Annotated in this window: 57 protein-coding genes and 5 pseudogenes (1 of these 62 running past the window's edge); 22 read left to right on the top strand and 40 right to left on the bottom strand. The window is 31.6% G+C overall.

Annotated elements, in window-relative coordinates:
- The 3 genes in view from ACFVRR_RS19845 to ACFVRR_RS19835 are tightly spaced (at most 40 nt apart) and all read right to left on the bottom strand, a layout consistent with a single transcriptional unit that may run on beyond the window.
- Positions 1–949, bottom strand: partial view of a VTT domain-containing protein gene (locus tag ACFVRR_RS19845; protein WP_387332010.1) — the 5' portion only. It extends 365 nt beyond the left edge of the window; only the first 949 of its 1,314 coding nucleotides appear in the window; the start codon lies at positions 947–949; its stop codon lies beyond the left edge, outside the window.
- A 40-nt stretch (positions 950–989) separates the two neighbouring features.
- Positions 990–2,348 (bottom strand): sensor histidine kinase, encoded by a 1,359-nt coding sequence (locus ACFVRR_RS19840; protein ID WP_387332008.1) that lies wholly within the window; start codon positions 2,346–2,348, stop codon positions 990–992.
- A 1-nt stretch (position 2,349) separates the two neighbouring features.
- Positions 2,350–3,048 (bottom strand): response regulator transcription factor, encoded by a 699-nt coding sequence (locus tag ACFVRR_RS19835; RefSeq protein WP_387332006.1) that lies wholly within the window; start codon positions 3,046–3,048, stop codon positions 2,350–2,352.
- A gap of 237 nt (positions 3,049–3,285) precedes the next feature.
- Here ACFVRR_RS19835 and ACFVRR_RS19830 point away from each other — a divergent pair, with 237 nt between their 5' ends.
- The gene (locus tag ACFVRR_RS19830) at positions 3,286–6,402 is read left to right on the top strand and encodes an efflux RND transporter permease subunit (RefSeq protein ID WP_387332004.1); all 3,117 of its coding nucleotides are present in this window, start codon (positions 3,286–3,288) and stop codon (positions 6,400–6,402) included.
- A gap of 407 nt (positions 6,403–6,809) precedes the next feature.
- Here the strand turns inward: ACFVRR_RS19830 and ACFVRR_RS19825 are convergent, their stop codons facing one another.
- Complete coding sequence (locus tag ACFVRR_RS19825; protein WP_387332002.1) at positions 6,810–7,148, bottom strand: hypothetical protein; 339 nt, start codon at positions 7,146–7,148, stop codon at positions 6,810–6,812.
- A 14-nt stretch (positions 7,149–7,162) separates the two neighbouring features.
- On the opposite strand from ACFVRR_RS19825, the gene ACFVRR_RS19820 reads away from it, so the two are divergent.
- Genes ACFVRR_RS19820 through ACFVRR_RS19810 form a run of 3 tightly spaced genes read left to right on the top strand, consistent with a single transcriptional unit; the run spans position 7,163 to position 7,831 of the window.
- The gene (locus tag ACFVRR_RS19820) at positions 7,163–7,312 is read left to right on the top strand and encodes a hypothetical protein (protein ID WP_387332000.1); all 150 of its coding nucleotides are present in this window, start codon (positions 7,163–7,165) and stop codon (positions 7,310–7,312) included.
- 36 nt (positions 7,313–7,348) lie between these two features.
- Complete coding sequence (locus ACFVRR_RS19815; protein WP_387331998.1) at positions 7,349–7,528, top strand: hypothetical protein; 180 nt, start codon at positions 7,349–7,351, stop codon at positions 7,526–7,528.
- A gap of 9 nt (positions 7,529–7,537) precedes the next feature.
- Positions 7,538–7,831: a hypothetical protein gene (locus ACFVRR_RS19810; protein WP_387331996.1), complete on the top strand. Its 294-nt coding sequence runs from the start codon at positions 7,538–7,540 to the stop codon at positions 7,829–7,831.
- A 169-nt stretch (positions 7,832–8,000) separates the two neighbouring features.
- Here ACFVRR_RS19810 and ACFVRR_RS19805 read toward each other — a convergent pair whose 3' ends face one another.
- Positions 8,001–8,330, bottom strand: coding sequence for a hypothetical protein (locus ACFVRR_RS19805; RefSeq protein WP_387331994.1), 330 nt, complete (start codon positions 8,328–8,330; stop codon positions 8,001–8,003).
- 228 nt (positions 8,331–8,558) lie between these two features.
- Between ACFVRR_RS19805 and ACFVRR_RS19800 the strand changes: the two genes are divergently transcribed.
- Together ACFVRR_RS19800 and ACFVRR_RS19795 are read left to right on the top strand one after the other, a co-directional pair.
- Positions 8,559–9,326 (top strand): TSUP family transporter, encoded by a 768-nt coding sequence (locus ACFVRR_RS19800; RefSeq protein WP_387331992.1) that lies wholly within the window; start codon positions 8,559–8,561, stop codon positions 9,324–9,326.
- A 303-nt stretch (positions 9,327–9,629) separates the two neighbouring features.
- Positions 9,630–10,670: a YeiH family protein gene (locus ACFVRR_RS19795; protein ID WP_387331990.1), complete on the top strand. Its 1,041-nt coding sequence runs from the start codon at positions 9,630–9,632 to the stop codon at positions 10,668–10,670.
- 103 nt (positions 10,671–10,773) lie between these two features.
- Here ACFVRR_RS19795 and ACFVRR_RS19790 read toward each other — a convergent pair whose 3' ends face one another.
- Positions 10,774–11,313 (bottom strand): DUF2179 domain-containing protein, encoded by a 540-nt coding sequence (locus ACFVRR_RS19790; protein WP_387331989.1) that lies wholly within the window; start codon positions 11,311–11,313, stop codon positions 10,774–10,776.
- Between the two features lie 410 nt (positions 11,314–11,723).
- On the bottom strand, positions 11,724–12,347 hold the full coding sequence (locus ACFVRR_RS19785) for a TetR/AcrR family transcriptional regulator (protein WP_387331987.1): 624 nt from the start codon (positions 12,345–12,347) through the stop codon (positions 11,724–11,726).
- 118 nt (positions 12,348–12,465) lie between these two features.
- Here ACFVRR_RS19785 and ACFVRR_RS19780 point away from each other — a divergent pair, with 118 nt between their 5' ends.
- Positions 12,466–14,706, top strand: a complete 2,241-nt coding sequence (locus ACFVRR_RS19780; protein ID WP_387331985.1) for an MMPL family transporter — start codon at positions 12,466–12,468, stop codon at positions 14,704–14,706.
- 65 nt (positions 14,707–14,771) lie between these two features.
- On the opposite strand, the gene ACFVRR_RS19775 is transcribed toward ACFVRR_RS19780, so the two are convergent.
- From ACFVRR_RS19775 to ACFVRR_RS19760, 4 genes are all read right to left on the bottom strand, one after another.
- Positions 14,772–15,074: a transposase gene (locus ACFVRR_RS19775; protein ID WP_387331983.1), complete on the bottom strand. Its 303-nt coding sequence runs from the start codon at positions 15,072–15,074 to the stop codon at positions 14,772–14,774.
- Between the two features lie 291 nt (positions 15,075–15,365).
- Positions 15,366–15,776 (bottom strand): GNAT family N-acetyltransferase, encoded by a 411-nt coding sequence (locus ACFVRR_RS19770; protein ID WP_387331981.1) that lies wholly within the window; start codon positions 15,774–15,776, stop codon positions 15,366–15,368.
- Between the two features lie 65 nt (positions 15,777–15,841).
- The gene (gene paiA, locus ACFVRR_RS19765; protein WP_387331979.1) at positions 15,842–16,360 is read right to left on the bottom strand and encodes a spermidine/spermine N(1)-acetyltransferase; all 519 of its coding nucleotides are present in this window, start codon (positions 16,358–16,360) and stop codon (positions 15,842–15,844) included.
- A gap of 26 nt (positions 16,361–16,386) precedes the next feature.
- Positions 16,387–16,839: a MarR family winged helix-turn-helix transcriptional regulator gene (locus ACFVRR_RS19760; protein WP_387331977.1), complete on the bottom strand. Its 453-nt coding sequence runs from the start codon at positions 16,837–16,839 to the stop codon at positions 16,387–16,389.
- Between the two features lie 123 nt (positions 16,840–16,962).
- Between ACFVRR_RS19760 and ACFVRR_RS19755 the strand changes: the two genes are divergently transcribed.
- The 3 genes from ACFVRR_RS19755 to ACFVRR_RS19745 all read left to right on the top strand — a co-directional run bounded on the left by ACFVRR_RS19755 (position 16,963) and on the right by ACFVRR_RS19745 (position 18,265).
- On the top strand, positions 16,963–17,400 hold the full coding sequence (locus ACFVRR_RS19755) for a GNAT family N-acetyltransferase (protein WP_097976879.1): 438 nt from the start codon (positions 16,963–16,965) through the stop codon (positions 17,398–17,400).
- Positions 17,397–18,062: a YczE/YyaS/YitT family protein gene (locus tag ACFVRR_RS19750; RefSeq protein WP_387331975.1), complete on the top strand. Its 666-nt coding sequence runs from the start codon at positions 17,397–17,399 to the stop codon at positions 18,060–18,062. Before ACFVRR_RS19755 ends, ACFVRR_RS19750 begins: the two co-directional genes overlap by 4 nt.
- A 68-nt stretch (positions 18,063–18,130) precedes the next feature.
- Complete coding sequence (locus tag ACFVRR_RS19745) at positions 18,131–18,265, top strand: hypothetical protein (protein WP_056467807.1); 135 nt, start codon at positions 18,131–18,133, stop codon at positions 18,263–18,265.
- A 65-nt stretch (positions 18,266–18,330) separates the two neighbouring features.
- On the opposite strand, the gene ACFVRR_RS19740 is transcribed toward ACFVRR_RS19745, so the two are convergent.
- Both ACFVRR_RS19740 and ACFVRR_RS19735 read right to left on the bottom strand, forming a co-directional pair.
- On the bottom strand, positions 18,331–19,146 hold the full coding sequence (locus ACFVRR_RS19740; protein ID WP_387331973.1) for a putative protein N(5)-glutamine methyltransferase: 816 nt from the start codon (positions 19,144–19,146) through the stop codon (positions 18,331–18,333).
- Positions 19,147–19,521: 375 nt separating this feature from the next.
- Complete coding sequence (locus tag ACFVRR_RS19735) at positions 19,522–20,763, bottom strand: cation:proton antiporter (protein ID WP_387331972.1); 1,242 nt, start codon at positions 20,761–20,763, stop codon at positions 19,522–19,524.
- A 287-nt stretch (positions 20,764–21,050) separates the two neighbouring features.
- Here ACFVRR_RS19735 and ACFVRR_RS19730 point away from each other — a divergent pair, with 287 nt between their 5' ends.
- The 4 genes from ACFVRR_RS19730 to ACFVRR_RS19715 all read left to right on the top strand — a co-directional run bounded on the left by ACFVRR_RS19730 (position 21,051) and on the right by ACFVRR_RS19715 (position 25,786).
- On the top strand, positions 21,051–21,764 hold the full coding sequence (locus ACFVRR_RS19730; RefSeq protein WP_387331970.1) for a DUF421 domain-containing protein: 714 nt from the start codon (positions 21,051–21,053) through the stop codon (positions 21,762–21,764).
- Between the two features lie 361 nt (positions 21,765–22,125).
- On the top strand, positions 22,126–23,586 hold the full coding sequence (locus ACFVRR_RS19725) for a spore germination protein (RefSeq protein ID WP_387331968.1): 1,461 nt from the start codon (positions 22,126–22,128) through the stop codon (positions 23,584–23,586).
- Entirely contained in the window at positions 23,583–24,695 is a 1,113-nt protein-coding gene (locus tag ACFVRR_RS19720) for a GerAB/ArcD/ProY family transporter (protein WP_387331966.1), read from the top strand. The genes ACFVRR_RS19725 and ACFVRR_RS19720 overlap by 4 nt, the downstream gene beginning before the upstream one ends.
- Positions 24,692–25,786: a Ger(x)C family spore germination protein gene (locus tag ACFVRR_RS19715; protein WP_387331964.1), complete on the top strand. Its 1,095-nt coding sequence runs from the start codon at positions 24,692–24,694 to the stop codon at positions 25,784–25,786. Before ACFVRR_RS19720 ends, ACFVRR_RS19715 begins: the two co-directional genes overlap by 4 nt.
- A 157-nt stretch (positions 25,787–25,943) precedes the next feature.
- On the opposite strand, the pseudogene ACFVRR_RS19710 reads toward ACFVRR_RS19715, so the two are convergent.
- The 3 genes and pseudogenes from ACFVRR_RS19710 to pdxR form a co-directional block, all read right to left on the bottom strand.
- A pseudogene (locus ACFVRR_RS19710) lies at positions 25,944–26,210 on the bottom strand (Lrp/AsnC family transcriptional regulator); the annotation flags it as partial.
- Between the two features lie 227 nt (positions 26,211–26,437).
- Positions 26,438–26,611, bottom strand: a complete 174-nt coding sequence (locus ACFVRR_RS19705) for a hypothetical protein (RefSeq protein WP_176522555.1) — start codon at positions 26,609–26,611, stop codon at positions 26,438–26,440.
- A 354-nt stretch (positions 26,612–26,965) separates the two neighbouring features.
- Positions 26,966–28,363 (bottom strand): MocR-like pyridoxine biosynthesis transcription factor PdxR, encoded by a 1,398-nt coding sequence (gene pdxR / locus ACFVRR_RS19700; RefSeq protein ID WP_387331962.1) that lies wholly within the window; start codon positions 28,361–28,363, stop codon positions 26,966–26,968.
- Between the two features lie 119 nt (positions 28,364–28,482).
- Here pdxR and ACFVRR_RS19695 point away from each other — a divergent pair, with 119 nt between their 5' ends.
- From ACFVRR_RS19695 to ACFVRR_RS19685, 3 genes and pseudogenes are all read left to right on the top strand, one after another.
- Positions 28,483–29,409 (top strand): DMT family transporter, encoded by a 927-nt coding sequence (locus ACFVRR_RS19695; RefSeq protein ID WP_387331960.1) that lies wholly within the window; start codon positions 28,483–28,485, stop codon positions 29,407–29,409.
- A 111-nt stretch (positions 29,410–29,520) separates the two neighbouring features.
- Positions 29,521–29,796, top strand: a pseudogene (locus ACFVRR_RS19690) (transposase); the annotation flags it as partial.
- Between the two features lie 24 nt (positions 29,797–29,820).
- Positions 29,821–29,934: pseudogene (locus tag ACFVRR_RS19685) on the top strand (transposase); the annotation flags it as partial.
- A 102-nt stretch (positions 29,935–30,036) separates the two neighbouring features.
- Here the strand turns inward: ACFVRR_RS19685 and ACFVRR_RS19680 are convergent.
- The 9 genes from ACFVRR_RS19680 to ACFVRR_RS19640 all read right to left on the bottom strand — a co-directional run bounded on the left by ACFVRR_RS19680 (position 30,037) and on the right by ACFVRR_RS19640 (position 39,469).
- Entirely contained in the window at positions 30,037–31,968 is a 1,932-nt protein-coding gene (locus ACFVRR_RS19680) for an Ig-like domain-containing protein (protein ID WP_387331958.1), read from the bottom strand.
- A 709-nt stretch (positions 31,969–32,677) separates the two neighbouring features.
- Positions 32,678–33,862, bottom strand: a complete 1,185-nt coding sequence (locus ACFVRR_RS19675; protein ID WP_387331956.1) for a COG4705 family protein — start codon at positions 33,860–33,862, stop codon at positions 32,678–32,680.
- A 303-nt stretch (positions 33,863–34,165) separates the two neighbouring features.
- Positions 34,166–34,243, bottom strand: coding sequence for a hypothetical protein (locus ACFVRR_RS19670; protein WP_387332095.1), 78 nt, complete (start codon positions 34,241–34,243; stop codon positions 34,166–34,168).
- 5 nt (positions 34,244–34,248) lie between these two features.
- The gene (locus ACFVRR_RS19665; protein WP_387331954.1) at positions 34,249–34,482 is read right to left on the bottom strand and encodes a DUF5412 family protein; all 234 of its coding nucleotides are present in this window, start codon (positions 34,480–34,482) and stop codon (positions 34,249–34,251) included.
- 185 nt (positions 34,483–34,667) lie between these two features.
- A complete protein-coding gene (locus ACFVRR_RS19660; RefSeq protein WP_387331952.1) occupies positions 34,668–35,039 on the bottom strand; it encodes a hypothetical protein in 372 nt (123 codons plus the stop codon).
- 15 nt (positions 35,040–35,054) lie between these two features.
- A complete protein-coding gene (locus ACFVRR_RS19655; RefSeq protein WP_387331950.1) occupies positions 35,055–35,573 on the bottom strand; it encodes an acyl-CoA thioesterase in 519 nt (172 codons plus the stop codon).
- Between the two features lie 245 nt (positions 35,574–35,818).
- A complete protein-coding gene (gene cidR / locus ACFVRR_RS19650; RefSeq protein ID WP_387331948.1) occupies positions 35,819–36,715 on the bottom strand; it encodes a cidABC operon transcriptional activator CidR in 897 nt (298 codons plus the stop codon).
- A gap of 1,073 nt (positions 36,716–37,788) precedes the next feature.
- A complete protein-coding gene (locus ACFVRR_RS19645) occupies positions 37,789–38,577 on the bottom strand; it encodes an ABC transporter permease subunit (protein ID WP_387331946.1) in 789 nt (262 codons plus the stop codon).
- On the bottom strand, positions 38,564–39,469 hold the full coding sequence (locus ACFVRR_RS19640; RefSeq protein WP_387331944.1) for an ABC transporter ATP-binding protein: 906 nt from the start codon (positions 39,467–39,469) through the stop codon (positions 38,564–38,566). The genes ACFVRR_RS19645 and ACFVRR_RS19640 overlap by 14 nt, the downstream gene beginning before the upstream one ends.
- A gap of 137 nt (positions 39,470–39,606) precedes the next feature.
- On the opposite strand from ACFVRR_RS19640, the gene ACFVRR_RS19635 reads away from it, so the two are divergent.
- Positions 39,607–40,170 (top strand): TetR/AcrR family transcriptional regulator, encoded by a 564-nt coding sequence (locus tag ACFVRR_RS19635; protein WP_387331942.1) that lies wholly within the window; start codon positions 39,607–39,609, stop codon positions 40,168–40,170.
- Between the two features lie 616 nt (positions 40,171–40,786).
- Here ACFVRR_RS19635 and ACFVRR_RS19630 read toward each other — a convergent pair.
- From ACFVRR_RS19630 to ACFVRR_RS19560, 15 genes and pseudogenes are all read right to left on the bottom strand, one after another.
- Entirely contained in the window at positions 40,787–41,356 is a 570-nt protein-coding gene (locus tag ACFVRR_RS19630; protein ID WP_387331941.1) for a hypothetical protein, read from the bottom strand.
- Between the two features lie 179 nt (positions 41,357–41,535).
- Complete coding sequence (locus tag ACFVRR_RS19625; protein WP_387331939.1) at positions 41,536–42,369, bottom strand: hypothetical protein; 834 nt, start codon at positions 42,367–42,369, stop codon at positions 41,536–41,538.
- A 195-nt stretch (positions 42,370–42,564) separates the two neighbouring features.
- Positions 42,565–43,029 carry a hypothetical protein gene (locus ACFVRR_RS19620; protein ID WP_387331937.1) on the bottom strand — a complete coding sequence of 155 codons (465 nt, stop codon included), beginning with the start codon at positions 43,027–43,029 and terminating at the stop codon, positions 42,565–42,567.
- 167 nt (positions 43,030–43,196) lie between these two features.
- Positions 43,197–43,676 (bottom strand): hypothetical protein, encoded by a 480-nt coding sequence (locus ACFVRR_RS19615; protein WP_387331935.1) that lies wholly within the window; start codon positions 43,674–43,676, stop codon positions 43,197–43,199.
- Between the two features lie 290 nt (positions 43,677–43,966).
- Positions 43,967–46,066 carry a transglycosylase domain-containing protein gene (locus tag ACFVRR_RS19610; protein ID WP_387331933.1) on the bottom strand — a complete coding sequence of 700 codons (2,100 nt, stop codon included), beginning with the start codon at positions 46,064–46,066 and terminating at the stop codon, positions 43,967–43,969.
- Positions 46,067–46,263: 197 nt separating this feature from the next.
- Complete coding sequence (locus ACFVRR_RS19605; RefSeq protein ID WP_387331931.1) at positions 46,264–46,494, bottom strand: hypothetical protein; 231 nt, start codon at positions 46,492–46,494, stop codon at positions 46,264–46,266.
- A 595-nt stretch (positions 46,495–47,089) separates the two neighbouring features.
- Positions 47,090–47,245: pseudogene (locus ACFVRR_RS19600) on the bottom strand (sporulation protein YhbH); the annotation flags it as partial.
- Between the two features lie 121 nt (positions 47,246–47,366).
- Positions 47,367–48,227: a metal ABC transporter permease gene (locus tag ACFVRR_RS19595; RefSeq protein ID WP_387331929.1), complete on the bottom strand. Its 861-nt coding sequence runs from the start codon at positions 48,225–48,227 to the stop codon at positions 47,367–47,369.
- Positions 48,173–48,877 (bottom strand): metal ABC transporter ATP-binding protein, encoded by a 705-nt coding sequence (locus ACFVRR_RS19590; RefSeq protein WP_387331927.1) that lies wholly within the window; start codon positions 48,875–48,877, stop codon positions 48,173–48,175. The genes ACFVRR_RS19595 and ACFVRR_RS19590 overlap by 55 nt, the downstream gene beginning before the upstream one ends.
- 68 nt (positions 48,878–48,945) lie before the next feature.
- Positions 48,946–49,905 (bottom strand): metal ABC transporter substrate-binding protein, encoded by a 960-nt coding sequence (locus ACFVRR_RS19585; RefSeq protein ID WP_387331925.1) that lies wholly within the window; start codon positions 49,903–49,905, stop codon positions 48,946–48,948.
- Between the two features lie 210 nt (positions 49,906–50,115).
- Positions 50,116–50,865 (bottom strand): TIGR03943 family putative permease subunit, encoded by a 750-nt coding sequence (locus tag ACFVRR_RS19580; RefSeq protein ID WP_387331923.1) that lies wholly within the window; start codon positions 50,863–50,865, stop codon positions 50,116–50,118.
- 9 nt (positions 50,866–50,874) lie between these two features.
- The gene (locus ACFVRR_RS19575; RefSeq protein ID WP_387331921.1) at positions 50,875–51,879 is read right to left on the bottom strand and encodes a permease; all 1,005 of its coding nucleotides are present in this window, start codon (positions 51,877–51,879) and stop codon (positions 50,875–50,877) included.
- A gap of 135 nt (positions 51,880–52,014) precedes the next feature.
- Positions 52,015–53,196 carry a GTP-binding protein gene (locus tag ACFVRR_RS19570; RefSeq protein WP_483867348.1) on the bottom strand — a complete coding sequence of 394 codons (1,182 nt, stop codon included), beginning with the start codon at positions 53,194–53,196 and terminating at the stop codon, positions 52,015–52,017.
- Positions 53,197–53,391: 195 nt separating this feature from the next.
- Positions 53,392–53,547 (bottom strand): annotated as a pseudogene (locus ACFVRR_RS19565) (sporulation protein YhbH); the annotation flags it as partial.
- Positions 53,548–53,858: 311 nt separating this feature from the next.
- A complete protein-coding gene (locus ACFVRR_RS19560) occupies positions 53,859–54,209 on the bottom strand; it encodes a tyrosine-type recombinase/integrase (RefSeq protein WP_387332093.1) in 351 nt (116 codons plus the stop codon).
- A 531-nt stretch (positions 54,210–54,740) separates the two neighbouring features.
- Between ACFVRR_RS19560 and ACFVRR_RS19555 the strand changes: the two genes are divergently transcribed.
- The 4 genes from ACFVRR_RS19555 to ACFVRR_RS19540 all read left to right on the top strand — a co-directional run bounded on the left by ACFVRR_RS19555 (position 54,741) and on the right by ACFVRR_RS19540 (position 57,557).
- Positions 54,741–55,049, top strand: a complete 309-nt coding sequence (locus ACFVRR_RS19555) for a hypothetical protein (RefSeq protein ID WP_387331917.1) — start codon at positions 54,741–54,743, stop codon at positions 55,047–55,049.
- Between the two features lie 71 nt (positions 55,050–55,120).
- The gene (locus ACFVRR_RS19550) at positions 55,121–55,879 is read left to right on the top strand and encodes a hypothetical protein (protein WP_387331915.1); all 759 of its coding nucleotides are present in this window, start codon (positions 55,121–55,123) and stop codon (positions 55,877–55,879) included.
- Between the two features lie 159 nt (positions 55,880–56,038).
- Positions 56,039–56,536 carry a hypothetical protein gene (locus ACFVRR_RS19545; RefSeq protein WP_387331913.1) on the top strand — a complete coding sequence of 166 codons (498 nt, stop codon included), beginning with the start codon at positions 56,039–56,041 and terminating at the stop codon, positions 56,534–56,536.
- A 415-nt stretch (positions 56,537–56,951) separates the two neighbouring features.
- Positions 56,952–57,557 (top strand): DUF4304 domain-containing protein, encoded by a 606-nt coding sequence (locus tag ACFVRR_RS19540; RefSeq protein ID WP_387331911.1) that lies wholly within the window; start codon positions 56,952–56,954, stop codon positions 57,555–57,557.
- The last annotated feature ends 114 nt before the right edge of the window (positions 57,558–57,671 follow it).

Below are 57,671 nucleotides of genomic sequence, written 5' to 3'. Positions count from 1 at the left end.
GAATAAGAATTCCAGCTAAACTAGCGATAAAAAAGAGCAATTCTAGCCATTTATTTTTGTTGTTTATTAATATGACAAGAATGGTAGCAAGTGAGACTGCCAATAAAACCTTCCATGTCGATAATGAATAAATAAAGTTCATACTCCCATGCCAATTTTGATTAAATAAATTAAAAACAATGGTCTTGAATACGGAATTGAATTTATCAAATTCATTACTAATTTTGTCCTGAATTAACCCGATCATTAAGATAATGAACGTAACGAAAAAAATTAAACACGTTAGGATGATCAACTTTAATTTCATGAAACTTTTAAATCTCTTGAAACTTGATTCAAAAATTAATAGTAATGACTCTTTAATTATTTCCTTATTTGCTTTAACAACAAAGAAGGTGAGTACTATAATACCTAATAATATACTACCTAATACTAACCACTTTTTAATTTCTACTTGATAGATATCCCATTTTGGTCCCATGATTTGACCTAACCATATAAAGGTTCCAACCCAAAGAAATACACCAATATAGGAAAAGATAGCAAAGGATCGATACGGTAATTTTATGATTCCGGATATGATGCTTGCGAAATGTCTAATCCCTGGAATAAAGAAAGATACAAGCAATAATACCTTCCCATATTTTTCATACCATTTTGACATCTTTTCGATCTTTTCAGGACCCATATGGATATAGCGTCCAAATTTACGAAAAAAAGGTGTACCAAGTTTATATCCTAACCAATAGGAGATTGTTACTCCAACAATTCCTCCAAGGCCAGCAAAAATAATGGACAAAACAATATTCATTTTCCCATGAAAACATAAAACACCTACATAACTCATTAATGCTTCATTCGGAATAGGAACTATAATCAATTCCAACATTAATGATAAAAATAGGATTATATAACCATATTCATTTAATAAATGGATGATTTCGTTCATATTAAAACCTCAATCTTCAATACTCATGTACTGATTATTTTCACTTAAATTCATCTAGTGGAAATACTACCTCTACTTCCGTTCCTATATTTTCAACACTTTTAATATTAATTTTCCCATTATGCAAGCTAATTATATTTTTTGCAATTGAAAGACCAAGTCCAGTGCCTCCACTAGTTTCACGGCTACGCGCTTTATCAACTCGATAAAATCGTTCAAAAATATTTTCTAATTCTTCCTCTCGAATCCCAATTCCGTAATCTTTTATTGAAAGAATAGCTGATTCACTACTACAACTAATGCTTACCTCAATTTTGTCTGAACTGTACTTTATAGCATTATCTAAGAAGATAATAATTACTTGTTTAATTTTAAGTTCATTACCTTTGATTAATATTTTCTGTTTTTGTGCGTGTAAAGAAATTTCTCGTTTATATACATTTTGAAGTTGTACTAAAGTCGAATTACATAAAGCAACTAGATCTACTGGATTCATTTCGATATTCTTTAAACGTTCCGACTCGGCCAAAGTTAATAGCGTTTTTGTTAAATCTTGCATACGGTTGGCTTCCGAATAAATCGTTTCTATTGCTTCCGTCGCCATTTCCTCATTTTTCAAACCACGTCTTCTTAATAAGTTAGCAAAGCTACTAATGACAGTAATCGGAGTTTTTAACTCATGAGAAGCATCTGAAACAAACTGTTTCTGCTTTTCGATGTTTTCTTGTAACCTACTGATCATTCGATTAAACGTGCTTGCCATTTTATGCAATTCATCTTTCGTTTCATTTTTTATTAAAATCTTTTTTGGAACCCCACTTTTTTCAATATCTTCCATCGTAGTAATCATAGAAGTAATTGGGTTCATTATGATGCGTGTTAACCATCTTCCAGCCATCATTGATAAAATTGCAGAGACACCAGTAACGATTGCCATTATTGTTAATAACAAATCTTTTCGACCTTCAAGTCCTACTAACAACTCACCAATTTCGAGCGTTCCAATCACTTTTTGGTTCTGTAAAATTGGTACGCGTACGACTATATTTTGATGCTCACTAAAAGGGATTAGCTTCGTTTCTTCTTTCTTAGTGAATTTAGGTTTAATACGATTCAAAAGTTTATCATTACTTACTTCTGTCACTATTTTCGAGTTTAAATTAATAATTCGAATATAGGAATGATTAGACATAAATGGATATAATGCTTCTTCATTTATCACCAATGAGTTATGGATTTCATGTTTTTTTAAAATTTCATGCGCCTTTTGACTTACAACATGCTCTTCCATATTTACAGTTGTTTTCATAAACAAATAAAAAACTAACCCGTTAATTAAAATTAGAATGATTAAAATCCATGAAGTAATTAATAAATTTATTTTAGTTGTTATTTTCATCTTAACCCTTCCTCATTGTGTACCCCACACCTCGTATAGTTCGAATTAAAGGGACGTCAAAGTCCTCTTCAATTTTCTTTCTTAAATGTCTAATGTACACATCAACAACATTTGTTTCCCCTTCGTACTCATAACCCCAGACGGTAGTTATGATGCCTTCTCTAGTCACAATTTTATTTTGATTTGTTAATAGATAAACTAATAAATCATACTCTTTTGGTGTTAATGAAATGACTTTATCATCCCTCTTTACTTCTCTAGCTTCTAAATTAACAACTAAATCCTCAATCGTTAAAATGGGATTTTCGTCTTCGCTTTTCTTAAATTCATGAACTAGATTACTTGATCGTAGACACGAACGTATTCTTGCTAAGACTTCTTCGATTTCAAAAGGTTTTGTAATATAATCATTAGCACCATAATCAAGTCCGATAATCTTATCATGTGTAGCATCTCTAGCAGTTAATAAAATTACTGGAACAAATTGATTTGTTTTTCTAATCCTTCTTAAAACTTCGATTCCACTCAATTCAGGTAACATAACATCTAATAAAATTAGATCGACATTATTGCTTAAAGTCGACTCTAAACCAGCTTTTCCATTATGTTCGACTAACACTTCATAACCCTCATATTCTATTTCTAATTTTAAAACTCGAGCTATATTTATTTCATCCTCAATAATTAAGATTTTCTTCATTTAACTCACCTATTTCTATTAATAGTTTTAGTATCTCTATTCTATTTTTAAGACTGATTGTATTCTAAGAAGCTCCTTATATAAATGCCATTATAGAACTTTTGATTCGTATTTTTTTCATTTTAATCTAATTTTAATTGATTATTCATTAAAGTTTCAGTTAGGAATTTTACAATGACAAGGATTTGATTTATGAAATAATTTTCAATTTAAAATATAAATCTTAGGAGGTTTAAGATGAAAAAATTTATAGAAGGGACCATGCAAAGAGCAATTTTAATGATTGTTTGTGTCGTTATGATTGTAACTTGGGGTGCTATCTCAGCTTACCAAATGCAACGCGATTATTTACCAGGCATAAACAATTCAACTCTTACTGTAAGCATGCGTCTACCTATGTACCAGGCCGATCAAGTAAAACAAAATATTACTAATAGTCTTGAAAGTGCTGTAAGAACAACAGAAGGTTTACAAGATATTGAAACTAGCTCTTATGATGGCGGAGTTTTTATGAGTCTGTATTTTCCAATGAATACAGATATGAAACAAGCCGAAATTGATGTAAATAAAGCTTTAGAAAATGCGGACATTCCTCCGACAATTACATCTAAACCTTTAGTTACTAGACTTACAACTAGTTCATTCCCAATCCTAACTTACAGTTTGACTAGTGATAAATTAGATGATAATACTTTAAAATCAATAACTCAAATGGATATTGTGCAACACCTTAAAACAGTACCAGGCGTATCCGATGTTTCAGTGTTCGGTGGTGCAAAAGACGGATACGTACTAACTGTTAGAACGAAGGACCTAGCAAAAAATAAACTTACTTTAGATGACTTAAATAAAGCCTTAGCTGTAACAGTTCCATCTTTACCTGAAGGAACAATCTTACAAAATCAATTGTCTATTCCAGTTAAATTTGATGGATGGAATTTAAATGAGAAACAATTAAATGATGTAAAAATCAAAAATTCAGATGGTGATCAAATTCCACTTTCAGCATTTGCAACAGTTACTCACGCCTTAAATGATGTAAAAACGATTGCAAGAACAGATGGAAAAACAAGTGTTCAATTAAATGTTATTAAAACTCAAAGTGCAAACATTACCGACGTAGCAAAAAATGTGAAGGAAAGAATTCAAAGCTTACAACAAGTAAAAGACGGTTCTGTTAAATTTACACCTCAATTAGATCGTGAAAAAGAATTAAATGATTCATTAAACGGTTTAATTCGTGAAGGTTTACTTGGATGTCTTTTCTCAATGATTTGCGTATTTTTCTTCTTCCGCAATGTAAAATCAACATTAGTCATTGCAATTTCATTACCAATTTCATTATTAGCAACAACAGCTATCCTAAAATCAATGGGTATCACACTTAATATTTTAACCGTCTCAGGTTTAATTGTTGCAATGGGTCGTATTGTTGATGATTCAATCGTTATCCTTGATAATATGTACCGTAAAAGAGAACAAAATCCTGATAAATCATTACTATACTCATTAAGTTCAGCAGTTTATGAAATGACTCCTGCGATTTTAGCATCAACACTTACAACAATTGCTGTTTATATTCCAATTGCCTTTGTAGGTGGAGCTATTAGTGCTTCATATAGCGGATTTGCATGGTCTGTTGTTATCTCTTTAATTATATCGTTCTTTGTAGCAATTCTTGTTATTCCAGCACTTGCACTAATGGGTTGGAAAAATAATACAAAGAAAACAAATGCTGTTTCTTTAGAACCAATGATGAAACCGATCTTATTATCATCATTAAAGAAGAAAAAACTTACAATTTTCATTTCAGCTTTACTATTTATTTTCGCAGTAGCATTTGGTTCGTTTTTACCTGTTTCATTCTTACCAAGTGCTAAAACTGGTCAAGTGGCAATTAAACTTGAATTACCTCAAGGAAGTACATTAATGCAGGTAGATTCCGAGGTTCAAAAAGTAGAAAATCAATTAAAAAATAATCCAAAAATAAAATCTTATCTATCTAATTTTGGATCAACCAATACGCCTCAAAGTGATGATGTATTTGACCAAGGCGGTGGTTTCCTACAAAAACCTAACGTAGCTAACATTTCTGTTGCTTTAAAGAACGAAAAAGACTCAGACCAAGTCATAAAAGAACTTGGAAAACAACTGCCACAATTATCTAAAAATGTAGCTTATACTGTTTCAAGTCAAAGTATTGCCGGTGATGACTCTTTATTGAAAGTCATATTTACTGGCTCTGATCAAGCTACATTAGATAAAATTGCAGATCAAATGAGATCAAAACTTGTTAAAATTGATGGACTAAGCGTTGATGGAAAAGTAGATTTAACATCAGGTCTTCCAAAATATAAAATTACATTTAACCAACAAGCAATTGAACAAAATGGAATTCAATTAGCGGATATAACGAAAGTAATTAACCGTTATATGTCACTATCTAAAGATGCTACATTTGTAGTTAACCATATAAGTCTGCCAGTTGATATGTATCTTGATCAAATTAGTAGTGGAAAAACTCAAGTTCAATTAAATGCATCGCCAGAAGATGTGATCAATTCGCTTAAAAATGAAACATTCTTAACAAGTAGTAATAAAACCGTCAAACTTGAACAAATTGCATCTATTACGAAAGATAATGCACCTTCAACGATTAATGAACGCAATGGAGAGCCTTACTCAATCGTTACAGGTCAAATAACTTCGAATGACATTAGTAAAGTTTCAAAACAAGTTGATGACGCCATTAGTAAACAAGCTCTTCCTAAGGGAGTAAGTTACTCGATGGGAGGTATTACTCAACAAGTTAAAGAAATGATTTTTGATATGTCAATTGCCGTAGCCTTCTCTATACTTTTAGTTATGGTCATTACTTCATCATTATTTAAGGGATGGAGAGCTCCAGTTTCGGTATTATTAAGTATCCCACTAGCATTAAGTGGTGTTGTTATCTCTTTAGTAATAGTAGGTGGAGAGTGGAATTTAGCAGCACTAATCGGTGTCTTAATGTTAACTGGAATTGTAGTAACAAATGGTATCGTACTAGTTGATAAGATTGAGCGTAATCGTAAAAACGGTATGAGTACTGAAGAAGCCGTTATTTCTGGTAGTCTTTCAAGGATTAGACCTATCTTAATTACAGCAGCAACAACGATTTTAACACTATTACCACTAGCATTTTCACACCAAGGTGATACAGTTATTTCACAGACATTAGGAATTGTTGTAATCGGTGGGATGATTACATCTACTTTAAATAGCTTTTTAGTAATACCAATTATTTATCAATGGTTGCATAAAAAACAATCAAATAAGAAAGTAATTTCAACTGAGGAAGTTAATTCACTATAATTTTTTAAAGGTAACTCTTGTATTTGAGAGTTACCTTTTCTATTTTAGATTTTATATTTTTTAGGCCAAAATCTCGTACATATTTTCATCTAAATAAAAAAGGTAAATATAGTCAAATACTCTGACGAGCTGCCCAAATAAAACATATTGATAGTTAGAAGACCTAAAATAATATAATTTTAGTGGGTGATATTTAAATGAAACATAAGCAGCAACAATTCAATAGTATTAACACCAAAGTGATACTGTCATTTCACAGTAGTTTGGTATTGTAGTAAAAGGTATGATGATCAAAACAGTAAAATAAGATAAAATTAAACTGAAGTATTGAATGCACTTTAACTAAAACTATAAGGGTAACTCCTATTTTTCGGGAGTTACCTTTCCTATTTTAGAAAACATATTTCTTAGGCTAAAATCTGTAACAAGTTTTCATCTAAATAAAATAAAAAATGTATAGTCAAAAACACTGACAAGCTATCCACATCGAACATATTGATAGTTAGAAGACCTGAATAATTCAAATTTAATGGGTGATATATAATGAAGAAATGTAACTGTGACAGTGAGCCATGTAGATGCGAACCTAAACCTCCTTGCCCACCAATAAAACCACTTCTACCACCGAAGCCACCAAATCCACCGCCTAAGCCGCCAAGTCCACCGCCTAAGCCGCCTTGTCCTCCGTGTCCTCCATGTCCGCCTTGTCCTCCGTGTCGACCTTGCCCTCCATGTCCGCCATGCAAATGTTGTTGCGAACATGAGAAATGCGATTGTCATGAACACAAAAATTGTGATTGCTGTGACCACAAGAGATACGAATGTCGTGATTACAAGAAATGTGATTGCCACGAGCACAAGAAATGCGATTGTCATGAACACAAGAATTGTAATTGCTGCGAACACATGAAATCCGATTGTCGTGATCACAAGAATTGTGATTGTCATGACCACAAGAAATGCAATTGTCATGACCACAAGAAATGCGATTGTCATGACCACAAGAAATGCAATTGTCATGAACACAAGAAATGCAATTGTCATGACCACAAGAAATGTGATTGTCATGACCACAAGAAATGTGATTGTTGCGAACACAAGAAATGTGATGGCAGTATTACGGTGAATATTAATATTGATTGTTCTTGCAAAAAAGATAAGAAAATTCGAAAACATTCCGACAAGCACAAATGTGACTGCTGTGAAGATCATGAATGTGACTGCTGTGAAGATCATAAATGTGACTGCTGTGAAGATCATAAATGTGACTGCTGCGAAGACCATGAATGTGACTGCTGTGAAGATCATGAATGTGACTGCTGTGAAGATCATGAATGTGACTGCTGTAAAGATCACGAATGTGATTGCTGCGAAGACCATGAGTGTGACCGCTGCAAACACAAGAATTGTGATTGCTGTACAGATGTAATTGCTAAAATATTAAGTGCTGTACAAAATGGTCAATCATTATCTCATTGCGATAAAAAAATTACGATTAATATCAACATTAACAATAAATAAGCAATTTCCCGAGATGAATCAAACACAAACAAAGGCAAAAAAATAGAGTGAAGAAACCTAGTGTTTCTCACTCTTTTTTATTTATTAAAATCGCTTTCCTTTTTTATTGAATTGCCTTTTATTTCTTCTAATGATTTAAGATAAATCTCAATTTCACTCATTTTTAGTTGTATTTCTTTAATTGAATCCTCTAATATTTTCGTTAAATCATTTTGTACTTGTCTAATAACTTCATCATTTTCTAGACCATCAAATCGGATAATACGTTTAACTTTTAGTTCTTCAAGTGCCATCTTCATTTCGATCTTAGTAACAATCTCTTTCATTAAACGATTGATGTTTTTTTCAAAGTATTTTTCTTTAGCTTGTCCTATTTCTGTAGTTGTAATTTTTTGTTCGTAATTCAATCCATATACACCTCTCCATTAAATTATCACATACCAATATATGCGAAATTTTAGAAAGTGGCACAAGTTGAAATTAAAATCTCACCTATAATAACTTATACGGAAAAAATGTTACTGCTATTTTATTGTGTAAAAATAAATATAATTCTTATATTACTAAATTAATGATTTACTTCGTTTCCTATTTTAACTACTATCAAATTAGTAAATAAAAGAAAGGTAGATTTGATGATATTCCATATTGATCCGTCGTTATTATTAACTTTAATTGTATTTGGATTTTTAGCTGCATTTATTGATTCTGTAGTTGGAGGCGGTGGTCTAATTACTTTGCCAGTATTATTATTTACTGGTCTATCCCCAGCTGCTGCCGTCGCAACGAACAAATTAGCTGGGTCAATTGGCTCTTTAACGAGCACAATCATGTTCTATCGTTCTGGAAAGCTTGATTTGAAATCTGTCTATAAGTTATTCCCACTCACATTTATTGGTTCCATCTTGGGAGCTTGGACAGTTCATTTAATTGACCCTACAGTTCTTAAGCCTCTTATGCTCGTTATGCTTGCAGCAGTTGCAATATATACTATTTTTAAGAAAGATTGGGGAGATACGACTACCAATAAAAAGCTGTCAGTTACTCACATTATTCTGTTTATGCTTTTAATTTTTGGGATTGGTTTCTATGATGGATTCATAGGCCCTGGAACTGGTTCATTCCTAATATTTGCTTTTTTAATGATGGGGTTTGATTTCTTAAAAGCTGCAGGCAACGCAAAGTTTTTAAATTTTGGTAGTAATATAGCTGCATTATTAATGTTTATGTACTTGGGACAAATTCATTACGCCTATGGACTAGCTATGGGACTTGCACAAATAGCAGGAGCAATTTGTGGTTCAAAATTCGCTATTAAAAAAGGAAGTGGCTACGTTCGAATCCTTTTTATTACAGTAACCTTTATCTTGTTAGCAAAAAATACTTTTGATTATCTTCATTAAGATCATTATAAGTGTATCTTGTTTATAAACTAAAATGGTAAGCAATTCTTCGTTGAATTTGCTTACCATTTTTCTTTCAAACCAAATTTAACAGCTTTCTACGAATTGAAAAACTCTGTTCGCTATTTATCACATTTCAATCAAAATAAAAAAACAAAGCTCATACTAAAAAACTTTGTTCAATTTCTACCCTATTTTCTATCTATCGTATTTCCTTATCATAACTATAATAATAATTTATTTTCCTTATAGTAAATGATTCGATACGATAATAATATAGAACGCCCTTAGGAGATGAACACGATGGAACAAAAAGCAATAATCAATACAAAACCAGAGCAACAAAAAAAGCCTATTAAACAGTTAAATGTAGCAATGATCTATGGAGTGGCTTTTACATTCATCATTGCTGTTTTAGGTTTTCTATTGGCAAAGTTACCAGGGTTCGATCATATTGGACCACTTGCTTGTGCCATTTTACTTGCTTTAGTATATAGACAATTTTTGGGTTTTCCTGAAAAATTGCGCGCAGGAATTCAATTTTCTTCAAAAAGATTTTTAAGATTTGCCATCATACTGTACGGATTAAAACTAAACATAGTTGTCATTTTTAGTGATGGTTTGCCTTTATTACTAAAAGGGGCTGGAACAATTATATTTTCGATTGTTGTTCTTTTGCTTATAGCAAAATGGCTTAAAGCAGACTTTAATCTGTCCTTATTATTAAGTATTGGAACAGGCATTTGTGGCGCCGCTGCAATCGCTGCAGTATCTCCAATTATTAAATCTAAAGATGAAGACACAGCTATGGCCGTCGGGATCATCGCATTAGTCGGCACAATATTTTCCATCATTTATACTCTAATCTATCCTTTATTACCGATTAGTCCCACTGAATATGGAGCTTGGGCTGGAATAAGTCTTCACGAGATTGCTCATGTTGCTTTAGCAGCTGCTCCTGCAGGTCAAGATGCTCTCGCTCATGCATTGCTTGCCAAACTTTCTCGTGTCTTTCTATTAATTCCGGTTTGTTTTATCCTTTTATTCTGGATGAAGAAGAAAGGAAAATTAGATGGAGAAGCAAAATTGGAGTTTCCATGGTTTTTAGTTGGATTTGTAATTATGAGTTTTGTAGGGAGTTACGTCCTTGGAAAAGAAGTTCCAGTATCTAAAAATTTCATGTCAGACATTGCTGTTTTTACATCATTTATCTTAACAATGTCAATGACTGGCTTAGGATTAAATATTAACCTAAAAGAATTACGTACAAAATCATTACGCCCTCTAATCTCCATAATCATTACATCAATTCTTCTATCTTTCTTTACATTTATTTTGGTTTAATAAGCTCCTTAATTGACAGCCAACACACTCTTTAAATCATTAAATAAAAAAATCAGAGAAACTATACGCCAGTTTCTCTGATTTTTTATTTACTATATAGTGTCTATAATACGTTTGATTTGTTATGTTTTGATTTCTTCATTGCGTTTAATAAAAACCCACCCTTAAACCTTCTCGCTTCATACGAAATAATAAAGGCACTTGGTTCATATTGTTCAATAAGATCCATTAGTTCGGGTTCTCTATTACGTTTTGTCAATATATCCAAATGATAACGCTCGCTGTCCCTTCCTTCGCCTTGGAACACTGTCACTCCGAATCCTTCCTCGCGAAGTCGATTAATTAGCAATTTATTTTTGTTTGTCAAATTAACTACTAGTGTTGTGTAGCCAATTGCTAAGCGGTTTTCTACGTAACTGCCAATTAGTAATCCAATTCCAAATCCGACTGCATAAACAACCATAGAAACAGTACTTTGATCTCCGGAAAAAACAAGAGATAATCCAAAAACGTAGATAATTGCTTCTAAAAAACCAAAAAGCGCAGCAGATACACTCAACCCTTTTACAAGAAAAATTGTTCGTAATGTTAAGACAGGTACATAAATCAATTGCAATAATAAGATTAGTAAAATATCTTTCATTGTAGACACCTCAAAGTTTAAATTTTGGACAGCAGATTTAGGTATTTATTTGGTTCATCCTAAGCCTTGCTTTTAAACTTTTTTAAGGAATCAAAGTGAAAGCCTAGTTGAAAATTATTTTAATAATAAGGCTGAGCTGATGCGTAAACAATGTGATTTTTTGTATTATTTACCAGTTGTAGTAACTAATTCAACTTGTTCAGTTAAATTCCTGCTTATCTTTAAGGACATTAAAAGATTACTGTACAAATAAACCGAACCTACTATTCTAAAACATACTCATGAGCCTTTTATGAGTATGTTATTTTCACTTTCTAGCTCTATACTTACTCAAGAGCCTTTTCTCAATTTTGAATATGTTTTATTTAACACGCAAAAAAAGAAGATTTACTCAAAAAGTAAATCTTCTTTTATTTATTGCCCATTATTCCATTCCAAAAGAAGTCTATGATCTGTTCAGCCATTTCATCTATTGTAGCGAAAATTGAATTTTGATCTGTATCCTTATAATTTCCAACCGATAAAATTGCTAAGAACAATTGGGTATAGAATGTTGGATTCCCTTTAGGTATTTCTCCATTCTCTATTGCCATTGTCATTGCTTTTTCGATCACATTATACATCATTTCTTCCGCTTTATTCATCTGTTGTAATTGTTCATCTGATAAAGAGACTTTCGCTTCTTTCGTAAAAGCTTTTAAATCAATTTCAAAAGTTGCTCTTAAATGGACTTTTACCAATTCGTTGAGATTTTCTTTTAACGATTTATCTGTAGATAAAATCTCAGCAATTCGATCACTTATTCGAAGCATCATTTGAACCATTGCATCCGTAAAGAGATCTGCTTTTGTTGGATAATAATAATAAACCGTTGCTTTGGTCACACCACAATTCTTAGCCACGTCATCCATCGAAACTAATTGATATCCGTTTTGAAGAAACAATTGAATTGCATTTTCAACGATTGTTGTTTTTGTAGGCTTTTTTTTTGAATCCTGCGGTGGTCTTCCAAGAGGACGTTTAATTTGTTCCAAAATGCTCCTCTCCTAACCTTTTAATTCCCCTTCATTATATCATAAAAAAAGTTCTTGAATAATTAACTTACCAGTATATATAATTAGGTTAATAAATTTTACGTGAGGTGAATTCCATATGAAACAGCACCCCTTTCATTCTTGGGGCAAATTTGTAAGTAGTAAACGTACAAGATGGATAACATTGTTGATCTGGGTTTTATTAACGGTTGTGCTATCATTTACTTTCCCATCTGTAAACGAAGTAGAAAACAATACAGCAGATAATTTACCTAAGCAATCCATGTCTCAAAAAGCGGATCAGCTAATAAAAAAAGAATTTCCAACTGATTCTGGAAATCCTTTATTAATTGTTTGGAACCGTAAAGACGGTCTAAGTGAAGACGATTACAAAGTCATTCAAACTGTTTATAAAGAACTTAGAAATAATCCATTAAAAAATCAATTAACATCTCCGTCATATGATTTAATGCCTGTCCAGGCAATTAAACGAAGTTCTTCAGTGGATGGTACTACAATCATTACAGCCGTTCTTTTTGATAAAAAAGCAGATGATAAAGTACTACAAAAAAACATCAACAAAATAGAAAAGCTAATTAAAAATAATTCTGGTGATAACCCCGTAAAACGAAAATTAACAGAATCAGGTCTAAAAGTCCGCTTTTCTGGCCCGGTTGGTATTCAAACAGACGCTGTAAGTTTATTTTCACAAGCCGATGTTAAACTTTTATTATCAACAGTATCACTTGTATTAGTTTTCTTAATCCTTCTATATCGTTCACCAATTATGGCAATTGTCCCGTTAATAGTCGTTGGTTTCGCATATGGAATCGTAAATCCATTATTAGGCTTTTTAGGTGATAAAGGTATTATAACGGTGGATTCCCAAGCCGTTTCGATTATGACAGTTTTATTATTTGGTGCAGGAACTGATTATTGTTTATTTTTAATATCAAGATATCGTGAATATTTACTTTTGGAAGAAAACAAATATAAAGCACTTCAGCTCGCAATCCGAGAATCTAGTGGAGCCATCTCAATGAGTGCTTTAACAGTCGTTATTGGATTAGGTACTCTCTTATTAGCTCAATATGGTGCTTTCCATCGTTTCGCAGTACCATTTAGTTTGGCAGTCCTTATTATGGGTATTGCTGCAATCACAATCCTACCTGCCCTACTTTCTATTTTTGGCAGAGTTTCATTTTTTCCTTTTATCCCAAGAACAGAGGAAATGGAAGAATTAAGAGCTAAGAAAAAAGGCAAATCAATTAAGAAATCAAAAATCAAAGTAACATTTAATCAAAAAATAGGAAAAGTAGTTACTCAAAAACCTTGGACAATTATTCTAGTCTCGATCATGCTTTTAGGAGGGCTAGCTCTATTTGTACCTCGAGTACAATACACATACGATTTACTTCAATCATTTCCTAAAGATATGCCTTCAAGAGAAGGTTTTGATTTAATATCTGACCATTATTCATCAGGTTTATTAGCACCTGTTAAAGTAATAATCGATACAGAAAATAAAAATATCCCTGTAAAAAAAGAATTAGAATCACTTTCATTCGTAAAAGATGTATCTGATCCTATTACAGGTAAAGAGAATAAAAAATTACAATTATATGAAATTTCTTTAGTCGATAATCCATATTCTATTAAAGGATTAGAGAGAATACCTCAACTAGAAAAGAAAATTAAGAAACTATTGAACGAATATGATATACAACAAGTAAATAAGCATTACTGGATTGGTGGAGAAACAGTAACAAATTTAGATACAAAAAATATAACTGAGCATGATGAATCCGTGATCATTCCGGTAATGATTGGATTAATTGCATTATTACTTTTAACTTATTTACGTTCCTTTACAGCGATGATTTACTTAATTCTAACCGTCATATTATCTTATCTTTCAGCATTAGGTGCTGGCTGGCTAATTCTTCACTACGGATTTGGGGCTAGCGCGATACAAGGTTCGATTCCATTATATTCCTTTGTATTTTTAGTAGCATTAGGTGAAGATTACAATATATTCATGGTTTCGGAAATATGGAAAAATAAAAAGAAACAAACTCATCGCGAAGCAGTTTCTAATGGCGTCGCAAAAACCGGGGCTGTTATTTCATCTGCTGGATTAATCTTGGCCGGTACATTCCTAGTGTTAGCAACACTACCTATTCAAGTATTAGTTCAATTTGGAATTGTTACTTGTATTGGAGTATTAATTGATACATTCATAGTTCGTCCACTTTTAGTCCCAGCAATTACTACCGTATTAGGTAGATTTGCATACTGGCCAGGTGAACTTTCGAAAAAAGAGTATGATTCAAAACTAGAAATGCAAATAGAAAAATAACGATAAAAAAGCACCACAATGCATGATTTTATAGAAATGATGCGTTGTGGTGTTTTTCATTGTCATTACTTATTAGTTTGATTAAGCTGTTTCATCATCAAATTAATCAATAGATATAAACCATATATACCTAAGTAAGAGCCAGCAATTAAAAAATAAATATTAAGAAATACAGCATGGATATTAGTCATAAAAACAACATCATGTTTTATAATTTCATAAATTGATATTGCTGAAATTCCCCCAAATACTACATAAGAAATGATTGCGATTAAATTAAAGATTGTGTTAAACATTCGATTAAATCTGACTAATCCATTCATAATAATAGGAAAAAAAATAATTGAACAAAATATTAAAGTTTTCAAGTGCTTACTCCATTTTATTATTGAATTATGTTAATTTTATTCTTTACCAATTTAGATTAACTATCCAAATTGACCGCTCATTTCATTCTCCCCCTAAAATTAACCAAATAAATACCAAAAAAGCTTGGTGACTAGTCAAGCTTTTTTGGATAACCGTATGAAAAAAGGGTGGGGAAATATACATAAGGTTTTATGACACCATAAATCAATACCGGGGTTATTTGTATTGAGTGTTATCATATTTAAATGATAATGATTATCAGTATCATTGTCAACCTTTATACTTATCTACTATAAATATTTCTCCATAATGACGTAATCTTTCCCACCTTTTATAAAACTGGTATTGGTCTCTATCAAACCAAATTTTTTATAAAAACTCACTTTATTCTTTCTAGCATTACACCAAATTTTCTTCACGCAATTATTCTGAACTTCCTTTATTACATAATTTAACAACATACTCCCATACCCTCTACCTTGTTCTTGTTGAAGAGTTGCAAATTTACGGAACTGACATTCTCCGTTCGTTATAAAAATAGAAATAACTGAAATTAAAGTAAATCCTTCAAAAAGGCCATAATGAACCCCTAAATCATCATCTTTCAATTTGATGTAATCAAAAGGCTGATCTACCCACATAACTTTATGCCTTATTTCCCATACATCTTCCTTTTTTACTTGTCTTATCGTCGTTTCCATAGTTCTCTCCTTTGTGTTCTTTACCATTAATCTGTAGTTGAGAGAATATTTTAATGTGGACAATTTTACCCAAGTGTTTTAGTCATGATCAAGTCTATTTGTTCTTCATCACCCATATAAAATGAGTGTGACCCATTGTGAACAAATCCCATTTTTTTATAAAATGCGATCGCATTTTCGTTTTTTTCCCATACGCCTAGCCAGATTTTCTTTTTATTAAGTTCCTCCGCAATTTCTATGGCTTTATTATAAAGAACTTTTCCAAGCCCGTGTTTTTGAAACTCCTTCTTTATATAAATCCGCTCGATTTCAAGTGATTCTGAACCCATTTTTTCGGATTGGGCATCGTCTCTATTGACCTTTAAATAGCCAGCGATGGTTTGATTAAAATGAATGAAAAAGAATTGCGAAGACTGATTTAACACTTCTTCTTCTATTTGATTTAACTTAAACGCTCTTTCTAAATAAGCATTCATATTTTCTAGCGTATTTTGATCCTTAAATGTCTCATTAAACGTTTCATAACCGATTTGTTGAAGTTTTTGTGAATCCTTAGAACTACACTTTGTTATATTGATCGTCATATTAATCCGTCTCTCCTCTAATCTAATCAATAATTTCTCTTGTTCCCCTTTTTTACAAATTCCCAGTCTTTTTCTACATTTTTTCTTACCTTTTGAAGTAGAGTAAAAATGGTTTCAACTTCTATTGCGGACAGTCCCTCTAGTGCAACGATATTAGAATAATCGTTTTCTCTTTTTATAAATGGATAAACATTTTCCCCTTTTTCTGTTGCAAAGAGTTTTTTTATTTTTTTGTTCTCTTTATCCTCTTTCTTTTCAATAAATCCATTCATTTCAAGTTTTTTTATAGCACGCGCTGCTGTAGTTCGATCTACTTTTATCATCTCAGCTAATTTTTCTTGAATGATTCCTGGATTTTCAACTATTCGAACTAGATATAAATACTGCCCTTTTGTAAGGTCATGCTCTTTAAATTCAATATTACTGATCGAATCTAGAGCCCTTGCGATCATTCCAATTTCACGAAGAATTTCCTTCATAAATAACTCCTTAGTATTAATTTTGTTGTAAATGCAATAAAAATGATATATATTGAATTTAACTTATTTTTGTTGCATTTGCAATAAAACAAAAAATTTAATTAATAGGGACTGATAAAAGTGATGAATACAAAAAAAATAATGAATGAAGAAGAACTAAAAATAGCATTTGCAATAAGGAAAGATATATTTGTGAAAGAACAAGGTGTACCTCTAGAAGATGAATTTGATCAATACGACAAATTGAATGGAGATTGCCAACACATATTAGTTCATTACAATGAACAACCAGTCGGAACAGGAAGAATTAGGTTTGTTGATGGAGTAGGTAAATTGGAAAGAATCTGTATCCTTGAGTCTTTCCGAAAATTTGGTCTTGGCAAAAACATTATTAAAGCTTTAGAAGAAATCGCGGAAGAACAAGGAGCTTCGAAAGTAAAATTGCATGGCCAAACACATGCAGAAGGTTTTTATAAAAAACTTGGTTATCACACTTCCTCTGATGTCTTTATAGAAGACGGGATCCCTCATATTCTAATGCTAAAAGAAATAACTAAATGATAAAGCGATTAATTAAAGCGAAACATGTCTTTTACGTATTAGGAATTTTAATATTAACCTTAGGTATTTCAATCAACATACAATCTAACCTTGGAACTTCACCTTTTGATGCACTTTTAGTAGGGTTATCCAAAAATGTGGGCTTGACTGTCGGAAGTTGGGAAATGATCATTGCTTTACTTCTAATATGTATAAATTCATTTTTAAAAAGACAAAGACCAGAATTTTTAGGATTAGTAACTGCCTTTATTACAGGTATCGGTATTGATATGTGGCTTTATTTATTACACAATTTAGTAACACCTGAAATTTGGTATAGCAAAATAGCTTGTTATAGTTTTGGATTAGTTATTTCAGGACTAGGAACTGCAACCTATTTACACACAAACTTTGCACCTATTCCAGTGGACCGATTAACATTAATCCTACAGGAATTAACAAGTACAACTATCTTTTTTTCGAAAACAGTCATTTATCTCATTTTCTTAATAGCTGCATTCATTTCAAATGGACCAATTGGCATTGGGACGATACTAACCGTTTGTTTTGGTGGGTTAATACTAAATTTCTTTATGCCACTTACAAAAAAATTTTTAGACCGCGTAATATCTCAACAAAGTACATCTTCTAACTTTGAAAAAGAGAAAAATCTTTCTATATAGAATGTACAAGATTATTTTTACTCATAAATCTACACTCTTCGGAAACACTATCTTTGGAGGTGAAGCACATGAGTAAAAAATCATCTGGAAGAGGACAAAAAGCTCCAAGTGTTAATCCACAAGGATACGGAAAAGACGTTGAATTTTCAACTGAGCCTCAAAGTGAATTACAGAATTTAGCAAAAAAGTCGAACAAAAAATAAACTTTGATACTAAAAACAACCAGAGTAACCCATAACGAGGCTACACTGGTTGTTTTTAATTAATTCTATAATGGCGGTTTTGTACCAATTACGACTGTGGCGTCCAATTCATTATCGTGTGCTAACCCAGCTATTAGTCCACACTGAGTAAAAATTTCAACTGTTTGAGGAGCCTGAATTTTACTCGTCTCTATTAATAAATGCCCACCCGAAGCTAACCAGAAAGACGCATTTTCTGCCACTTTCCGATGAATATCATTTCCATCCTTTCCACCATCGAGTGCAACTTTTGGCTCATAAAGACGTGCCTCTTGAGGGAGAGACGTTATTGCCTCAGTAGGAACATATGGTGCGTTTGCCACTATAATATCAACATTCCCATGTAAATGAGGTGGCAATGGATTATAAAGATCACCTTCATATACAAGACCACCTAGTTTAGAAATATTGCACTTGGTACACTGGACTGCAGTAGGATCAATATCGACCGCATACAACGAAACCAACCCTACTGCCTTGGAAATCGCTACACCTACTGCACCAGAACCACAACAAAGATCAACAACTTTGACACCAGGTACAGATAAGTCAATCGCCTTTTGAGCAAGAAACTCTGTCCGACGGCGAGGAACGAAGACCCCTGGGCCTACTGCTATCCTATTGCCATAAAACTCTGCCCAACCTAGAATGTATTCTATTGGTGAACCAGTTACTCGAAGATTTACCATTGTTAAAAGTTCTTCAAAAGTATTAGCTTCAGAAATGAGAAGTTGAGTCTCTTCTTCTGCAAAAACGCAACCTGCGTTCCGAAGTTGCTCGATTATACTAATTTTTATTTGTTCACTACTATAAATTTCATTTTGTTTTATTATTAATCCCACCCAATCTTTAAAAAGTTTATTATTGGGAGTTCGTTATATAATTTAAAATACCTTCTTCAACTTGGATACTAGTAGTTCAGAAGGTCCTTTATACTGAACATTTATAAAAACAAAAAAATAGAATAACCCTCTATGGAGATATTCCGGTTTATTTACCTACTTTTCTTTTCATACTTTTTTGGAACACTGTAAATATTTCTTGTTCACTGATAGCATTATGACATGCTTACAAGATATATCTTAAGATGATCAATAGTCTGTTCGCAACTGGGACAGCCTCTTATATCAATCAGTAGTGTCAGAACTTTGATCTGTTTCTAGCATTGAAAATTTTATCAATCACATGACATTTTCCATTTGCAAATAAAAGAAATCTTACTGTCTAACTTTTTCTTTATGTTTTATATACATTATTACTCTTGGAATACTCAAACCTTGAATCAGCAATGAAAACACCACATTTGTATATACAATTAGCAAAATGTTTTCTCTATATGGGAAATCAGCTGGTAAAGTTAGTGCCAGTGCAATTGACAATGCACCTTTTAACCCACCCCAGTTAATCAGAAACTTTTCATTATTTGTAAAGGTCTTTATATTTAGCAAACTAATATTTACTGCAATTGTTCTAGCAATTAATACAATCAATATCGTTATTAAAGAAACTTTCCAATTTGAAAATACATCTAATCGATAAACTACTAAACCGATTAGTAGGAATAAAATCGTATTTCCTACAAACGATACGATGTCCCAAAAACTTGCGATGTAATCTTCGGTTACCGCACTCATTCCAATTTTCTTTCCATAATTACCAAACACAATGCCTCCAATTACAACTGCAATTACGCCACTTCCATGAAAATGCTCTGATAATAGATAACTTCCATAAAAAAGTAAAAAAGACACCATTGTTTCAAGAGGGTAATTATCTACGAAACTAATCATGTATGAAGCTAAGAATCCCAAAATTAGCCCCATAACTGCTCCGATAAGAACAACCTTGAAGAATAATAAAATGCCAGCACCTATACCTGATAATCCCATGTTAATGTAACTTAATAGGAATACGGTAGATATTTTAAAAAATACAACTGCTATTCCATCATTAAACAGGCTTTCTCCTTCTAAACTAGCCGCAATACTTTTCTTTACATTGTAAATCTTAAACATTCCCATAACCGAAATAGGATCAGTTGCACACATAAGAGAAGCAATCGTAAAAGATACTACTACTGGTAACTTACAAATATAAATCAAAGCAACAGCAACAAGAACAAATGTTATGAATGTACCTAAAAGAGCTAAACTTAGAATTTCATTTTTATATTTTTTAATTTCTTTATATTCAAACCTCATCGAAGCCTCTCCAAGAAGCGAAGGTAAAAAAAGACTAAGAACGATTAATGAAAAAGTCTCGCTTTTGGTAAATAAGTCGGCAATTTTATCTAAAAAATCAATATTCATAAGGCCAATTAATAAACCAATAATGACTAGAAATATTGTATAAGGTTTATTAAATTTATTTGCAGCCAACCAAGATATCACACCAATTAAGAGTAATATTAAGAATTCTCCTATAATCACGTTTGAAACTTCTAACAATCCGTGTTCCATTTAAAATTCTCCTATGGAATTTAGTTATTTTTTGAACTATTTATCTGTTTATAGTAAAGCTAATCTACCATTATTAGTTAATAACATTTTTACCAAATAAGGTAAATCTATGTAGAAGTAAAAAGAGCATTTAAGTTTAATTACTTAAATGCCCTCTTCTTTAATTACCTTTGACCCGTTTACTATACGATCTGTTCTATAGGTACTTTACAAAAGAATCTACTTTTACGTATTATCTATATCTTTTAATGTAAAAATATAGTAAAAAAAAATTAAAGGTGAAGGTAATGATTGGAACGATTGAAGTCATAATTCGAACTCTTTCAGCATTTGTTTTACTAATTTGTATTACCCACTTACTTGGAAAACAAACAATATCAAAAATGACGTATCATGATTATATTACTTCAATAACATTAGGATCGATTGCTGGTAATCTGACGTTTAACACATCTATTCGTATCAGTAACTATTTTACTGCATTAATAATCTTCAGTACGTTTTTATTTCTTGCTACTCTAGTTTCACTAAAAAATAAAAAAGCTAGAGAGTTATTCAATGGACAGCCTACAGTTGTCATACAAGATGGCAAAATTCTTGAAAAAAACATAGAAAAACTAAAAGTTACAATGGATTCATTCAATCAAGCACTAAGAAGGAGAGATATATTTGATATAGATGAGGTAGAATTCGCTATTTTCGAACCTGATGGCCATTTATCTATATTAAAGAAACCGTTATATCGTTTTGTAACTAGAGAAGATTTGGGAATTTCTAGTCCTTCCAAATCAGATTTCCCTATTGAAATCATTATGGATGGTCAATTTATTGATAAAAACATCACACAAAACCACCTAACAAAAGATTGGATTGTTACTGAAATTGAGCAAAGAGGATTGAAATTAGCTGATGTTTCATATTGTGTTTGTGGAACGAATGGTCAACTGTATTTTGATTTGTATAAAGATCAGATTAATTCGCCTGTTGATATAGAGGAATGAATATAACGAATCGGTAACCTCATATGAGATTACCGATTTTCATGTTAATTTTCAGATTAATTTAGACTAAGAACTTCTAACTCACCTTCTAATTGTTTAAAAACTAGTTAAAAATCCGCTAATTATATCTATGAAAAGATTTAAAATAACAACTTAAATTGAAAAGGGCTAATAATATCCCCCCCACTAGCACTAATGCATTCTGTATTATTATGACAATCAAAATTAGGGCTTCTCGTGTCAGTTAATCTGACCTATGAGATAGCCCTTTTCTCTATTTATAAACATTCAATTACTTATTCTAACCAATGAATATGTTTTTCTATTTTACAAACAATACACGATAGGAGGTGGAATATTATTGAAAACGGAACAAACAATTACAATTTCTAAAGACATTAATAGTAATTTAGAAAAATTAAAAGAAGAGTTTTCGAATGTTTTTGATTTTAAAACTAGAAAGATTACTTTCAATGATAGACCACTATGTATTGCTTTTATCGATACAATCTCAAATAAAGAGATTATTAATGAAAAAATTATTAAGGTACTTTTAAATATAAAACATGGAAATATCATGACTGATCTTCCGGTTTCAACTATTTCTACAACTGATTGTTTTAACGAAATTAAATTTTCTCTTATTAATGGAAATACAATCATATTAGAGGATGGATCCAGGGAAGTCTATATAATAGATACTGTTTTATTTGAAGTAAGATCAACTAGTGAACCTGTAAATGAAAAAGTCGTCTCAGGTGCTCACGACGGTTTTGTTGAGAGCCTAAGTAAAAACGTAAATTATATTAGAAATAGAATTAGAAGTTCTCATTTTAAAACGGAAATTTTACAAATTGGTGATCCTGCTACAAATGTTGGAATTTTATATTTAGATAATATAGTAAATAAAGATATTCTACAAAATGTTAAAAATCGTATTCATTCAATTCAACTTGAAAATAATTTAACATCAGGTAAACTGGAAGAATTTATCGAGGATAGTTCTTTTTCTCCTTTCCCACAATTATTAAAAACAGAGCGTCCTGATCGAATTATTTCAAATTTGTTTGACGGTAAAATTGCCGTAATCGTTGAAGGTAGTCCTACCGTTTCAATTATGCCAGCTACTTTTTTTATGTTTTTTCAAACTCCTGACGACTATAATGGGAGAGTTTTAGTTGGGTCTTTTTTAAGAGTCATTAGGCTATTTAGTTTTTTTCTTTCTATAACTTTACCTGCAGTATACATATCAATTGTTTCATTTGGTTATGAAATTCTCCCATATGAATTAGTTACTACTATTCAAAACAGCATCGAATTTGTACCATTTTCTCCATTTGTCGAAGCAATCATTATGCAATTGATATTGGAATTATTAAGAGAAGCATCCATTCGACTTCCAAGCCCGATTGCTCAAACGATCGGTATTGTAGGAGGCCTCGTTATCGGAACAGCTATTGTAGAGGCTAATTTAGTTTCAAATACCATGACTGTAGTACTTGCAATTACAGCAGTTGCATCATTTGTTGTTCCTGTTCATGAAATGAGTTTTACACTTCGATTATTAAGTTTTCCAATGATTATTTTGGCATCAATCTATGGATTTGTAGGTATTATATTCGGTTTAACGATTATTTTTATTCATATTGTTAAACTAGAATCTTTTGGTTCTCCATACTTTTCACCTCTTGCACCAATTCGAATAAAGGATTTAAAGGATACCTTGATAAGAGTGCCAAATTGGAAAATGAAGACTCGACCGACAAATGCGCAACCTACTGATACGATCCAGTCCCAAGGAACGAAAGGGTGGAAAAAATGATAATTAAGCAAAACGAGACCATTTCATCCTTTCAATTATTTTTTTATATGGTAATCGTCCAATTAAATGTTACAACATTAAGGTTACCAATGTATTTATATAAAGAAAGTGCTCACGATGGATGGATTTCTTTAGTATTTTCTTGTCTCTATTCAGTATGTACTATTTTCCTATATTCATTTTTAATTAAGCGGTTTCCTAATTTAACAATTTTTGAAGTTTGTACGCTTTTTTTTGGAAAATGGATTGGTGGAATATTAAAAATTAGTTATATTTTATACTTTATCTTTATTGCTTATTTAATTAATCAATCCTATCTATTTGTTTTTAGTAAATGGGTTTTTCCAAACTCACCATTTTGGAGTATTTTACTCCTTTTATTGATAATTGGTATCTATTTAGGAAAAGAAAATATTCGAACGATGACTCGATTTTTCCAATTATCTTTTTGGACATTTTTAATCATTTTTGTTTTTAGTATTGAAGCGTTTCAACAGGTGGAATGGAAATTTTTACTACCAGTTGCTCAAGTTAACTTTGCCCATATATTGAAAGGAAGTTATACGTCTTATTATTTTCTACATGGTTTTGAGTGTCTTTTAGTTGTCTACCCATTTGTAAAAGGCCCTCATAGAAAAATAATAAAAAGCTCTATATTTTCTATATTATTTATTACAATGATTAATCTATTTACTGTCGTTTTATGTTTCGTATTCTTTAGTAAAAAAGAAATGGAGTTAATTCCAGAACCAACAATTTATTTATTTAAAACCTTAACTTTTTTTAAAGTACTAGAGCGACTCGATTTACTATTTCTTTCATTGTGGTTTGTCATAATTGCCTCTTCCTATGTGGCTTATTTAAATTTAGCTAATGTTGGCATTTCAAATTTGATAAATAGAAATAGAGTTAGTACATTTTCTACTCTTGCAATTTGCTTAATTATCTTTCTAGTAAGTAATTTAGTACCTTCTTCAAATGGATATTTAGAAATCCTAATAAAAATCTTATCTATTTCGAGTTTTATTTTTATACTATTGATTCCAGCATTAATCCTATGTATATCCCTACTCTTTAAGATTAAAAGTAAGGAAGTTAAAGTATCATGAAAAGATATCATTACCTCGTTTATTTATTAATCTTCTTTTTAACAGGTTGCTGGGATCAACACTCCTTGAAGGACTCTGCATTAGTACTAAGTATTGCATTTGACCAACTTCCTAATGACAGAATTAAGGGAACAGCAAGCGTCAGTGCTAATATTGCAAAAGGTGACCAAACCGAGGCCACTAATTATATTGTTAATGATCAAGGCGCAAGTATAAGAGATGTACGCAACAATATTGATTATCAAATTCCTGGTAGTTATTCTTCCAACAAATTGCTAGTGATGCTATTAGGTGAAAACTTGGCAAAAAACAATTTGTATCCTTATTTTGATACCTTTTTCCGATTTATTCGAAACCCTCTAACTTCACGAGTAGCAATCGTAAAAGGACAGGCCTCTAATATTATTGAAATGCAAACTTATAAAGATATTATTATCAGTGAGTCACTTTCAGAAATGCTTGAGTCAGCTGAAAATATTTCAGTTATTCCAAAAGAGACACAAGAAACTATTTACAAAAAAATGGACGATCCAGGTACTGATTTAGTCGTCCCTTATTTAGAAAAAATAAATGATGAAACAATAAAAATTAAAGGTGTGGCACTTTTAGAAAACAATCGATTTACCGGTAAGATCCTGAATAATAAACAGTCAAAATTATTGCTATTACTGCAAGACAAAAAAAGTAATACAATGAGTTTGTCGGAACCAATGGGAAGCAATAATGAGATTATCTCTTTTAAAGTAAAAAGTATAAAAAGAAACCTACAAATTAAAAACGAAAAGCAACCTAAAGTAAAGATTGATTTAAAAATAAAGATTGATTTAATCGAGTATACTGGCGAAGATTTAGCTAGTAATATCAAGAAAAGGGAAATAGAAAACAAAATTGCTAAGAATATCGAAAAGGAGCTAAAAGAAGTAATTAGCATTCTTCAAGAATCAAATTGTGATGCATTAGGGATTGGTAGATATATAATGGCTTATCATCCGAATACATGGAAGAAGATAGATTGGGAAAAGGACTATTCAAAAGTGCCCTTTGAGGTCAATACAAAAGTAACTATGTATACAAGTGGTATTATTTTATGACTGCTAAAACAAGGGAAGTTTAGCAATCATTTATTACATTACAAAACCAGAAAAGCCCTATATCGGGCTTTTTTTGGTTTTGCTTGATTCAATTCATACTTCATTTCGATCTATGGTCCCGTTCATAACTTTTGATAGTTAACAAAAAAAATTAGCTTTATTTTAGCTTTCCTATTGATAGGTTCACACGATAATTCCCGTACTCTAATAATCTTTCTAGAAATGAATCCAGTTCTTCATTCGAAGAAAAATGCGTTTTTAATAAATAGCATCCGTCACCACTTGTACGATGTACCTCAGAAACTGCTTCTTCTTCTTGAAAGAAAGTCTTAAAAGCTTGATGGTTAGCCGTTTTTACGAACACAGTAACAAATGCAGTGACGATTTGTCCTAATTTGATTCGGTTTATCGCGATTGTATACTTTCATTTTCGTTAGATAATGGAGACACTTGTTTTTACTCGTAGGTACCATGATTGTTATTTTACTAGAACAATTTTGGAAGGAATGATTCTTGATAAAAAGACAGAAAAACCCTATAAGGGCTTTTCTATTTATATGATTAGTTCTATAACATTCCAATAGGCCAAGAAAAATAAAGATAAAAAAAGCATACTTCTCTAATTATCCTTAGTATGCATACTTATATTTATTAGTGCTTTAACATGTATCCCCAAAGTAATAATGGTGTAATAAGAAAAGTGTAAAGTACTATTTGTAAAACAATTATTGGTTTTATTTCTTTAAAATCACTTACCCAAAACTTAGAAACTATCGCATATAATGCTAATTCTATTACTGGTCCAAATACAATTAACCATTTCATTTTAAAAATATTGCTCCTTTTAGAAATTCTAAGATGCATAGATTACATTCTCACTCTAAAATTATAACACAAAATAAAATAAATTATTTTACAAAAGCAAAAAATCTGAAGTATTAAATAAATTTAAAACACCCCACAATATTAAGGTGATATACCAGTTAATATTCCATGATTAGCTGAAAAGTTTTCATTTTTTGAAAGACACCCTCTATTTATAAAAAAAACAGAAAACCCTATAAGGGGCTTGTCTGTTTTTCACTTGCTATCCTATACGTACTTAATTCTTTTCTATTGTTCAGCAATTATTTCGCTGCCTTCTCATACTCTTATAGCATTATTTATTTTAACATCATGTTATATTTTGAACCATGAATTATATAGCAATCGAATAGCCTCTTCAATCTCGGCCTCAGTTAAAATAGCAAATCCAAGTAAAACTGTATTTTTGGGATTATTCCCTTCACTATAATACATTGAGACTGGATATACTTTAATACTATTTTCTGCCGCTCTTTTTATTAACTCTTCTTCTAACATTCCATTGTGAACCTTTAATAAAATATGTAAGCCAGAATCTTCTCCTATCACTTCCACTTTATTAGAAAAGTACCTTTCTATCGCCGAAACAAGTACATCTCTCTTTTTTCTGTATACAACTCGCATTTTATGAATATGTTTTTCCCAATGTCCTTCGTTTAAAAATCTTCTAATGATTTCTTGATCGATTCTCGAAACACTTTGTGTGTAGAATAAATAGTGTGATTGATACAACTTAATTAGCTGTTTTGGCAACACCATATAACTCATTCGTAATGATGGGAGTAATGCTTTTGAAAATGTACCCATGTAAATTACGTTTCCCTCTGTATCAAGCCCCTGCAATGCTGGAATTGGTTTTCCAGAATAACGAAATTCACTGTCATAATCATCTTCAATAATATAACGTCCGTACTCCTCTTGTGCCCATTGTAATAGTTGTGCTCTTCTTTTAATTGGCATAATCATTCCACAAGGAAATTGGTGAGACGGGGTAACGAAAATAACTTTCGCATTGCTAGCTTCTAAAGCTGCAATACAAATCCCATCCTCATCAAGTGGGATCATTTGAACATTTCCTTCACCCTTCTCAAAAACAACCAACTTCCGATGATACCCTGGATTTTCAACTGCAAAATGCTTTCCCTTTAGTAATTGAAACAAGATTCTTATTAAAAATTGGGTTCCGGCTCCTATGACAATTTGACTAAATGAACATCTAACACCTCTTGATTCATATAAATATTTCGCAATCTCTTCACGCAAGTTGGATTCACCTTGAGGATGACCAAGGAATAGAAGTTCCTTATTTTCTTGATGCCATACTTCATTTGAAATTTTCCGATAGACAGCGAATGGAAATGTCTTTGGATCTACACCCGTTTGTGTAAAATCATATTTATATATCTGTTCTTCGTATAATACTTCCTTAACGAATTCTCTTTTTTTCTCTGTAAGCATCATTTGCTCAATTCCACATACAAAATACCCCTTACGTGAAACGGATTCAATATACCCTTCTGCCAGAAGTTGTTCATATGCGGATTCAACTGTATTTTTACTCACTTCTAAATACATAGCTAACTTTCTTTTTGCTGGAAGCTTCGTCATTGGAGGGATTTTTCCACTTCTTATTTCTTCTTTTATATACCCATATAACTGTACATACAACGGCATTTTTGACTCAATATTCAAATTAGGTGTTATCTCTAACATGAAATCTGACCCCCTCGAAAAATGAATTATTGATACTTCTTATAGTACCAGAGGTTATATATAATTCTTTTTATCATGTAAATCAAATAAAATCAATTTTTGAAAGGAGCATCATGATCATGCAAAACAGCAGACGTCTTGGACTATTTATGATTCTTACAGGAGCTACTTTATGGGGATTATCCGGTCCATTAATTCAGTGGTTTTTTCAACGTACGACAATGTCATCTATCGACTACTTAGTAATTCGCCTCTTACTTGCTGGAGTCTTCATTTTATGTTTCTTACTTACAAAAAAACAAAATATATTTCTTATTTGGCAACAACCAGTTCATCTATTACAACTTATCATTTTCTCTATTCTAGGAATGCTTGGCGCACAATATGCTTTTATTGAAACTGTGCATATTAGCAACGCTGTGACCGCTACTCTATTCCAATTTTTAGGGCCAGTTCTCATTACTATTTATGTTGCAATACAGCATAAAAAACTGCCTTCTACTATGCAGGTGCTAGCAATTTTCTCTGCACTGATCGGCACATACTTTATTATTACAAACGGATCAGCCCATAATATTGTCATGTCTAAGGAAACTATTTTATTCGGACTGTTAACAGCTATTGGTTTTACCTTCTATACACTTCATCCTACTTCCCTTATTCAACAATGGGGGACGACTCTTATTATCGGCTGGGGTATGCTAATTGGAGGTATTGTATTATTTATTTACAATCATTCATTTGAATGGAAACAATTTTCACAAACCTTTACGATGTCAACATTCTCTATGCTGATTTTAATTATTTTAATTGGTACACTTTCTTTTCTTCTCTACATCGGTAGCCTAAAATATTTATCAGCAACAGAGACTAGTATTTTATCTAGTATTGAACCACTTGTAGCAACTATTGTTTCTATTACTTGGCTAAAGGAATCTTTCGGAGTATACCAATTACTAGGTGGAATATGTATCGTCATCGCAGTTATTTTCTTAACAATGCCAGAAAAAGAAGCAAAATCCACATTCACAACTGAACAAATATGATGCCAAATGTAAAAATCTTTATGACAAAAAAACAGAAAAACCCTATAAGGGGCTTTTCTGTCAGAGTGTTGAAAAATAACTTAGTCAATAGATCTAAGCATATAATTTTTTATGTACTACTATCAAGAGAATTTAGACATCGCAAAAAATCGTAAACTTTATGAGAATATGATTGATTTGGAGCACCACATTGTAAATTGGAATTTTTTATATAAACTTATCGAACCTTATTATCGGTCAACCGTTGGCAGACCTTCAATTGATCCACTGATCTTAGTAAAGATTCTACTGATACAATACAATGAGGGGTTTCGTTCTGTTCGATTTACTTGTAAACAAGTCAAACAAAATGCTACTTATCGTTGGTTTTTAGGGATTTCACCTGATAGAAAAATAATATTAAGGTCAGTTAGACCCTCAACAGTGGAATTAAGTTTTGCCCAAAGTAAAGAACTCCACGGGTTACGCTACACACGATACCGAGGAGTTCACAAAGTAAAAAGACAAGTTTTGATGACCGCCATCATACTATCTATGACTGTTAAGACTTTGAACATTTAAAAGTATCGTAATTTTTTAAAAAGTGAAGTTAGAGCGGTTATCACCACAATGACTCAACTAATTTTGTTAATTTTTATAAATTCTAGCATAGGTTGGAAGGCTAAATACTTTCTTTCCGTTAACTGTACGATAAACAATTACTTTAAAGTAGTATGTTTTCCCTTTTGTCAACTTCACATTTTTAAAGCTAGTTAGACTTCCGCTTGTGTTTGTACCAACCAAACTAAATGTTCCATTCGGAGAAGTGGAACGATAAATTTGATACCCACTTGCTCCATCAATTTTTGACCAAGATAAAGTCATTGAATTAGAACTCAGTTTTTTCACCCAAAGTGTACTAGGTGTTGCTGGGATAGCTTTACTACTCGTGTTTTTTGTGAAAAAAGTATAGCTATTCGTTCCATTAATAGTACGAAATGCTCTTACTTTATAATAATAGATAGTACCAGTCGCAACAGAGTTGTTTGTAAAGGTATTCGTACTTTCATTTAACACCGTACCAACCTTACTATAAGTCCCTGAACTTGAGGTGCTTCGGTATATTTCATAGCCACTAACTCCTGGTAAGTTGTTCCAAGTGATTTTAATCTTGTTGTACGAACTAGACACAGCCTTAATTGTCGCATCAACTACAGTCGTGGTTGCTGTCGTACTGATATTTCCGATTTCATCTACTGTGTAAACTCCGATTACAGTTCCTGCTTTTTGAGCTGGAATCGTGATGTTATACTTTCCATTTACTGCTACAGTTTCTCCAAGTTTTTTACTTCCTACAGCCGCAGACACTTTCGTACCATTTTCGGCTGCACCTGTTAAATGCGTATCAATATGATAAACAGGGTCAACACTTGGTGTTTTATCTAGAAAATCCGCTTTAATCCGATAAGAGGAAATTGTTGTTCCAGGTAAATCTACTCCAGGTGGTTCAATCGGCACAACGTGAACATAATACGTACCTTTATCTAGATTTAAATTGAGGTGTATCTTTTCACCTGAATTTTGCGTATAGCCGTATGAACCGTATGAACTTAAAGGCATTCCCTTGCTATCATAAAGCCACATCGAAAAAAGTCCCACTGTATTATCGAGTACAACACGGACAAAACCATATTTATTTGTCGTAATCTGATAAAAATCTCTATCATTCATATTCGTACAACTTGAAGAATAATATTGGTTTGATGTCAATGGCATGCTTGCTTCGTCTGTATCATTTGGTTCGAAAGTAATTTTATCTCTTGTTAATGAAGATGGAAATGTTGCTTTTATTCGATAAGAAGCAATTTTGCCAGCTGTATAGTACGGGTCAACATAAAGATAATACGTACCTTGTGGAACGTTCGTACTGAAATAGATAAGACCATTTGGTGAGGGTTGGTGAGGGTGGTCTACGTAATTTCCGGAACTATCATATAGATTAAAATTAAAATTACCGACAATTTCATCAATAGCAATAAATACGTTCCCTGCTTTGTCTGTTGTCAATTGATAGACATCTCTATCAAGATAATGTTCGGCAGTTGAGCTCGTATATTCTCCATTTTTAAGAATTGTACTTGTTAGCATGGTTTCGTTTGGTTCAAATGTAACCTCATTCCTACTAAACGAAGCTGCATATGTGGCTTTAATTTGATAGCTACCAATAGAAATCCCACTTAAATCGCGTGGTTCTACTTGAATGGTATAACTACCTTTTAGTAGTTTACCTCTTAAGTTAAGAATTGGATTCGAACCACCATTATAAGTGGTTGAAATGGTCTTCCGATCACTATCAAAAAGAGTTAGATTGTATTTACCGACTATATTATCAAGTATGATGTAATACTCTCCATCTTCATTCGTTGTAAATTCATATGTGTGTTTCGTTCCTTCTGTTATCTGTGCAGTAATCGGGTTACCATTTTGTATTGGTGTATTCGTTTCTTCTGCAAATGTAAGACCACTAAATGGAATGGTCATCATAAAAACAATTATAAAAATGCTAAATATCTTTTTCATTTTTCCCTCCAGTATCCGTTTCTATTTCCACCTTTATATCCCCTACTCTTTTTACACAAACATATTTTTATGTTCATCACCAAATCTAACATATTTTTACTAGATTCATACACTTAAATTAATCTATTTTTTTCAAAAAAAATATTTATTTTCTATAAATGCTTTAAAAGTTTATCTTTAATTGGAACGTAGATATTTGTTCAATTGACTTACATACCTTATTTTAATATCACTTTGGACGATGAAACGCTTGTCGGTATATTTTAATTTCATACTAACACCGCACCTATCAGATAACATCTTCACTCAACTAATTCACCAAGCCTTAGGATGTACTAGGAAGGAAGAATGATTATTTCAAATAGGGGCATAAGGCATTTCGTTCGTAAAATATTATGAAATGTATAACAATAAATATCCCTAACATCCTCAACTAAATTATCTAATACCTTATATAAACCCAACAAACAGCGGAGATGTATGTGAAGATTCAATTCGTGAACCTGTAGAGAAAGAGTGATTTGTTAATTTTTTTTCTTTTGGCTCTGTTATAAAAGATTTTTTTATTTTAACTGTCTACAAAATTGCCTAACCGCATTGTGAAAAATAGTTGCTCATAGTTTTCAAATTGCATTTCTAACTTTACAAAATCGACATTATCGACAATAAAAAAAGGAACCGCAATTTGCAATTCCTAATCTAAAGTCATTTATTTATTAGCAACCTTAATTACACTAAGTGAATTATTTATTGCCGTTTTGCATTTACTTACATCAGGTTTTGATGAACGAACTGCTGCTAATACAACGTCAATCGTTCCGTCAATTTTAGTCCATGTTGTGCCATCTATTTTTCTAAGTTTAGCCTCTGATGTATCCCATTGATGTTCCAAATTATCAGCATCTTTATTAGCTGAAGTAAAGTTCTTTGAGTTCACATCTGTTAGCATTTTATTTTCTATATTTACAAAATCCGTTAATTGGCCAGATAATGTAGTTTGAGTAGAAGCAGTTTGTAATGATAATTTTATATAACCACCAATACCTACTGCTAAGAAAATACACAATACCAATATTGTTTGTGCCATAACATTTTTCTTACTACTGTTTATTTCTTTTGATTCACTTTTTGCGGAAATATCAATTTTTGTAACAGCAAGGAAAATGATGATAGCTAAAATTGCGGATAGAAAAATTACACTTGTAACTGTTGTTCCTAAGCCTAAACCACCATTTACTTTTGGCTGAGATAAGTAATCCCCTATTGATGCGCCGAGTGGTCGAGTAAGAATATACACAATCCAAAACGCTAACATTCCATCAAGTTTTAAAAACTTCCACGCTAAAAATACACAAAGTATGATACTAATTACCGTTACTCCGGTTTTAAAATACCCTAGTCCAAGTTGTTCTGAATATAAATCTCCTACTGCAGTTCCTAGAGCAAATGTGAAAAGAATGGCAAGCCAATAGAAAACTTCTCTTTTTCTTGTAAAAATTGAGTGTATAGAGAGTGTTTTTTCACTAAGATACCAAAAAAGAAAAGTTAATCCTAGTAGTATTGAGAAAACAATTGTACTTGTCTCAAGAGGTACTCCCATTGCGTCAGTCAAATTATCTGTTACCAAAGTACCGAATACACTTATTAATACAACAGTTATCCAATAATAACTTGGTACATATTTTTTTGCTCTGAATTGAAAAAATAATGAGATAAAAAATGCTACACCCATAATGATCGTAGTAAGTCCTAATCCAAAACCAAGGTTAAAATTAAGGAAATCAGCAAATGTTTCACCAACTGTTGTACATAAAACTTTGATAATCCAGAAATAGAGTGTAACTTCTGGTACCTTGTTGAGTAAAGCTTTCATTTTATTTTGGTTTGTTTCCATAAATAAATTCCTTTCATTTGATTTAAATTATATTTACCCATAATTATGAAAAGAAAATGAAAAAACAGGTAAAATGCTAATATTAAAGCCATTTTTGACTTAGTATTTGTTTTTTCATTATATTCTAACCTCGCTTTTTAAATCGAATAAGGATTCCTTTTTATTTTGTAATGAATTCTAGTACATAATTCATAAAAATATTCGAATTCCTTATTAAACTAAACTGTCATTTAGTGACAAAAAAAAATCGACTAAACAGTCGATCATATTATGCAACTCAAGCGCGTTAGTTGAACAAGAGATTTAATTTATTTGAAAATCGTAAGTTTGATTTGGAACAATAAATTTATGACCATTTATTATCACAGTCTCATTATTTATCCATTTTATATTTGCTTTCTCTTCATGATAATTCCAGTATTTATAGGGTTTATAGCTTTCTTGTTAAAGCTTAGTTCGCCCCTAACAGAAATCTGTTGTTGCTCCCCACTCGAAACATACGCTTTTAAAGTATATTCTTGATTTGGCGACTTACTTTGTCCAATTAACTCACCTTTTGGAAGATAACTTAAAGTAGGTGGTGCATATAGTAGACACTCAAAAAAGCCTATAAAGTCCATTTTTAAACTTAAGATAGTAAAGAAGGTAAGTCAAAGATTCCTTGAATCGATTTTCATATTATTAAAGCAAGAAAAAAGAAGCAAAAATCATGAAAATGATTCCTACTTCTCTAAATAGGAGAGATGCAAAATTTATTTTAAAATACAACATAATAGTTGTATTGTAAAAGCTTAGAAGTCTAAATTTATTTAATGCTGGAAGAACCTAATAATGATTCAGGTTTCATATCCAGTGCTAAAAGGCTAATTTTTGAGTAACCTGTATTTTTATTTTCAGAAAAAGTACGTTTCAATTCTTGGAAATCAGGATCATTTAATAAGTTTTTTAATTCTTTTTTATACAAGTTTAGAACTGAATCTTCCACGAATTTTGGCGTATATCGACTTGGATCTTCATCCATAATTAAACATCCTAGAAAATGGTATTTAAATTGAAATGCACGAGTAAGATTAACCATATATAATAGTTTTTCAAAAAGGTTAGGGTATTCAAATTTTAATTTTTCAAGGGTTTCTTTAGTGGTTTTTAATTCATCTATACTAGATAAAGTAATCATTAATTGTTCCTCCTCTTATTTGTCCCATGGTTTATCTAAAGAAATATACTCAGCTAATTCTTTACTTTTTTGTCTTCTTAATTTACGCATTTCTGCTCTTTCTTTACCTGTTTTGTAGAGGAATTTTTCTTCTTCTGTCTCTGGAATAATACCTGGAACTTCAACCGGTTGTTTATTTTCATCTAAAGCTACAAAAGTCAGAAATGCAGTAGCAGCAATTAGTCGCTCACCATTTATCATATCTTCTGCGATAACTTTACAAAAAATTTCCATTGAGCTTTTACCTGTATATGTTACAAACGATTCGACACAGACTGAGTCAGTTTGATGAATTGGGCACAAGAAATCGATATGGTCAGTAGAAGCAGTGACACATTCCTTAACACGAGAATGTCTACGGGCAGATAGAGTTGCCGCGTCATCAAGCTTTTTCATTAAAACTCCACCGAACAGAGTATTATAGTTATTTAAATCGCATGATAATACTTGTGCAGTATTAATAATACGACTTTCTTTCACTTTTTTTGCTTCCATTTTTAACTTCCTTTCATGTTTGGAATCTAAATGTAAAAATACCTTCCAGACCATTTAAAGGTTGTTGTTCCATATACAAAGTTTACGTCTGGATGCAGTGGAAGTAAAATGGTTAGTTTTCATCAGTATTATAACTTTTATCTATGTAAATGCTTTCAATTATGCCGTTTGTAAATAATTGAATAGTTAGAAAAAAAGACGGTTCAATTAAAATGAACCGTCTTTTTAAGTATAGGTCATATAAATTAGTTTTTTAAAATTCCTTTTTTGAGTTGCTCGATCGTGAACTTCAACCATTCTTTTGCAGCATAGGAGAAATACTGATTTTTCCCCCAAATAATTCCTAAGTTCCAACTAATTGAAGGATTAGTTACTTTAACAGATTTAACATTTTCGTTTAAATTATGGCAAATACTTTCAGGCAAAAGTGAAATTCCAAGTTTGGAAGCCACCATTTCTTCAATAAAAGATTGCTGAGAACTTTCAGATATTATGTGTGGATTAAAACCTACGTTGTTACAAGAAAGTATAATTCGATCATTTAAAACAAAGTCCTTATTAAACAAGATAAAAGATTCATTAGCTAATTCTGATAATTCAACTTCATCTCTTATTGCTAATGGGTGTGATGGGTGAAGGATAAGCTTTAGATCCTCTTCCATAAAAGAATAATGGTCGAAAATGTCACTTTTAGTAGGAAGAACAATGATACCAACATCAAGTAACTTGTTGCCTACATCTTCTTCTATTTTCTTTGAACCATCTTCTACTAATTGAAACGTAATCCCTGGATACTTTTCATGAAAATTCCCAACAATCTTTAGAAAAAAATGAGCATTAAAAATTGGTGGTAATCCAATACGAATATGTCCCTTTTTTAATCCTGTAAGATTGTCCAATTCCGTTTTTAAATTATTAAATGCTTTGTCAATTAATGTTGCTTGCTCTAATATAATTTGCCCTGCATCGGTCAATGTTAATTGCTTACTAGAGCGATCAATTAAAGCAACTCCTAACTCTGTCTCAAGGTTCTTAATCATTTTACTAATTGTCGGTTGAGTGATAAATAAATGGTCTGCCGCTCGGGAAAAACTATTAAATTTAGACACCTCAATAAAATATTGTAAATGTTTGATATCCAATTTTGTACACCTGCTTGTGGCTATATTTAGGTAATTTCTTTAACTCTATTTTAATTGATTAAAGTATATCCTTTTTTAATAAAATGGCCCTTTATACTACGATTGAAGGCAATGAAGCCTATGTTTCAACCATTTAGCCAATTACTCATAAACCACATCTAAAGGTATGGAGTGGGTTTGTTATAAGACCATTCATTAATTGCACATTGTCGTGTATATGCTTCATCTTACCAAAATGGCATTACATCAGTGTCTTCATATTCATTTGACTCACATACACCCCAACCTTCTTCACTCGCTAGACCCCAAAATCAATTTACTCTCAGAAACTCTTTCTATAAATTATTCATTTCTTCCTTTAGAATTTATTGTTAAATCAAATGACATTACCCTTCTCCTTTATAACTAGTACTTCAATAATATCATTAAATTATTCATATTGAGTTATACCCATAATAAAAAAAAGAGCCGAGAATTGCCCCTTAAGCGTAATAGTAGTAAGGCAATGCGTTAGTTGAATAAGTTCATTAATTATTTGATAGAACAGAGATCTAGACCTGTAAAAGTCCGCAACCAATAATACAAACAAATACAACTATAAAAATTAGTGCAGCAGGGGATTAGTAAACGAAATAACCTTACCTATATCGCCACATTATTTAAAATACGTTCTTCTTATAGCTTGAAACATAAAGTAAAAAAAGTGGCTCTAATATTTGTTTTGATTATTTAATTATTTCTAATTAAAAAAGCACTCACTTATTAAAGTGATGTGCTTTTTCAGTTAAATTTATATTATTATTTATACATAATTAGAAAAGAATTCCCACCTAAACTTTGTTCAGCTTTTCGAGCTTAACATTTCTAATATCTTTTGCAAACATAAAATAGACTGTCTTTATCTGTATTCTATAATTATTTACAAGTACTAGTTTTGCAGCAGGACAAAAAGCTAATTTGTTAGGTGTATGATAAGGCATAGTTTTTTGTGCGTTTTAAGTTTTCGAGTTAGCTCGAAAACTAAGTGCCAACCAATTCTTAATCCCTATATTTTTCAAAGGTTAAAAGGACATTTACAATGGTAAATCTTTTCGTTTAAAGACGAGTATCCCAATTAAATATAGGACAAGTGCTAACCCAACAAGTATGATCAATTGAGCACCGTAGCTTCCACTTTGAATGATTGCATTGGAATCGTAGAGAGTGATAATAGTAACATTTTTAAGGATTTCCAGACTGTCATTCATACCAGAAAGCATATTCGTAGCAAAGAAAAACACCGTTAATCCTGCACCAAGGGCAAGGGAATGGCTTGAACGGTTGAAAAAACAAGATGCAAAAAAAATAATACTGTGAATTGCTAAATTCAATATCAAAGACCCTAATGTTAGAATAAAGAATTTCTCTAATGGTAACTCACCAGGTTGGACTAACTCTGACACACCGTATCCTACAACAAATATTAGTCCAAACATTACCACTAGTGTAGAAATAGAAAATATGAGGCTTGTAAAAGTGTATTGAGTTCTTGTGATAGGAGAGGACAGATGAAAGGCCATGCTACCTTTATCTACTTGATCGGCTATTAGCTTATTTCCAATAATAACAGAATAAATCATGGCAAAGATGAGGGCGAAATTCCCAAAATATTGATTTGCTATAAAAGCAATTAAGGTTGTAATATCACCTAAAGGATTAACAGGAGCATCTATGCTAGCTTGTGCAATTTCATGCATGGTTTCCGGAGTGAATACACTCATCACAATCCCGATTAACAGGGATAATACTCCTGCAATGATAGAAAATATTTTTATATTTGATTTAACTAAGTGAATAAATAAAGACTTTTTAAACATTGTCATTCTTCTCTCCTTTATAAAAATTCATAAAATACTCTTCTAGAGAGTTTTTCATTTCATGAAACGATGTTACATCTCTTTTAGAAAGAGAACGTATTAGTTCGTTAATTTGATTGTCTTCTATTTCCACCATGACCTGCAAACTGTCCTTTTGAATCTCGCTAATAATAAACCCTTCTTCTTGAATAGATTGAAAATCATTTAGTTTTTGAAACTTTATTTTAAATGTTGTCTTATCAAATTGCTTAAAATCCTGTTCATTCATAACTGAAATTAATCTACCATGCTTTATCATGGCAAGACTATCGCAGGTCCCCTGAATTTCCTCAAATAGATGAGAAGACATAAGGATACATTTCCCTTTTTGTTTTTCCTGGTGAATTAGCTTAACAAATACCGATTGCATAAGAGGATCGAGTCCAGTTGTGGGTTCGTCAAGAATGAGAACATTTGGATCATGCATAAAAGCACAAACAATCCCAACCTTTTGTTTCATTCCCTTAGACATTCGTTTTATTCGTGCAGATGGGTCTAATTCAAACATCTCTATAAGCTGTTGAGCTTTTGTCATATCCCGGAGGCCACGCATATTTGCAGCATGCGAAATGAGCTCTGTACCAGTCATGTTTTCTGGAAAAGCAATTTCTGCAGGTAAATAACCGAGATGCTTTTGAATTTCTTTGGACTGATTCCAGCAATCTAAATTTAATATCGTAGACTCCCCACTTTGCGGTTTAATAAATCCTAGTAAATGGCGAATTGTCGTTGTTTTTCCCGCACCGTTAGGACCTAGAAAGCCAAATACCTCACCTTCTTCAATTCCAAATGAAATATCAAAAATACCCTTATTGTTTCCGTAATCTTTTGTAAGATGTTGAATGTTTATTACTGTCATTTAATTTCACCACGCCATTCCTTCTTTATTTATCCGACAACGTGTCGTATGATTTAAGTGTATTATTTACTAATGTCACTATCAACCGACATTTTTCATCAATTGTCGGATTTTGAGACACCGTGGGAGGAAGAACGATGAAAAAGAAGCCAACGATAACCGCACAAACTAAACAAAATATAATAGATGCCTTCTGGGAACTTTATTGCACTAAGCGAATAGAGAAAATAACAATAAAGGAAATTACAACGAGAGCTGGATATAATCGATCTACATTTTATGAGTACTTTACAGATGTTTATGATGTCCTGGAGCAAATGGAAAACACATTGATTTCCAGGCTACAAGAGTTGCCTATGCAGCAACTATCTTCTCCAGGTGATCCATTCCCGTTTGAAGCACTTGTTAGCATGTATTCACACCATAGCAAATACCTCGTGGTACTACTTGGAGATCACGGAGATCCAGCATTTCAAGGCAAAGTCAAAGGCAGCATGAAGCCGATAATAAAAGAAATTCTAGTTTCAAAAGGAGCGAAAGATAGCTTTGAACTAGACTACACACTGGAATATGCTTTATCAGCTATGATTGGTATCCTCAGCTATTGGTTCAACCAAGAAAAAGCACCATCGCTCGAAAGCTTGATGGTGCTAATAACGGAGCTTTCTAGTGAGGGAGTTATGAGGAAATTAATAGGATAAAGTTGAGTGGCATTTCATTTTTGGGATAGTGAATCCGTATGTTAAAATGTAGTAAATTAGAAGATAGCATGCAATTGAGCGCCAATATACTTCTACTAATGGATGGCGTTAATTGAACAACAAGCAACATAGTTGTTGTAGTAAATGAGGTCATTTGTTGTATAAGGAAGGATAAATGAATACAGGCATTTACCCCTGTCCATCTATCCTCTCTTTTGCCATATAAAACTTGTAACATTTTACTTATTGAACAACCAACTAACAGTAACAAAGTAACCTAAATCAACAAGGTAAATTATTCTTATAACCCATCTCCTTAATCAAATAATATGTTAATTTTTTATTTATAATGATTTTCCCTTCACTACGCACTAACGAATAACTCGTATACTTTTATTGAAGTATTAGAATTAATTAGAAAACACTGTCATGAGCATATTAATAAAAACTTTTAAAGATAGGACCTAAAATTGTCCTATTACTTATAAAAAATATTATTCAATTATAAAAACACGAACTTATTTGTGAATTTTTTCACTTAAACTAATCTGCCATTATGTTGAATAAAAAATCGACTAAAAAGCCGATCTTGTTGTTCAACTATTGCATTAGTTAGTTACTTAACTAGTTTTGCATTTATATCAAAATATTTATATTCCAAACTAAATGCTTCCGATGCTTTATTCATTGTAAGAATACTAGCACTTGGTTTACCCACGTTAATTTCATTTTTCTCTGTGCTACCAGTCGCATTTATAACACGTACACCCAATTTAGCAACAGTATTTTCGTAATTCGTTATTGCAAGTAGGTTCAAAGGTAAAGGCTTTCCATCTTTATATTCTCTAGGTAGTGGAAAAACTTGAAGATTTGAACTTATTTCATTCTCAGAATCATAATATCCATAATCAGCATCAATATATTTATAACTTCCAATATTGTTTTTTTCAAAGTGTATATATGCAGGCATATTATCATGTAAATACGCTACATATCTATCTTTTTTCAAATCGAAAATTTTTATTATTTCAATTGATTGTTGCTCTTTGTTTAATGATTGAATAGTTTCTAGGATATTATTTTTATCGTTACCATTCATTAAAAAAATAGGTTTAAAGAATATGTACCAGATAATAGATATACCTAACAAAAAAACAACGGTAATCTTTCTTTTATGATGTATCACTGACTTACCTCCCAAGATAATAACTTATAAGTATGTTAATTCTAGATAATCTAAAAACTACCTTCCAAATTGAGAGAGTAACTGGATTTTGCCCAAGAAAAAATCGACTAAACAGTCGATTTTGTTATTCAACTAACGCACTGCGTTAGTTGCATAAGGTTTATTTCTAAATTGACGCTTTAAACCAATAAAATTGGTTCAAATTCTAAATTTCTGTCAAATTTATTTTTCTTAATAAATTGGAAGAATTCTTGAGAAACTAAAATTTTTCTTGCACACATATGACCGTTACCAAAGGTTTCAAAAGACTTGATAATATCTACATCTACATTTTCAAATACACTATTATGATATTTAAACCCTCTACCGCTATAAATAAATTTGGTTCCTCCACATTTATTACAACGAATTGTACTTGCTATTGTATCACTATCTTCTAACATTCCAGGTTTAAGTTGATCATTAATATACAGTTGGTGTACATCATCAAGTATTACATTATCTTTAGTACTTTTTTTAACTTCATAAAAATCAAAACCTTTTAGCGTACTCTTTTGCAATTCATCCTTCGCTTTGCTACTAATAAATAATTCATCTGCAATCCAATTAAGCATTAGAAAATTCTTACTAGACCATTTCGGTGACTTTTTCATTCTAAAACTGTCTTTCTGAACTAGTCCACTCCCACAACCATCACATAAATTTTCATCGTTATAGGTAATGTGTTCATACGCCATATTTCCCTCTGGTTGAGGGTATGCCCATCTCCATTTACTTCTGACACTTAGCCATTCTGCATTTTTAAACTCTTCCGTCGAATATATAGCATCTACTAAAGATAATAAACCATAATGGTTGGCATTTTTATTTATTTCTTCCCAATGTACATTGTCTTCAAAAATTTCAAAAACGCCGATACCATACTCCAAATCAAAAGGAATTTCATTTAAAGTAAGATATTCTTCGAGCTTTTTATTCCCTGCATTAAATGTATACCTGTGTTTAAATCTCATTTTTCCTCCTATTGTTTTAATACAATAATCAACCAATTCATTTAAGCAATATTACCATATTATTTTTAAGTTTTTATTAAAAAATTTTCAAAGTCTTATACAACTAAACTGCCATTTAGTGACATAAAAAAAATCGACTAAACAGCCGATCTTGTTGTTCAACTAAAGCATTATTTAGTTGAATAAGAACTTATCTTAAATATGCATAAGCAATGCTCCATCTGATTTTACAGTAACTAAAGGATGTTCAAGAAAGTTTTCTTCAGTAAGAATAATTTCCTTTCCAAGCACATTTGATAGCTTACTCATAAATTCAAATACGGAACTAACTTCAGATAGACCAATAATTTCTTTAGGATTTATATCAAATTCTATTTCATCTTCTACAAAGAAATGGCAATTTATCAAAACACCATTAATATTAATAGACATTAAAACACTTTTTTTCTTTTTTTCATCAAATATTTTGGATACATTTGTTATTTTATTCGTGTTTTCTTGTCCATCTATATAAAATTGAATAGCCCAATCAGATAAACGTAACCAATCTATTAATTTTTGCCAATCGTCCAAATTGACATCTAAAACATAAATATCCCTTAAACTTCCATCAACGAAGAATACTTTATCCAGAACCTCATTAGTTAGGTGTTTTTCCATATAATAGATTCCCCAATACACGATTATTTATATTTATTGTACCATTCCTTATTCAACTAAACTGCCATAGTGACATAAAAAAAATCGACTAAACAGCCGATCTTGTTATTCAACTTAAGCATCAGTTAGTTGCATTAAATTTATGTAATTTTTTAGTGGTTCTCTAATCAATCCCAATAATTAAATATTGCATCCCCTATTGTTTTTGGTCCCCAATGTTTAATTTGTTCTTTAATTGACCCAACATTTCTTAACTCTTCATGCTCATTAAGTATAAATGGCTTATTCAAGTCACTAACTGTCATTATTTTGTACCCCTTAAATCCATCAGCAAGTTCTCTAAAATCGATAAAATTCAATGGGAATGAGCTTCCAAATTTTCCATTTTCATCGGCAAGACAAAATGCTACATAAGGATGTGCTATATTTACAGCTACATAAACAGGTTCAGGTTTAAAGAAAAACTTAACAGCATAAAAATTATTATAATTTAGATCTCTTAGAATTTCACAGTTTATTTGTTTTTTTGAAGCGATTTCTTTACACAGAGAATAAAACTTTGATTTATTAATAGAGGGTGGCTCAGGTTCCTCTCCAGGCATGTAATATCCCCCTGTTACTCCGTACGGTAAATTCATTTTAGTCATATTAAACCCCTTTATTAAATTGTATTTTAATTAAAATTAATTCTATATGATTATACCAATTAATTAGACCTGAAATGATATACCATAGTGAAAATATTCTTTTTTCTTATTCAACTAAACTGCCATTATGTTGAATAAGAATCCTCTCTATCCCATTCATTAAACTTTGAGTATTTATGACAAAAAAACAGAAAAACCCTCAAAGGGGTCTCTCTGTTTCTCACTTTCTATGAATTTTATATTAGATTTGATTTACTAAACTCTACTTTTAATTATGGCGGGTCGCTTCTTTAGTCCTTCCATTTTTTACCTTTACCTTTTCCATGTCCGTTTCCATTTCCATGTCCTTTTCCTTTATTTTTATGCTCCTTCTTTTCATGCTTGTCTTCTTTCCAACCATCATCTTGCACTTGCTCTTGCTCTTCTTCTCTGTACTTTTCCTCTTGTTTCTTTTTCTTTTCTAATTGTTTTTTATAATTCTTTCCAAGTATTGGTAGATCGAACTTATTGGGCGGAATTTCTTTTCCAGATTTCAATATAATTTCTTTAAATATTACTGTCGCGGTTTGACTACTTGATGATGTCAAATAATGATTTTTATCTGTTTTATCATAGCCTAACCAAACAGCCCCAACGATGTTTGGAGTATAGCCTACAAACCAATGGTCTTTTGCTCCGTTCACAGTGGAAAAAGGCAGCTGAGTAGTTCCTGTTTTACCTGCAATATCTCTGCCTTCTATTTGTGCTTTAACTCCTGTTCCCTCTTTGACAACACCCTTGAGCATAAATGTAATTTTTTGAGCGATGGATGCCTCGGTCACCCGAGTTTGTTTTTTATTCCATTTCCCAATCGTCTCTCCATCTGCATTCTCAATTTTTTGAATCGCATGTGCTTCTACCATAATGCCGTTATTTGGAAAGGCGGAAAATGCTTGAGCCATTTTTAAAGGGGATGTTCCTTCATTCATACCTCCAAGAGCTAGACCAAGAGTCTGATCTTTTTTATCTAACGGAATACCAAAACGCTTTACTGCATTTATCCCATTACCTAATCCTATTTTTTGTAATAACCAAACAGCAGGTACATTATAAGAGTGGATAAGTGCGTCATACATCGTAACTTCTCCATGAAATTGATTGTCAGAGTTTTGAGGTTGATAGCCATTGATATTAATAGGATGATCTTCTAAAGTATCAAAAATATCATATCCTTGTTCCAACGCTGGAGTATAAGTTGCCAATGGTTTCATTGTAGACCCAGGCTGACGTTTTAATTGAGTGGCACGGTTATATTGCCTGAAAGTATGCTCACCACGTCCGCCAACAAGAGCAGTAATACCTCCTGTTGAAGGGTTAATCAGAATGGCTCCGCTTTGAATGGTTTGATCAGACTGACTTTTAGGAAACAAATTGTTATTTTTATACACATTTTCAACAGCACTTTGAATGGCAGGATTCAATTCGGTATAAATATGGAGTCCTCCTGAAAGAACCTCGTTTGGTGTCAAATGATATTTATTGATCGCCTCATCAATAATATAATCTACATAATATGGATATTTACCTTGGTAATCTTTATTTTTCTTATCTGCTAATAAAATTGTTTGTGCCTTAGCCTTCTGAGCTTCACTTTGACTAATATAGCCTTCATTTTCCATTAATGACAGCACAGTATTTCTTCGATTAATTGCTTTATCGAAATTCTTAAAAGGCGACAGGTTAGAAGGTGCCTTAATGATGCCCGCTAACATCGCTGATTCGCTTAATGTTAACTGATTCGCATCTTTCCCAAAATACACTTGGGCTGCACGTTGAATACCCCAAGCACCTTCTCCGAAATAGATCTGATTTAAATAACGCTCTAAAATTTCATCTTTTGAGTATACTCGTTCAATCTTTTTTGTCAAAATCAATTCTTTTAACTTTCTTGTATAGGTACGCTCTTGTGTTAGAAAAGCATTTTTGGCTAATTGTTGCGTGATTGTACTTCCGCCTGCAACAATTTCTCCACTTACTAAGTTTTTTAGTAGCGCCTTTGTAATCCCGAAATAGTTAATACCATTATGCTTGTAAAAGCGTTGATCTTCTGTTGCAATAACGGCATGTATCATATTTGTTGGAATTTGCTTTATGCTGACTCCCTCGATGTTCGAAACTGAGATCTTACTTGCGGCTTCTCCTTTTTGATCAAAGATGATTGTCGGCTGCGGTGCAGGATCTTCCAATTTACTCACATCACTTGTCCAAATCAAGATATTCATAATAAATAAAAAGCATCCAGCTAACGCTGCGACTATCGATAATATTTTGAAAAGGAAGCCTTTGGAAGATAAACGGTTCCATAGTTTCTTTGATAATTTTCTTTGCTGTCTTCTCTCTATTCTCCCCACACTGTTTTCCCCTTTAAATTTAATGTAACTGTTTGTCATTTATCTGTAAAAATGCTTATCATTTGCTGGATGGTTCATCCAATAATTTTCTATATCCTATCAATCATTTTTGCTTCGTTAATCCACGGAGGGATAACATAAACAAATAAGAGCTATCAACGCTAATTACCCTTATAGAATAAAAGCTTGTATTAAATCTAATTTACTTTCATTGATTCGGTCTTCTCATTAACAATACTTACATACCGTACTAAAGAGGAATTGATCAAACTATATCCATTATCATTTTTCACAATAAAATAATCATACTTTAACAGTTTATTCATCACTTCAATTCGAATCTCCTCAATGGTAACTTCTAATCCTTGGGTTACATTTTCCCATTTTATATAGGATTCACAAGTGTAACAAACATAAAATGTTTTCAAGTATATCCTCCTTTCTTTCGCTCCTGTCTTCACAAAAAAAATACCCTTTTTCATCCGGGTATTCCACAGTGTACTGCTATCTTCGTTTATATAAATTTTATTTTACACTAGCTATGTTTTTATTGTTTTTTATCACAATTATACATCTTGTTGTGATATATATCACTAACTAATAAAAGGATAAAGCTAACAACAACACTCAATATGTTTCTACTCTGATTGATGAAATGATTGAATTTCAAGATTAAATTACAGATAAAGGTGGGCTTATGAAATTACCAGAAGCTTTTGGGAATAATCATCTGTTCAGTACAAATCTGTTTACAAACAATCACACATGACTTTTAATATGTACCCCGATTATTCCAACAAAAGGAAAAACCCATTCAAACAAGTTCATTATTTTACATCCAAAATTATTTTTTTAACAATATTGCTCAACAATTATACAATTATGTTGAATAAGGTCCTCTGTATGCCATTCATTAAACTTTGAGTATTCATGACAAAAAAACAGAAACCCCCTCAATAGAGTCTCTCTGTTTTTCACTTTCTACCTATTTCGCACGCCATTTAATTCTCAATATCCCGCTCTCTATATTGCTGCCTTCTCATGCTCCTGCTTGAAAAAGCTCTTCATAGAATGGAACACATCTGACTTTTGTTTTAAGATATAATAGCGAAATTTCTCGTCATTTATGCTTTTATACGAGGACATTAGCGTACTGTGTCGATTGTATTGGTTTACTTGTTTAGGATACACCCATTGGTATGACTGAATTTTTCTAATGTCTTTTTTTAAAGGTTGCTTATACTGCATATGATACGCCCATTTTAATATCCTATTTTTTATTTAATTCAGCCGAGTATTATTATAAATACTTATCATTTAAATTAAAATTCTGATTAACTATTTTTTCTCTTCGAATTTGTACAACAACTTTCTGAATAATAAAACCCAATATTAATATAATCACTAATACCAAAGTGATTGTTGCACCAGGTGGTGTTCCCAATGTGTATGAAGATGTTAAACCTACAAACATACTACAAATTGCTGTTAATACCGCTAATAAGAGAACCCATTTAAATCCTTTCGCAATTCGGATTGCGAATGCAGCAGGGAGAACAAGTAGAGCGGAAACAAGCAACACTCCAATTGTAGGAATTATAGCTGAAATGACAACACCTGTTAATACACTAAACGATAAGGATAATAATTTTGTATTTACCCCGCTTGTAAAAGCAGTATCCTCATCAAAAGTCATTAAAAATAGAGGTCTTTTTAACAAGAGGAAATAGAATAATACGCCGATTGTCACTCCAATCATCAAATAGACTTGTTTCTGAGTAACAGTAACAATTGATCCAAATAAGTATTGTTCTACATTGGTAGTCATCCCTCCAGCACTAATACTCATTAAAAAGAGAGCAAGTGACAATCCTGCTGCCATTAGGATAGCAATCGATACTTCTGAATATGATAGATAGGCTCTTCTCATATATTCAATTGCAATTGCTCCAATGATTACCACCAACATACTGGAAAATGTTAAATCAGCATGAATAAAAAAACCAATCGCTACTCCTGCAAGTGAAATATGAGATAGTGTATCTGCCATTAAAGCCTGTCTTCTTAATACTAAAAATACACCTAATATTGGTGCGATTACAGCGATTAATCCACCAACCCAAAATGCCCGTTGCATGAATTCAAGGTTAAGCATCTCCATATGCCATGTTCCCCCTTCTCTAGATGTATGATTTTATCAAGATATTGTTCAACTTCCTCTTTTTCATGGGTCACCATAACGACTGTTCGATTATGCCTTTTAACTTGATGATCCAAAAATTGATAAAAGTTTTCTCTACTTTCTTTATCCATTCCAGTAGTGGGTTCATCTAAAACTAATAAATTAGGTTCAGAAGCTAATACACGAGCAATGCAAATTTTTTGTTTCTGTCCCCCAGATAATGAACCAATTTTATGATGTCGAAAATCCCACATTCCTACCATTACTAGTGCATTTTTAATTGAGTCGTGATCTATTTTATTCATTTTTTCAAACCATTTTTTTTGATTAAATCTACCCGATTTCACAAGTTCAATTACTGTACTTGGAAACCCTACATTAAATGAAGCGATTTGTTGTGGCACGTATCCAATTTTTATCAACTCATTATTTGCATCTTTTTTAATTTGAACCTCACCACTCCATGGTTTTAATAAACCGAGCATTAGTTTTAAAAGAGTCGATTTAGATGCACCATTTTGACCTGTAATTCCAATAAACTCCCCTTTATTTACTTCAAAACTTACATTATCTATAACGGAAGTATGATGATAACCAAATTTGACATTTTTTACCTGGATTAAACTCATCTCTTCATTTCCTTTCTTAATTAAGTAAAAGCGTGACACTAAGTAGGAACACGCTTTTTACTTAATTATTATTTATTTTCTAATACTTTTTTTAATATTTGTAAGTTCTTCTGCATAACGCTTATATAATCAATTCCTTGTTTTTGTTCTTCTTCACTTAAACCTTCAAGTGTATTTAAGACAGCTGTTTTTGCACCAATTTCATTTGCTAGTGTATTCGCTACTTTAGGGGAAGCAACTTCCTCAAAGAAGATTGTATTAATATCGTGACTTTTTGCAAACTGTTTAAGTTCCGCCAGTCTTGATGGACTTGGTTCATTCGATGGAGATAAGCCAGCAATTGGAACTTGTACTAAACCGTATTGTTTTGTTAAATATCCAAATGCAGCATGCTGTGTAATGATTTCTTTATTTTTCATATTCGTTAAAGTAGTTCGATATTGATTATCAAGGTCTTTTAATTTCTTAATATAATCATCGCTATTTTTTTTATATTCTTCTTTATGTTCTGGATCAATGTTTATTAGAGCTTTTGCTATATTTTGAACTTCCTTCTGAGCTAATACTGGACTTAACCACACATGTGGATCCATTTGTTCGGAATGGTTATTATTACCTTGTTTTTCTTCATTTTCTTGCCCTTTAATCAGAGAAATACCGCTACTTGCTTCAATAAATGATGATTTTTTGTTACTTAAACTTTTTTCAATGTTTGGAACCCAGGTTTCCATATATGGACTATTATAGATAAATAAATCTGCATTCTGAATTGCTCCAACATCTTTTGGTGTTGGTTCCCATTCGTGGGGTTCAATTGATGATGGAATTAATAGTTTAATATCGGCATTTTCTTTTGCAACATTTTTAGTAAATTCATATACAGGATAAAAAGTAGTCACTATTTTAATTTTTTTAGATTCGTTCTCCTTTGATTTATTCGAAGTAGAAATCGATTTAGATGAACATCCTGCTAATAAAAAGAGAGAAATACTAAATGACAATAACGATCTTAATTTTATATTTTTCATATCACTAAACAATAAAATTTATATTTTACTGTAAGTGCACCGCCCTTCTATCTAATACTAGAATTTATTTTATATTTTCAAACGTAATAGTTACGATTTATTAAGTAAAAATAGATACTTACCAAAAATAAGCAAGTATAGTACGCTTAATATTAAAACGAAACAATTACGTTTTCAATGTTTTTCTGATTAAATATTAATTAAACTTTCCTAATCAAAATAAACATATGGATCTTTTAGTGGTTTTATTTCTACTATTTTTTCTAATTGAATAATAGGTTCATAAAATTTTCCAATCTTCACTTTATGAATTGTACCAGTTACGTTTACCCACTGATCACTTTTAAATCCTGAAACCTCTTTTCCCTCAATCATCAATCCAAACACTTGAGCATCAGCTACGCAACAGGTAATAGCAAAACGAGATACATAAATCTGATTTTTTCTTGTTTGCTTATCACGATATATAAAACCATTAAAAGATATTTTTTTACCTACATATTGATCTAAACTATCCTGTACATCTGAAATAATATGTCCATACATCGAATCATCAACTTTTATGAAATTTGATTTATCATTTTTTACTTTTATTTTTTTGGCTTGTTTTTTTACTATATTTTGGCTATAAGAAATACTTCTTTTTGAAGCAATACTTGCTCCAAGAACATTTGTTGAAAATAAGCTACTTGTTATAACTGGAATACTTATTAAAACTACTAAACTTAAAGTCCTATTTTTTTGATTCGAGCAACAATTACATGAAGTATGATGTTCTTTTAGTAATTCAAAGAAGTGAATTAATCCAATAATTATACAAGCAACTAAAGTAATGATTGTGAATTTCACCATCTTTGGTGCAATGAAATATTGAATATCTCCTGAAACTAAAAGCTTCAAAAGCATTAGAACAATCCCGAAGAAAAATACAGAGCGTAATCGATTTTGAAAAGAAGACATTTATTCACCTCACCAATATAAATTCCAAATCGACGTCACTACAAATACGACGCTTGCAGTTAAGAAAATATAAAAAAATACAAATCTTTTCTTGAAATATGCAAACATCATAAATGTATTTTTCAAATCAATCATAGCTCCAAATATTAAGAACGCTAGAATAGATTTTACATGAAATGTGCTCGAAAAAGATGCAGCTATAAATGCATCAGATCCAGAACATAAAGATAAGAAATATCCTAATCCCATCATAACCATGCTTGATAGATTCGTATGATTTGATAGATGTATTAACACACTTCTATCAAGAAAAGTCTGAAATACGCTTGTGATTAATCCACCGATAATTAAAAATTTACATGTTGAGAAAAATTCACTACTAATGTGAGAAATGACTTCACTTATTCGATTTGTATTTGAATGAATATGATGAACATGTTTATGGTTCTCGTGCTTTTCCCTAGTTTCTAATAGTACATTTTTATTTCGATAAAATAATAATGTAAAAAAACCAATGATTAGAACTACTATAAATGCTAACCCTAGCCTTAAAAATGCCATTTGAGAATTCGATTGAAATGCATAGTAGGTTGAAGTAAATACAATTGGATTTATGATTGGTACACTACTAAGAAAAACAATCCCAATATACGCAGGCATACCCTTTTTTAACAAAGATCTGACAATCGGAACAATACCACATTCACATACAGGCATAATCATGCCAATTAAAGCAACAGGAATAAATGCCAATAATGCATTTTTAGGAAGAATTTTACTAATCGTCTCTGGTTTTACAAAAACATGAATAATTGAAGAAACTATGATTCCAATTAATACAAATGGAAGAGCTTCTAAAAACAAACTTATAAATATAGTGTTCATATTTAAAAGTTCTTTAGGTACTTTATGAAATAAAGACGATAAATTCGTAAAATCAATAAATACATAACAAAATAAATAACAAAATAGAACCAAAAAAATTATTACTTCTTGTCCAACTTTCCGTACCATACATCACCTCAAATAATTTTTTATAGTGAAATATATTCTATACGAAACAGACATATGCTCGTCCAACCATTAAAAATCAATAAGTTTTATCTAATTTAAACTTATTTTTCTAGATTAATTAGTAGATTCATATGTTTAATTTTGGACATATACTGGCATTGGATCATTAAATTCATTCCAATTTGTTTCCATTTCTTCTTCTGTTAACAAACATTTATCAAGTGACTTCTCAATCTCTAATTGATTCATATCAATTCCAATAAGAACGAGTTCAGTCATCCGATCACCAAAATTATCATCCCATTTATATTCTAACAATGGATCTTCTCTTCTCATCTCCTTTTGTTCTGCTTTAGGTAATGTAGCAATCCATTCTCCAGCTCCTTGAATGGTTATCGTAGAACCAGCTTGAGATAGCATTCCTACCATATCATTTCTTGTAGCTAACCAAAAGAATCCCTTCGCACGAACAACGTCAACTGACCAATTCTCTAGCCAAGAAAATAGACGTTCTGGATGAAATGGTTTCTTACGACGATAAACAAATGAACTTATACCATATTCTTCTGATTCTGGAATATGTTCATCATTTAATTCTTTAATCCAACCTGCTGCTTGGCTAGATTTATCAAAGTCAAATAGATGAGTATTTAATACAGATTTCAAATCGACATTCGAAAATATAGCAGGTATAATTTTTGCCTGTGCATTAATTTTCTTAAGAAATGCAGTTATTTCTTTTACATCGTGTTCTTCTAAAAGATCAATTTTATTTAAAATAATAACATCTGCAAATTCAACTTGTTCAAGAAGCAAATCTGCAATTTCACGAATATCTGTTTCATCAGTTCCTTGTTTACGATCTAATAATGTTTCCCCTGAAGAATAATCCTCCCAAAAACGATTTGCATCTACAACTGTCACCATTGTATCTAAACGAGTTTTTTTAGTTAAATCAATCCCTAGCTCCTCGTCCACATAAGTGAAAGTTTGTGCAACTGGAATTGGTTCGCTTATACCTGAAGACTCTATTACTATGTAATCAATTCCTCCATTATCTACTAATCTTTCAACTTCTATCATCAAGTCATCTCTTAACGTGCAACAAATGCAGCCATTTTGCATTTCAACTAGCTTTTCTTCTGTACGTGAAAAACCTCCATTTTTTACAAGTCGGGCGTCTACATTTATTTCACTCATGTCATTTACAATAACAGCAACTTTCAACCCTTCTCGATTCGTCAAAATATGATTTAATAACGTTGTTTTACCTGATCCTAAAAATCCACTTAAAACTGTAATAGGTACTCTCATAATTATTCCTCCTAAATAATATACATAAAACGTAATAATTGCGAATTATATCAAGCTAAATAATTATAAATCGCAACAAGTACGTTTTGCAACATATTTTAAAAAAACATAAAAAAACAGAAAAACCAACAAATCTGGTCCCTCTGTTTCTCATTTTCTACGAATTTTGCACTCCATTTAATTCTCCATACCCAATTACTATTTAATTGCCTTCTCATGCTCCTGCTTGAAAAAGCTCTTCATCGAATGAAACACATCTGACTTCTGCTTTAGAATATAATAGCGAAATTTCTCGTCATTTATGTTTTTATACGCGGACATTAGCGTACTATGTCGATTGTATTGGTTTACTTGTTTAGGATTCACCCATTGATATGACTGAATTTTTTCGTATTCATTTTTCAAGAATGCCATTAAGATGTTTAGGATATACCCGTATCTTAACTATCGCGTCCTAATTTCTTTATACAAGAGATTATTTATATGAAGCTATTAAATGGAGCGTTGCAGTTCCTTTTTTAAAAGTATTTAAAATATGATTTTGGTGTTGCTTTCCACTTAGTTTCGCATATATTCGTGTTGTTTCACTCTTTTCGTGACCTAATTTGGATTACTTCAATTGGAGCTCCGTTATCAATTAAATGAGTTGCGTAACTGTGCCTTAATTAGTGGGGAGAAATCTTTTTGTTAAACTCTGATTTTAAAGAAACCTCCTTAATTACATGGCGCGTTTGAGCAATACTTAACCGACGAGGTGCTCTTTCTGTTACAAATAATGCAGGATCAGCATCGTCTCGTTCGTTTAAGTATCTCAATAACCAAATTTCAGCTCGAGTATTGAAGTATACTCTCCTTTCTTTATCACCTTGTCCTCGTACTATTACCGAATGATTCGTCCAATTTATATCATTTTTATTTAATAAGACAATTTCGCCTATACGACATCCTGTTGAATACATAAACTCAATTATTGCTTGTTCTCTTGGCGTATTGCATACATCACGAAGGAGTTCAATTTCCTTAACAGTTAAGAATTTAGGAATTCTGTTTCCAACTTTTGGTTCTTTTAACTATGAGGAAGGGTTACTATGAATTTCACCTTCTTCATGAGCCCAACGGAATAAAGATTTTATAAAACGAACTCTGTGTGCTAGACTTGCAAGTTTTAAATTTTCTCCAACAATTACAAGATACTCTTTTAAAGTATCAGTTGAGATATGAGCAATATCAATATCACCGAAGTGTTTAATTAAAAGTGTTGCTTGTATTTTATATTGCTTTTAGAGTAGTTGTTGAGTATCCTTCAATTAACTTATCATTATAGTAACTTTTCCATGCTTTAGATAATATCATTAATGAATCCCCTCCAATAAAAGGTCTTTTACCAAGCATTATTGACGAAATTCATGATTAAAATCGGTGGGTGAAAGCTAGAAAAGGATCAAATATTATTTCACTAAATGGCAGTTTAGTTGAATAAGAAATTTAAGAAACTGTATGGTATATTTAATAAAAATGGACTTATATCGTAAGTATGAGGTGGTTAAATGGGAAAGTCTAATTGGATTCCTATGGAGAAAATTAATGATGTTGACAAAATTTGGGCAGGTACAAAAGTAAGACTGTACAATGTAGGATTAAATGTTAAAGATAAGAAAGATGACTATTATGATTATTTAGTTTCTTACATTTATGAAAATGATGAGTACTTACAGTTAACTAATATATCACAAGGGAAAGCAGGATATTTTATTTGTGTTTTACAAAAAGAACTCCCTAATCACTATGCTTTAGGTAAAACATTAAAAAACATGATGGGCATAGAAGATACCTTTGTGCGTTTTGAATCCAACTAACGCATGCGTTAGTTGAATTATATATAGGGAATAATTAATAGTCTTATCATGATTGAAATGAGGGAAATATAGTGGGTGCTTGGGGAGTAGCAATTTTATCAAATGATTTAACTGAAGATGTTAGCTTTAGGTATAAAGATTTATTAAGTAATAACTACTCGAGTGAAGACGCGAGTAGAATAGTCATAGCCGAATTTCAAAATGAGTTAGATGATGATGAAATCACTACTTTCTGGTTAACATTTGCGTGTATTCAATGGAAATTAGGTAGACTCCAAGACGAAGTAAAAGATATAGCCATTCAAATTATTGATAGTGGTGATGATCTTGAATATTGGGCAGATGACGATCAATTAAAAAAGAAACGGCAAGCAGTATTACTAAAACTAAAAGAACAAATAAATTCCTCACAACCACAAGCTAAAAAAATACCAAAGAGGTTCATTGCTAATACTGATCTAAAAGATGGTGATGTAATTAGTTATCAATTATTGACAGGAGACTACATTCTACTAAAAGTAATACGTATTATTGAAGAATGGACAGGTGATAGATATCCTCTATTTGAAATTTGCGATTGGCGAGGTAAAGTGATCCCCACAAATGAATACATTAGTCGATTACAGCTTAAAGAATGGGTTTGGGAAAATGGGAATAGAGAACTTATTAAATTGGCAATTTATCAAGCAGGAAAAAGAGATGATCCATCTAAAAGAATTAAAAAAGTAGCTGAAAAAATAGATGTCATTTTAGATAAGGATCCCTCTCATACGTTAATTACTTGGAAAGAGTTAGATAAAAAATTAGAGCAATTTTATCAATTAAAATAACAAGTATTTATTACTTCTTATGCAACTAACGCAGTGCGATTCTTCAATAGAAGATCGCTTTTTTTATTCAACAAAATGGCAGGATAGTTTAATTTAGAAGCCGAATATACAATATCAATCTAATTTAAGATAAATAAATCTGAAAAGAGGAATTGTTTAGTGAAAATACGATGGTTCGTCTATATTGTAATTGGGATTGTATTTGGGGTGTTTGATTTTTACTTTCATAGTTTTATTTCAAATGTGCTTGTTCAAGGTGAGCTTTTTTGGAAAGTGCTGACTTATGGTGTTTGGTTAGTACCAATTGTACCCATCGCTCTGAATGAAGCACGAACTTCCAAATCAAGATTGATGTCCGCTTTAGCAAGTAGCTCAACGTGGCTTGTTTCAATTATTTTTTATTATTTATCCAATGCTTTTCAGCTTGGGATTATCGGAATTTCAACTAGTCCAGAAATGCATATATCTAATCACAGAGACCGATTCTTCTGGGAAAATTGGAAAAGTGTATTTTGGGATGATATTGTAGGGGGAATTGTTGAATGGAGTGACCTTGCAGTAGTAGGTGGTTTCATTGTGGGTATATCGGTTAGCTTTATTTATCTTCGTCTTGAGAAACTCATAAAGTTAAAAAAGTCGACAAATGAGAATTTTTAAAATCAAAAGATGGCTTTCCAAGTTCCTAAAATGAATCTAAAAGATACTTACTTATACAACTAAAGCATGCGATAATTCTATAACGAAGTAGCTTTTATATTTTTCGTCTTTATTATTTGTACATTATTGCAAAAGGAATGTTTATTATTATGAAAAAAATAAAATCAATTCTTGTTTGGATAAAAAATTTTATAAAGGCATTTATTGATTCAATTCCATGGAATTTCTAAATAGTTCTTTTAAAGATAAGTGTTTATAACCTTATTCACCTAACTGATGCGATTCTTCAATAGAAGATCGCTTTTTCTTATTCAACATAATGGCAGTTTAGTTCAATAAGACATTTAGGATTCAGTATGATAAATTATTATATGAACCGTTATACAAAGCATTCCATCCAAGGAGAAATATGAGTATGCAGAATGAGTTAAATCAATTAATTAAAGAAACAATTGCACCTTTATTTAAAGCAAAAGGATTTAAGAAGAAAGGAAAAAACTTTGCTAAGATATTTTCTGACTTTGCTTGGACTGTTAACATCCAATCTTCTAAATGGAATACAAAAAATGAGGTAGAGTTTATATTTAATACGGGAATTTACTGCGATAAAGTATATACCACTTTATCTGAATTGAAATCCCCGACATTTCCATTAGAAGTAGATTCGATGTTAAGACTACGAATAAGTGATATAAAGAATATACGTGAAAATTGGTATAAGATATCAGATAAAACGGATATCGAAGAAATAAAAAAGCAGGTGGAAAGTGACATTGTAAATGTAATACTTCCATATTTTGAACAATATCAAAACATTGAAGATATTATAAGAGGTATTGAATTAAAGGAAGAATTGGGGCGGTTTGAACCCCGACATCATTTAACGCTTCTTTATCATTATTATGGTTATCCTGAAAAAGCACAAAAAAGAATGAAAGAGGTATATATAAATTCCAAGTTTGACTCACAAAAAGAGTATATAAAGGAACTTTCCACAAAGATTGGAATAAACGTGAATTAATAGAATACCTTATTGAACTAGTCGAGTAGAATGGAGTCTTTTACCTTTCGGTAATTGAACTCCAAACCCTCTCAGAACCGTGCTTGCACTATTAATGCACACGGCTCCTCCAGT

Origin of the sequence: Gottfriedia sp. NPDC057948, from assembly GCF_042887255.1 — a bacterium.
Taxonomy (GTDB): Bacteria; Bacillota; Bacilli; order Bacillales; family Bacillaceae_G; genus Gottfriedia.
This window is presented reverse-complemented; position numbering and strand designations above follow the sequence as displayed.

Bases quoted from the DNA above. Each gene is read 5' to 3' on its own strand.
- ACFVRR_RS19840 (WP_387332008.1), bottom strand. From the start codon at position 2,348: ATGAAAATAACAACTAAAATAAATTTATTAATTACTTCATGGATTTTA.
- ACFVRR_RS19835 (WP_387332006.1), bottom strand. From the start codon at position 3,048: ATGAAGAAAATCTTAATTATTGAGGATGAAATAAATATAGCTCGAGTT.
- ACFVRR_RS19830 (WP_387332004.1), top strand. From the start codon at position 3,286: ATGAAAAAATTTATAGAAGGGACCATGCAAAGAGCAATTTTAATGATT.
- ACFVRR_RS19820 (WP_387332000.1), top strand. From the start codon at position 7,163: ATGAGAAATGCGATTGTCATGAACACAAAAATTGTGATTGCTGTGACC.
- ACFVRR_RS19815 (WP_387331998.1), top strand. From the start codon at position 7,349: ATGACCACAAGAAATGCAATTGTCATGACCACAAGAAATGCGATTGTC.
- ACFVRR_RS19800 (WP_387331992.1), top strand. From the start codon at position 8,559: ATGATATTCCATATTGATCCGTCGTTATTATTAACTTTAATTGTATTT.
- ACFVRR_RS19795 (WP_387331990.1), top strand. From the start codon at position 9,630: ATGGAACAAAAAGCAATAATCAATACAAAACCAGAGCAACAAAAAAAG.
- ACFVRR_RS19790 (WP_387331989.1), bottom strand. From the start codon at position 11,313: ATGAAAGATATTTTACTAATCTTATTATTGCAATTGATTTATGTACCT.
- ACFVRR_RS19780 (WP_387331985.1), top strand. From the start codon at position 12,466: ATGAAACAGCACCCCTTTCATTCTTGGGGCAAATTTGTAAGTAGTAAA.
- ACFVRR_RS19770 (WP_387331981.1), bottom strand. From the start codon at position 15,776: ATGGAAACGACGATAAGACAAGTAAAAAAGGAAGATGTATGGGAAATA.
- paiA (WP_387331979.1), bottom strand. From the start codon at position 16,360: ATGACGATCAATATAACAAAGTGTAGTTCTAAGGATTCACAAAAACTT.
- ACFVRR_RS19760 (WP_387331977.1), bottom strand. From the start codon at position 16,839: ATGAAGGAAATTCTTCGTGAAATTGGAATGATCGCAAGGGCTCTAGAT.
- ACFVRR_RS19755 (WP_097976879.1), top strand. From the start codon at position 16,963: ATGAATACAAAAAAAATAATGAATGAAGAAGAACTAAAAATAGCATTT.
- ACFVRR_RS19750 (WP_387331975.1), top strand. From the start codon at position 17,397: ATGATAAAGCGATTAATTAAAGCGAAACATGTCTTTTACGTATTAGGA.
- ACFVRR_RS19745 (WP_056467807.1), top strand. From the start codon at position 18,131: ATGAGTAAAAAATCATCTGGAAGAGGACAAAAAGCTCCAAGTGTTAAT.
- ACFVRR_RS19735 (WP_387331972.1), bottom strand. From the start codon at position 20,763: ATGGAACACGGATTGTTAGAAGTTTCAAACGTGATTATAGGAGAATTC.
- ACFVRR_RS19730 (WP_387331970.1), top strand. From the start codon at position 21,051: ATGATTGGAACGATTGAAGTCATAATTCGAACTCTTTCAGCATTTGTT.
- ACFVRR_RS19720 (WP_387331966.1), top strand. From the start codon at position 23,583: ATGATAATTAAGCAAAACGAGACCATTTCATCCTTTCAATTATTTTTT.
- ACFVRR_RS19715 (WP_387331964.1), top strand. From the start codon at position 24,692: ATGAAAAGATATCATTACCTCGTTTATTTATTAATCTTCTTTTTAACA.
- ACFVRR_RS19705 (WP_176522555.1), bottom strand. From the start codon at position 26,611: ATGAAATGGTTAATTGTATTTGGACCAGTAATAGAATTAGCATTATAT.
- pdxR (WP_387331962.1), bottom strand. From the start codon at position 28,363: ATGTTAGAGATAACACCTAATTTGAATATTGAGTCAAAAATGCCGTTG.
- ACFVRR_RS19695 (WP_387331960.1), top strand. From the start codon at position 28,483: ATGCAAAACAGCAGACGTCTTGGACTATTTATGATTCTTACAGGAGCT.
- ACFVRR_RS19680 (WP_387331958.1), bottom strand. From the start codon at position 31,968: ATGAAAAAGATATTTAGCATTTTTATAATTGTTTTTATGATGACCATT.
- ACFVRR_RS19675 (WP_387331956.1), bottom strand. From the start codon at position 33,862: ATGGAAACAAACCAAAATAAAATGAAAGCTTTACTCAACAAGGTACCA.
- ACFVRR_RS19665 (WP_387331954.1), bottom strand. From the start codon at position 34,482: ATGGACTTTATAGGCTTTTTTGAGTGTCTACTATATGCACCACCTACT.
- ACFVRR_RS19660 (WP_387331952.1), bottom strand. From the start codon at position 35,039: ATGATTACTTTATCTAGTATAGATGAATTAAAAACCACTAAAGAAACC.
- ACFVRR_RS19655 (WP_387331950.1), bottom strand. From the start codon at position 35,573: ATGGAAGCAAAAAAAGTGAAAGAAAGTCGTATTATTAATACTGCACAA.
- ACFVRR_RS19645 (WP_387331946.1), bottom strand. From the start codon at position 38,577: ATGACAATGTTTAAAAAGTCTTTATTTATTCACTTAGTTAAATCAAAT.
- ACFVRR_RS19640 (WP_387331944.1), bottom strand. From the start codon at position 39,469: ATGACAGTAATAAACATTCAACATCTTACAAAAGATTACGGAAACAAT.
- ACFVRR_RS19635 (WP_387331942.1), top strand. From the start codon at position 39,607: ATGAAAAAGAAGCCAACGATAACCGCACAAACTAAACAAAATATAATA.
- ACFVRR_RS19625 (WP_387331939.1), bottom strand. From the start codon at position 42,369: ATGAGATTTAAACACAGGTATACATTTAATGCAGGGAATAAAAAGCTC.
- ACFVRR_RS19620 (WP_387331937.1), bottom strand. From the start codon at position 43,029: ATGGAAAAACACCTAACTAATGAGGTTCTGGATAAAGTATTCTTCGTT.
- ACFVRR_RS19615 (WP_387331935.1), bottom strand. From the start codon at position 43,676: ATGACTAAAATGAATTTACCGTACGGAGTAACAGGGGGATATTACATG.
- ACFVRR_RS19595 (WP_387331929.1), bottom strand. From the start codon at position 48,227: ATGGAGATGCTTAACCTTGAATTCATGCAACGGGCATTTTGGGTTGGT.
- ACFVRR_RS19590 (WP_387331927.1), bottom strand. From the start codon at position 48,877: ATGAGTTTAATCCAGGTAAAAAATGTCAAATTTGGTTATCATCATACT.
- ACFVRR_RS19585 (WP_387331925.1), bottom strand. From the start codon at position 49,905: ATGAAAAATATAAAATTAAGATCGTTATTGTCATTTAGTATTTCTCTC.
- ACFVRR_RS19580 (WP_387331923.1), bottom strand. From the start codon at position 50,865: ATGTCTTCTTTTCAAAATCGATTACGCTCTGTATTTTTCTTCGGGATT.
- ACFVRR_RS19575 (WP_387331921.1), bottom strand. From the start codon at position 51,879: ATGGTACGGAAAGTTGGACAAGAAGTAATAATTTTTTTGGTTCTATTT.
- ACFVRR_RS19555 (WP_387331917.1), top strand. From the start codon at position 54,741: ATGGGAAAGTCTAATTGGATTCCTATGGAGAAAATTAATGATGTTGAC.
- ACFVRR_RS19540 (WP_387331911.1), top strand. From the start codon at position 56,952: ATGCAGAATGAGTTAAATCAATTAATTAAAGAAACAATTGCACCTTTA.